Below are 53,677 nucleotides of genomic sequence, written 5' to 3' on the forward strand. Positions count from 1 at the left end.
CGCGGCACCTCCCTGCACCTGTTCGAGCATGTGCACGGCGATTCGCGCGAACGCGGACCGGCAATGATCGACCTCGGGCAGACCTACGAGAAGGCCGGCCTGATTCTGGCCGAGGGCGAACTGCCCGACTACCTGCCGGCCGTGCTGGAGTTTGTCTCCACGCAGCCGGTGCGCGAGGCGCGCGCCTTTCTCGGTGAGATGGCGCACATCTTCAATGCCATCTTCGGTGCACTGCAGCATCGCAACAGCCCGTACGCCAGCGTGCTCGGCGCGCTGCTCGAACTGGCCGGCGAGAAAGCGCAGCCGGTCAAGCCGCCGGCCGAGGAGGCGCTCGACGAGAGCTGGGCCGAACCCGTGGTGTTCGATGGCTGCTCGACGAAGGGCCAGGCCAAGCCAGGGCAGGCGCAACCCATTCACATCGTGCGCAAGAGCAACGTGACACAAGGAGCATCGTCATGAAAGGCATGTATGGCTTTCTTTTTCAAGTCTATCCGTATGTCTGCTTCATGGTGTTCGTGGCCGGCAGCCTGATCCGCTTCGACCAGAACCAGTACAGCTGGAAGAGCGACTCTTCACAGATGCTGCGGGCCGGCACCCTGCGCTGGGGCAGCAATCTGTTCCACTTCGGCGTCCTGTTCCTCTTCTTCGGGCACATGGTCGGGCTGTTCACGCCGCACAGCGTCTACGGCATTTTCATGAGTGCGGCGACCAAGCAGATGCTGGCCGTCGTGGCCGGCGGCATCGCGGGCGCACTGTGCTTCGTCGGCCTGTCGCTGCTGCTGTATCGGCGCGTGTTCGATCCGCGCATCCGCCTCACCAGCCATCCCACCGACATCGCGGTGCTGGTAGTGCTGTGGATACAGCTCGTCGTGGGGCTGATCACGCTACCGTTCTCGTGGGCGCATGCCGATGGCAGCGTGATGCTGATCCTGGCGGACTGGGCGCAACGCATTGTCACGCTGCGGCCGGTGGATGCTACCGCGCTGGCCGCCTTGCCATGGCCCTACCAGTTCCACATCGTGTTCGGCATGACGATCTTTCTGCTGTTCCCGTTCAGCCGGCTGGTGCATGTGTGGAGTGGCTTCGGGACGGTCCGCTTCCTGTTCCGGTCACCCCAGGTCGTCCGCAGCCGCCGGCTGAATGTGCCGGCTGGCCACAACGAGCCACGCGAGCCCCGGGCGGGCGTCTGAGCTCCAGGAGAAAACCTTCATGAATGTTGAAACTTTCAATTCCGGCGCGGTGGCCCAGGCTGCGTCGCCCAAGGTGGCGCGGATCAATGGCGTGGCTCTCCACAGCGAGGCCGAAGTGCTGTCGATCGAGGAACTGCGCCAGCGTGCGTGTTCCGAGTTGCTGCGTCAGGCCGCCATCCAGGGCGGACTGCTGGCACCCACGGACGTCGTGGCTGGCGACGGCTTGCTCAGCGAGGCTGCGTCGCAGGCCATCGACGCCTGGCTGGAGCGCGAGCTGCAGATGCCGGAGCCCTCCGAGGAGGCCTGCCGGCGCCACCATGCTGCACACCCGGCGCGTTACCGAACGGGCCAGCGCGTGCAGGTGCGGCATGTCCTGTTCGCCGTGACGCCGGGCATGGACGTGGTGGCACTGCGCAATCGCGCAGAGGCCTGCCTGCTGGATGTGCGCTGCCACGACGGCAAATCGAATGGCGGCGCGAGCGCTGGCTTCGAGCGGGCCGCACGCGAGCTGTCCAACTGCCCGAGCGGCGAACAGGGCGGTGAGCTGGGATGGCTGACCCCGGCCGACTGCGCCCCGGAGTTCGCTCGTGAGATCTTCGGTCATGTCGAGGTCGGCGTTCTGCCACGCCTGGTGCACAGTCGCTTCGGCCTGCACGTGGTGGAGGTGCTGGAGCGCGAGGGCGGCGAGCCCCAGTCCTTCGAGTCGGTACGCGGCGCGGTCGCCATGGCGCTGCGTCAGCAGACCTACGTGACGGCGCTGCGCCAATGCCTTCAGCTGCTGGCCGGCCAGGCCACGGTCGAGGGCGTGGACCTCGATGCGGCCGAGACGCCACTGGTCCAGTAGTCGCCGTAGGTGCGCGATGTCCGATGACCTGCTGCAGCGGCTGCGGCGCTTCCACGACGACTGCTTTCCCGGTGTGCAGGACCGGTTCCAGAGCCTGGTGCGGGACGGCCAGCATCCGAACATCCTGTTCATTGGTTGCTCCGATTCGCGCCTCGTGCCCTATCTGCTGACCGGCACCGGGCCCGGCGAGCTGTTCATCGTCCGCAACGTCGGCGCGCTGGTGCCGCCGCACGATGGCTCCGCCGGCTACCACGGAACGGCTGCCTCGATCGAGTTCGCCGTGCTCCGGCTCGGCGTCGAGCGCATCGTCGTCTGTGGCCATAGCCACTGCGGCGGCATCCGGGCGCTGTACGAGGAGAACGTGCCGCAGGCGACCAACCTCGCGGCCTGGCTCGACCTCGCGCGCGAGGCCGTGCTGCCGGTCCGGGTGACGCCCGGAGCGCTGCGTCGCACCGAGCAGCGCTGCGTCGTGCTGCAACTGGAACGACTGATGGGCTACCCGATGGTGCGCGAACGCGTCGAGTCCGGCCGGCTCGCGCTGCACGGTTGGCACTATGTGATCGAGGAGGGCGAAGTCCATGTCTTCGACCTGCGCAGCGGAAGCTTCGTGCCGGCGTCCGACGCCGACCACAGCGGCACCGGGCCTTTCGATCATGCACCGGTCGACGATGGCAGCGCCACCAGCATCTTCAACGAGATTGACGAAGCACTGGGGCCGGCGCGGCGCGGCGCGGCGCAAGGTTGACCTTCGTCAACACCACGTTCTCAGCGAAGCACTACCGTGCAGGGGTTTCAACACACACGCGGCGCGCACGCGCTTTGCCGCGGCCGCAATGACCACTGCCATCAACCTCGACCCCATCCCTGACACCGGCGACACTGCCGACACCGCCGCTCAACTGATCTCGTTGCTGCGCGAATGCGGCCTGAGACCGCTGCGCCTGGGCGAGCGAACCCTGCTGCCAATCGTCCAGGGCGGCATGGGCGTCGGCATCTCGGCGCATCGCCTCGCCGGCAGCGTCGCTGCGCTCGGCGCGATGGGCACGATCTCGTCCGTCGACCTGCGCCGCCATCATCCGGACCTGATGGAGCGCACGCGCGACCTGCAGCCGGGAGAGGCCGCCACGCGCCGTGCCAAGGAAGATATCAACGCGGCCAATCTGGAAGCGCTGGCGCGCGAGATCCGTGCCGCGCGCGAGCGCTCGGGCGGGCGCGGTCTGCTCGCCATCAACGTGATGCGCGCGGTGGGCGAGTACGCTCCCTCGGTGACGCGCGCGCTCGAATGCGGGATCGATGCCGTGGTGGTCGGCGCCGGCTTGCCGCTCGACCTGCCCGAGCTCGCGCAGGACCACCCCCGCGCGTTGCTCGTGCCCATCCTGTCGGATGCGCGCGGCGTGCAGCTGCTGGTTCGCAAGTGGGAGCGCAGGAAGCGCCTGCCCGACGCGATCGTGATCGAACACCCGCGGCTCGCTGGCGGCCACCTCGGCGCCGCGAAGATCGCCGACCTGGCCGACCCGCGCTTCGACTTCGAGAACGTCATCCCGCAATCGCTCGCATTCCTGCGCGCGGCGGGAATCGAGAAGGAGATCCCGTTGATCGCGGCCGGAGGCATTCGCCGCTTCGAAGATATCGCGCGCGTGCAGGCGCTGGGCGCCGCCGCAGTGCAGCTCGGCACGCCCTTTGCCGTCACGCAGGAGTGCGACGCGCACCCCGAATTCAAGCGCGTGCTGGCGCAGGCGCGCGAGGAGGACATGGTCGAGTTCACGAGCGTGGCCGGCCTGCCCGCGCGTGCCGTGGCAACCCAGTGGCTGAAAGGCTACCTGAAGGCTGAGGCGAAGCTGCAGAGCGTGGCGCACGTCAAGCCGCGCTGCACGCTCGCCTTCGACTGCCTGGCGCAATGCGGGTTGCGCGACGGGCTGGCCGGCTGGGGCCAGTTCTGCATCGACACTCAGTTGGCTGCCGCCCTGCGCGGCGACGTGAAGAAGGGCTTGTTCTTCCGCGGCGTGGGCGCGCTGCCGTTCGGCGACCAGATCCGCAGCGTGCGCGAGCTGCTGGCTCGGCTGTTGACGCCGCACGAGGCCGCGCCCTCGCTCGGCATCAACGCGTCCTGAACCGACGGAGCGCGACAGCGCGCTCTCATTCGAGCTTCACGGGCTGGCCTGCGCCGTCAAAGGCGATGAAGCCGGCGATACCGCCGGACTTGATCGACTCGACCATGCGCTGCAATGGCGCTTCGGCCTGGGCGCTGGTCGGCCCGCGGCCCGCGCTGCCTGACATCGCGGCGGCGAATACGAGGTCCCAGGTCTGGCCGAACTGTTGCGACTCTTCGCGCAGCGCCTCGAAAGAGTCCAGCTCGTCAGGCGTCTTGTCCACGCACATCAGCGGCGTGAGCGTGCCGCCCTGGCCGGACTGGTAACGCTCGCGCTGCTCGGGCGTCGCGTCGTCCGGCAGGCCTGCGGCTGCGAAGACGAACAGCAGGCGCTGTGGCTGCGCCTGTTCGCGCGCAGAGCGAAGCAGGTCGTCGAAGCTTGAAATCATGGCGGGCTTTCGGTGTCGGGGAAATGGGTGAGGCGCTGGCCTGGGACGGTCGGTTGCCTCGTGTGCAGGAGGATCGTGACCAGCAGCGAAACGTCTGTCAACGCGTGCACCGCGTGCGGTTCGCCTCCCTCCAGCACCATCAGGCGGCCGGCGGCGAGATGACAAGCGCGCGATCGTCCTGACTGTCGCTTCGCCTTCCAGGCACTGCACGGTGACCGCGCCGGACACACTGTGCTGCGGTACGTCCACGTCAGCGCGCAAGACCATGCGCATGAGCTGCAAGGCGGGCGTCTTGATCAGGCTGGTCGTGACGGCCATGGGCAATTGGTCGCCCAGCGGGCTGATGTCGATCACGTCGAGGGCTCGGGCATGCGCAAGGGCCATGGAATCTTCTCAAGGGCGCACGGTGTATTGTCATTGGCGCGGCGAGAACGTCGGCAGCGCGGCGCCCGCGAAGGCTTCGAGCACCGAGCCGACACCGCCCGAATTCTGTAGCGCGCCGACGATCTTCTTGAAAAGCGGCCCGTAGGCCTCGTCGGCCTCGTAGCCTGCGAGCGGGTCGCGGTTCATCAGGAACGCCGCGTCGAGTTCGGCCCATTCGTCGGCACTGAGCACGGTCTCGGCCAGCGGCAGGATCTCGGCTTCCTCGACGTGCATGTGGTCGAGATAGAAGTCGGCGTACTGCTTCATCAAGGTCTCGAACTTATCCCGGCGGGCTTCGCACTGATCGGTCCCACTCATCATCCGAAATCCGAGCAGCGCGTGTTCGAGTTCGCGGATCGCCTGCTCGCCATGCGCATGGTCGCGGTCAAGGCGGTCGAGCACGGCGTCGGTCTGCGCGTTGCGCCCGCGCAGCTTGGGGAAGAGCAGGCGGCTCTCCTTGGGGTGGTGCAGCTTCTCCGGGAACTCGTCGACGTAGAACAGCATGGCCTGCAGCGCATCGAAGTCGGGCAGGGTGCCCCGCCGCCGGTGTTGGCCGAGTAGCAGGGTGATCGAGCGCAGCATGGCCGACAGCGCCCGATGTTCGCGACAGATGATGGTCAGGCTGGTGTGCGTCATGGCGCGGTCTCCCTAGTGTTCCGACTGTGGCGATCTGCCGCGAGCTCGCAACCCACGGCCGGATGGTCGGCGCCATGCCGCGCCTGATATCCATACCAGAGGCTCCCGGCAATGCGGTGTGCGAGGTCGTCGGCCCGTTCCTGGAGATCTGCGTTGCCCAATGCCTGCGTGGTATCGCGAAACAGTGCGAGCCAGCGGTGAAACAGCTGCGTCGTGAGCCCCGGCAATGCAACATGCTTGGGCATTGGCGCGCCCCTGTAGCGGGCGGTGCCTCTCAGGGCAGACGACCAGAAGTCCACCATCTTCGCCAGGTGCTGGTCCCAGTCGACGATACGCGATTCGAAGATCGGAGCGAGCATCGCGTCGTTGCGCAGCTTCGAATAGAAGGTATGGACCAGGCGGACGACCTCCTCTTCGGTACAAAGGTCAGGATGCGGCATGATGGAACTCGCCGCGTTCGAATGGGAGATCGTGCGCGATGGAACCCTGGTTCAGCGCTTGCCGGCCGCGGGCGGTGACCTCGAAGACCTTGGTCGGGTCCTGCCTTGTGCAGTCGTCAGGGTCGATGTGCACTGGCGGAATGAAAGCCTTGACGTAGCCCGCCGCTTCCAGCAGTCGGACCTTGTCGATCTGGGACGGGCTGGCTGTCGTGAATGGAAGCTGCGCGTTCGCAATCCTCAGCCATATTTCCATGCACATCTCACACCTCCTTGAATCCTGGCGGGCTGTTCAGCACCGGCAAGCAAGCCTAGCGCGGCCAAGCCGTCGCGTCTTTGATTTGAAGCAAGCTTTCTGCCGGGCATCCGCTGTGCGGATCGAATCGGCCATGGGTGGATCGCGCCGCCGCAGATCACGCTCAGCTGCATGCCGAGGCGGGCAAGCAGCCAATATCGACGGGCGATTGACCTACCATTCGCAGATGCCTCCTTCGCAGTTCCCGGCAGATCGCTCCAGAGGGCTCGCTCGTTGAAGTGGCTCGAAGGTGCCATCGCAAGGCTGCTCTGGCGGGTGTTGGCCTTGGTACTTGTCGCTCTGGGCCTGCTCGGCGTCTTTCTACCCGTTCTGCCGACGGTGCCATTTCTGCTTGCGGCCGCCTGGGCGGGCGGACGCGGCTGGCCTGCGCTGGAGCATTGGCTACTCGACCACCCGCGCTACGGCGAGTCCATCCGGCGCTGGCGACAGGAGGGTGCGGTGTCACGCCGCGCGAAGTGGGCTGCGAGTTGGATGATGTTCTTCAGTACGGCCGTGCTGCTCGTCACCAACGCGCCGATCGTTGTGAAGGTCGCAGCGCCGCTCCTCATGGCGGTGATTGCGATCTGGCTGTGGAAACGACCCGAGCCGTGAACGCGTTGGCCGCAGCGGTGGCGCGGTCTGCCGACGGCAACGATTGATGTACGTCAATGCGGGCTTGGGGAACGGCATGTACCTGTCCATGGGCAACGTGTTGGCCAATCCGAAGGTCGGCATCTTGTTCATCGACTTCGAGAAGCCCAACCGTCTGCGGATCAGCGGTGAGGCGTCCGTGATGAGGGATGACCCTGATCTCCGAATACCCGCAAGCCCAGTTCGTGGTCCGGGTTGCCGTCAGCGAGCTCTTCCTGAACTGTCCTCGGTACATCCCCAAGCTTCAGCGAGTCTCGCGTTCGCCGTTCGTGCCCGTGCCAGGGCGGGAAACGCCGTTTCCCAACTGGAAGCAGATCGACTTCGTGCGCGATACCTTGCCCGAGCGAGACCGTCGCAAGGCATTGGAGATGCCGGCGATCGACATCACGGACTACATCAGAACGATCGAACGATCGAAGAGTCGCAAGGCTGCACTGCTCATGGCCTAGCGTTCGCTGCGGAAAGGGATGAAATTCGGCCTTGGGCCGACCTTCAAGGCCCGCAAGGGCGATTTCATCTATGCACCCGGCGGCACGCTGCATGCGTTCAAGGGTGCGCTGCCCGAGCCAGCTCGTGTCCTCGTGCTGGATGCGCCGGCCACGGCCGAGGGATTTTTCAGGGAGGTCGATCGGGAGGTCAAATCTCCGTCAGACCACAGCAAGATCCCGGAGATCGGCCGGCGTCACCAGATGCGGTTTCATGCACCTGGTTGACACCGGCTCAAGCGCACCAGGAGCTGGCGCCAGCCAAAAGCGTCAAGGGCGGGCCGCTGCAGTCGCTGATGAGCCAACGCGGTGGCTGACGTGCGCGTGCAGCGCGACGGCAGAGCCTCCGGCGCACGCTACGAGCGCACCGCTGGACACCCGAGCTGCTTCATGCAGGTGAGCGAACTCACCCGGCGGGTGCACAGCGACGCCGCATAGCAGGCGTCGCCTATGGACGGCGAGGACCCAGGTACTTGCCTCCCAATCTGTCTGCGGGGCCGGCACCAACCTCCAGGCCTTGTTGTACGTATCTTCTCGATGTCCGCGTGCACGCGCTCGGCAGTTCATCCATGTTGTCACGTCGCATCGGCAAGGAGGCGGGAACATCCGGTGTTGGGCCTGCAGCCGAAGGTCAGAAGGTTCCGAGCGGTCGCAACGCGCGGTGTCGCCCCGACGGGAATTGCAACCAGACGGCAGTGAAGGTGAAACGGTACGCCGGGGGCTGAGACAGTCGAGCCAGCCATCGGTCTCGTCACTCGAATGCAAGCGCTGGCGCGAGAGCTGTCTGTTGCCTTGTCGAGGAGCGCTTGTCGACAGTTTCTTCGACCGGCTCGGGAACCAGCATCACGGGCACGGTTGACGTTCGCAGGAAGCGCTCTGCATCGCTGCCCATCGCCCACCGCCCGCAACGCCCAGGCGTGCTCAGAACAATGAGGTCTGCCGGCCACATTCTTGCTTCGTATGCGACAGCGTCGGCGAGGGGTGTGGCGAAGTCGCTGTACAGCATCACATCCGCATGCACGCCGCGAGCCTCGGCAGCTTTTTTCGCTGCTTCAAGGATCTCCCGCCCCCAATTGTGCAGCGTACCCAGCCAGGTGTCCGTATCGGTGGATCTGCGTGCGAGCGAAAGATCGTCCACCACGTGAACCAGCCGCAGCAGGCCCCTGGTGGTCCTTGCGATATCGATGGCCTCGTCCAAGCTTCTTTTGGAAGCCGGACTCCCGTCGATGAGAACCAGAATCCGTTTGTGCATGGCGAGTTCCTCTTGAGCGAGGTGAAGGAGCCATCAGTATCGAAGGAGCGAGGATTCGTGCCTTGATATGGCGCAAGAACCGGCGCGGGAGGACCCCTGAGTCCGGGCCGCCGCGAGCGCGCCCGAATTGACTTTGACGATCGTCTCGAGCAGTTCGGTTTGCATCATGCAGCGATGGTTTTCCGAACACCGAAGCACGTCCAGCGGGCCGGCCGGCCCGCATAGCGACCAGTGGGGACCATGGGTCGCATCGACCACGAAGGTCGCGTCCTCCGATCCCGCTTGCGGGCGTTCTTCGGTGCGCATCTCGAAGCCCATCGCCCGCGCAGCCGGCAGGAAGGCGCGTGCCCGCGCCGTCGTCGGGTCGCCGAGGAACCGGATCGATGCGCCTGGCGCCGGCCGATGCTCGCAGAGCGTCATGAGATCCGCCAGCGCCCTTACCGGATGATGGTCCAGGCCCAGTCCCTCGTAGACCGGGACGCCCGCCTCCTGCTCGATCTGGCGCACGGAGGCCGGAGCCAGCGTTCCGCAGTCGATGGCGTCGTACATGCGCCCCAGCATCCGGGCCAGGCCGCGAAGATCGTCCTTTGCCGACGCCGAGCCGGCCGGATCGGTGAACCGGACTTCGGAAACCCGCGCGCCCAGTTCCTGCGCGGCGCGATTGAGGGCCGACGTCTCCTCGCCGGGCGGGGTGTCCAGCAGCAGCGCCAGGTTCTTGCCGTGCAGCGGCTTGCCGATCGTGCCAGCTCGGGCGTCCTCACGCAGGCGCCGGGCGGCCGCAAAGATCGCCAGGATGTCTTCCGCGGCCGGCGGCTCGCCGGCGCACCCGCGGTGAGAAGGAATGGAGAGAACGGATTCCACATCAGCGAAGGTATTGCCTGCTGCGATCGAGGCCTTGATCGCCGTCAACAATCCGTCATCCTGCAGCCGTCGATACCGGCCGGATACCAAGCATTCACCCACTGTTACCGAGGGGCGACCGCATTGGCGCTGCTGTTGCAGTGGCCTTCTAAGCTTCAAGCCATCGATCTGCGAGGAACAAGTGATGACCGAAGCGACATGCGCTCCCCAAGACAACCGGCGTGCCGTCCGGCGCATCTCCGACATGCTGCAACTGCTGCAGGACAGCCTGCCGATCCAGCGGCGCATCGTCCGCGCAGGCGACACGGTCTACCAGGTGGGACAGAAGTTCGGCTGCCTCTACGTCGTGAACTCGGGCTTCTTCAAGATGGTCAACCTGTCGAGCGAAGGGCGCGAGCAGGTGGTCGGTCTTCATTTCAAGGGCGACTGGCTGGGCCTCGACGGGATCGCCATGTCACGGTATGGCTGCGACGCGGTCGCGATGGACACCGGCGAGGTCTGGGCCATCCGCTACGACGCGCTGCTGCAGGCAGCCCTTCGCACGCCCGCGCTGCTGACCGCGCTGCATGAGGCCATGAGCCGCGAACTCACGCGCGATCACGATTCGATGCTGTCCTTGTGCACGCTGCCCGCCGACGCCCGCGTGGCCGGTTTCCTGCGCTACTGGGCCGACGCGCTCGCACAGCGCGGCCTGCGCACCGACCAGATCACGCTGCGCATGACGCGCGCCGAGATCGGCAACTACCTCGGCATGACGCTGGAGAGCGTGAGCCGTGCGCTGTCGCGACTGGCGCGTGGCGACGTGATCCGCTTCACCGAGAAGGGTCGGCGCGACATCCATATCCCGCAGGTGGAGGCGCTGACGGGCTTCATGCGCGCCGTCGCGCCGCCGAGCGTCGTGGCGCTTCACTGAGCAGCGCTCAGGACCCGCGCACGCTCGAGTTCGCTGCGCGTGTAGGGCTTGCGCGGCAGGTCCCAGCCCAGCGGCTCGTCGAGCAGTCCGCTCGAATAGCCGAACATCAGCAGCATCGGCAGGCTGGGCAGCCGCGTGCGCACAGAACGTGTCTACAAGCTCGAGATCGGAAAATGGCGCTCTACCGCGGTGAAGGTCCGTATTGCGAGCGCATCCATGAGGCGGCGCTTGTCAATTTCGGTTTCCCGTGGAGGCACGACCGCGCCATTCCTTCACAACCCGGATCGTCGTCCGGAGACAGCGTGACTGGCGAATGCGGCAAACGTTTTTGAACGGAAGGGACTTGCCCGTCAAGACGTTCCCTTGCGCCCCTCGAAATAAGCGGCCAAGCGCATCCGTTCCTGCTCGAACGCCGACATGCCGGCGAGGACCGCCTTCCAGTCGCCTATGCGGCTGGCGCGCTCGATGTTCTCGCATGCGGCCGCGAACGCGAGCGCCCCGACCATCTTGCTGGCGCCCGCCATGCGGTGGGCGAACTGGGTGACCTGGGCAACGTCGTCGACGGCCACCGCCTGCCTGAGTCCGGCCGAGTCGTCCTCGCAGGTTCGCCGGAAGGCCGCAAGAACCTCGCCCACCATCGACGCGTCGCCACCGCATGTCGCCGTGAGGAGCGCCTCGTCGATCGGGCTGACGCAGGGGGCGGCCTCCGGGCTTGAGCCGGCGGGAGCGGCGGGCGGCGAGGGGGCCTGGGGAAGCGGCAGCCATCGATCGAGCTTTTCGATCAGCTGCGCCAGTTCCACCGGCTTGACCAGGAAGTCGTCCATGCCGGCGGCGAAGCAGGCCTCGGCCTCCCCCTGCAGCGCGTTGGCGGTGCAGGCGACGATCGGCACGCGCTCGCGCCCTGCGTCGGATTCCAGAGCGCGGATGCTGCGCGCCAGTTCGTAGCCGTCGATGTGGGGCATGTGGCAGTCGGTGATGACCAGCCCGAAGCGACCCGACTTCCACATCTCCAGGGCCTGGACGCCGTCATCGGCGGTCTGGGCGGCATAGCCCAGCGTTCGCACCTGGCGCAGCAGCAACATGCGGTTGACGGGGTGGTCATCCACCAGCAGCACCAACGTTCCTTCCGTCTCGGCCTGCGCGGTGCCGGGAGCCATGCGGCGCATGGCCGTGGCCGCCGGAAGAGGGCGTGCGCTGTCGGCGTCGCTGCCTGGCGGGGGCTCGGCGACCGGCAGCGACAGTTCCAGGGTGATCGTCGTGCCCTTGCCCGGCGCGCTTTCCAGGCTGATCGAGCCGCCCATCATCTGCGCCAGCTGCCGGGAGATGACCAGCCCCAGGCCGGTGCCACCCGGCCGCCGCCGCGCCTCGTCACCGTCCGCCTGGCTGAACGGCTGAAACAGGCGCTGCTGGTCTTCGGGCGAGATGCCGATGCCGGTGTCCTTCACCTCGAAGCGCAGGTTGTCCTGTCCGTCTGAGCGCCCCAGCCATTGCACGTTGATGTCGATCCAGCCCTCGGAGGTGAACTTGATCGCGTTGCTGACGAAGTTGTTGAGGATCTGGCGCAGGCGCACCGGATCGACCCGCAGCGCCGCACTGATGCGCGGGTCGACCATCCGCCGGACGATCAGGCCCTTGCTGCTGGCATTGCCCAGATAGATGCTCTGCACCTCCTCGATCAAGCGCTTGATCGAGACGACTTCGGGGCGGACCTCCAGCTTGCCGGCCTCGATCTTCGAGAAATCGAGGATGTCGTCGATGATGCGCAGCAGCGACCGGCTCGATTCCCGCACCAGCCCGAGCGTCTCGCGCTGCTCGGCGTCCAGCTCGGTCAGGCTCAGGAGTTCCAGCATGCCCAGCATGCCGTTCATGGGTGTCCTGATCTCGTGACTCATGGTGGCCAGGAAGGTGCCCTTGGCGCGGTTGGCGGCTTCCACCTCCGAGCTGCGCTGCGCCAGGGCCGCATTCAGCCGCTCGATTTCACGCTCCTTCTTCTTCCTCTCCGTCACGTCTTCCGTCATGGTCAGCACGTAGCGCGGCTGGCCGGCCTCGTCGAGGATCGGGATCTTCTTCGCGTGGAGGACGTGCACGCTGCCATCGCGCGTATGCAGGGTCCCCTCGGGGATGTCCACTTCCCGGCCGAGCGCCAGCGCCTCCTTGTCCTTGGCCGTGAAGAAGTCGGCCTCCTCCTTGGAACTGACGAACTCGTAAGCCGTCTTGCCCAGCAACTCCTGCTGGCTGCGCCCCGTCATCTCCTCCATGCTGCGGTTGACGCGGACGACCTTCAAGTCGGTGGCGTCCTTGACCATGACCTGATAGGGAATGTGATGGATCACCGAGTTCAGGAACGCGTTGGCTGTTTCCAGTTCGGCGGTGCGCAGGCGCACGCGCGCCTCCAGGTCGGCGTTCAGGGCACGCAGGTCATCTTCCACCCGGCGCAGCGCCGCTCTTTGCCTTTGTTCGGCGAGCGCGCGCCGAATCGAGAAACCCAGGCGCCGCAAGCGCTGCTTGAGGACGTAGTCCGTGGCGCCGGCCTTCATGCAATCCACCGCCTCGTCCTCGGTCAACGCAGTGGCAATCACGATCAGCGGAAGCTCCGGCTGCTGCTGCACCTGGCGCAGCAGCTCCAGGCCGCCGACTTCGTAGTCGGACAGCACCAGGTCGAAAGTTTGCCGCTGCAGGGCGGAGACGAAGTCCTCCCTGGTTTGCACCCACACGGTGTCACAGCCAAGGTTCTCGTCCTGCAGCCTGCCCCGGATGCGCTCCGCATCGGCCGGGTCGTCCTCGAGATGCAGCAATCGAATGGCAGCGGTCATCTCGGCCCGTCCTGTTCGCCACGCAGCGACTCGACGACGTCCCTGAACTCCTCGCGGTTGCGCTCGCTCAGCGCGGAGAGGGCCTCGTGCGCCTGCAGGATCCGCTTCTGCACCACGGCCTGGTCGCCCCCCGTACCCAGCGCGTAGAGCTCGGGCGCGGCGGGAATGTCCTCGCGCATCGCGGCCAGCACCTGCTGCATGCTCAGTTCCTCGAACAGGGCGTGCACGGCCGGTGTCACCCCCGCGAGCACCACGCCGCCCCGGGCGACCAGCTCGTGCACCGTGCCGAGGCAGGTGCTGTCCATGTACTCGCAGCCGGAGAAGTCCAGCACCAGGGGGCGTCCCCCGTCCAGCACGGCCAGGGCCGTTTCATGGAAGGCATCGCAATGCATCCAGCTGGCCCGGCCGCGCAGCGCAAGGTAGGCGGCATCGACTGTTTCGCCGTAGAACACCGCCTCGCCCTCGGGCCGCGGGGCGCCGGAAGCGGCAGCCGCGGGGAGCTCGGCGCCATTGTCGAACGAGGAGGCGCCCGCGTGCGCGTCGATGAGCAGGATGGTCACGTCATCCCGGTCCGCTCCCGCCGGCGCGTCACCGTGAAGCTGCGCCATCGCCTCCTGCGCACTGGAGAGCGGCTTGGCGAGCACCTGCTGCAGCAGTTCCAGCTCGCGCTCCGACCCGGAGGGCAGGAGCCCGTCGGTGTAGAAGAGGATCCGGTCGCCCGCCAGGAGCTGGAGACGCTCCTGCGCGAAGTGCGCGTCCGGCGCCAGCCCGAGCGCGGGCCCCATGCGGCGGATCAGGCGCGTTTCCCGGCCCTCGCGCGCGTGCAGCACGGGCGGATGGCCCGCGGATGCCAGCGTGAGGCTCGCGTCCGACGTATCCAGCAGGCCGAAGACGGCCGTCAGGAACAGTCCCGGCGCGGCGTGCGTCTCGCAGATCGAGCGGTTCACCGCGGCCAATACCTCCGCCGGCGGCAGCGCGAGGCCCGTCGCCGGGTCCACCAGGACCAGCCGCTGCTTGAACAGCACCGAGAGCATTGCCGAGGTGACCCCGTGGCCGGTGGCGTCGGCCAGGTAGAAGGCGAGGTGCCGCTCGCCCAGCCGGACCACGTCGTAGAGGTCGCCGCCCACATGCTGCCCCGGGCGGTAGACCGCCTGGATGCAATAGCCCTCCATGGGGGGCGGGCTGCGCGGCAGCAAGGCGCGCTGGATCACCTCCGCCCGCTCGAGGTCGCGGCGCAGCACCGCGGAGGTCTCCTGAAGTTCGCAGACCTTGCGCTGTAGCTCCCGGTGCAACCGCTCGCGTTCAGCCAGCAGTTGCCGCCGCTCCAGCGCGTTGCGCACCGCAACCCCCATCTCTTCCGAGCGCGGCGACTTCGGCAGGAAGTCGAACGCCCCCAGCCGGATCGCGGCCACCGCCGAGTCGAAGGTCTCCAGCCCCGAAAGGACGATCCACATGGTGTCCGGCACTGCCTCGCGTCCCCAGCGCAGCAATTCCAGGCCGTCCATCCGGGGCATCATGATGTCCGTCAGCACCAGGGCGACGTCCGGGTGCTCCCGCAGGACCTCCTGCGCCGCGATTCCGTCGGCAGCCTCCAGGACCGGAGCGCAGCCGAAGCTTTCCAAAGCCAGCTTCACCATCAGTCGGGCCACCGGCTCGTCGTCTACCACCAGCGCGACGGGAGGGACAGGGTCGAGGTTCATCACATCCCCTAGCAGCGAGTGTGCCGTGCAAGAAAGAATTCTCCGAGCCGGCGGGCGCGATTGCAAGCCACTGACGCACAGGCAGCGGCGCCGCGATCGCGTTCGGATGTGGCAGCCGGCATCAGCGCGGGGCTGCCTCGAGAAGGACGGCAGAAGGGGACGCGCCAACGATCGTCATCAGCCGCTTGACATCAGATCGTCGGGTGCGCGCCGCCAGCGAGCCGCTACGAAGACTTTGTGCTTGAGGGCAGGAGCATCCGAATGGATGTGCATGATTGGCTGGCGAGGCGGCTGCCGAAGGGGTCTCTGCTCAATTGAGTTGGGGTCATGAGCGGTGCCGGGAAGTTCGCCTCAAAAGGGCGTCTCGATCGAGACGCCTTTTTTCTTGGACCTCAGCTTGTGAAAATCTGCTCGGCGCTCGTTCGCGGCCTCGGCAAGTCTGGGCTCCACCTACAATTTCCATCCGCATGGCAAAGCTTCGCAAACACACATCTCCCACCCCTTGTGTCAGGGTGGCGCCCAGTGGCGTCCACGGCCTGGGCGCCTTTGCAACGCGCGCGTTGCCCGCCTTCGCATTGCTGGGCCTCTACGAAGGCCGGCGCTACTCACCGCAGGAAGTCGCCGCCAGAACCTGGGATGATCAGCTCACTTACCTGTTCACCTTGTCCAATCAGGAAACCATCGATGGTGCCAAAGGCGGCAATGGCACTCGTCACCTGAACCACGCCTGCGACCCGAACTGCGAGGCGGTCGAGGAGTACGACGACGCAGGCCAGCTACTGCTGAAGTTCCAGACAATCGTCCCTGTAGAGGCAGGGGACGAGTTGTTCATCGACTATTGCCTGACAGCGGATGACGGCTCGCCGCCCTCAGACTATCCCTGCCGTTGCGGCTCTTCGAATTGCCGTGGCACGATGCTCGCCCCTGTCGAAACCAGCTGAATCCGGCGATCTGTCTGCCGACGCGCAGGTCATTGCCCGCGAGACCGCGCGACATCAAAAAGCTTCCGAACCCCGTTCCAGCGCATGCTGAGCGGCAAGCAAGTGCACTGCCACGCAGCCTCGCATCCGCTCTTCGTCCTCGTCGAAGTGCGTGAACGAAGGCCGGTCCTCAAGGTGTCATGGGCATGCCGCCGACCATGGGCGCAGCCATTCGAGTCATCACGCCCGAGCCGGTTGCGCTACCGCACATGATGGGGGGTCAAGCTTCCTCCCCTTGGCGCGTCCCGGGGGGGGTCACGGCGAGCAGCAAAACCGCCTTGGCTGAATGACGGCAGCGAGCTCGCCCCGTGGCGGGAACTTCGCAAAGTCTGAGGACCCTAGCCCGTCTTTCTCAACTGGCAGGTGCGAAGCCGGCTAAGTGCTTGATTTGATTCAGCACGAGCTCGAAGGTCTCCACTACAGCGGGATGGGTTGGGCAGTGATGCGGGCGTGTTTGGCAGTGATCTTCGGCGGGGGTTGATCGGGCAGCTTCAGCCGCAGCAGGTCCAGCAGCATGCGGTGATCGGCCTCGGGCTGGGTATATCGCGACAGCACGAGCTCTCTGCCGTCGGTGGTGGGCAGGTGCACGTCCACCATCTGCATGGTCTTGAACTTGGCGATGACCTCCGCAGGCGTGATGCCGTGCGCCAGGCGCTTGAGTTGGGCCTTCAAGGTGACCTGCAGGCAGTAGGCGAGGAAGGCCACGAAGATGTGGGCCTCGATGCGCTTCTCGCTGGAGTGGTAGATCGGGCGTACGGCCAGGTCGTGCTTGAGCTCCTTGAACGCCTGCTCGACCTCGGTGAGCTGGATGTAGAACGTCCACAGCTGCGCGGGATCGTGCGCTGCGAGGTTGGTGCGCAGCAGATAGCGCCCTTCACGGCGGCGCACCTGGCGCAGCCGGGCGCGATCGAGTTCGAACTCGAAGGATGCTGTCTTGGAACTGCTGCTGGCCTCGGGCAGCTGAACCGTGACCAGATGGGCGGCGCGCCCGGCGTCGTGCTTGGCTGCGCCGAGCTTCATGAGCAGTTGATCGCGCGTGAGCGCCTGGCCCTGCAAGGCCTGCAGGCGCTGCACGTAGCGGCGCAGGCGGCGTTGCCGCATCGCACGCTCCTTGTCGATGCGTGCTGCACTTTGCGCCAGCACGTAGGTGTCTTCGTCACCGGCCAGGCGCTTGACATCGACGCCTTCGCGCACGCGCTGCCACGGCTGTGCGAGGAAGCCTTGCTCGAGCTTGCTCAGCCGCCCCTTGGGGGTGCCCACGAGATACGACGCTCCCATGCGGCGCATCTGTGCCAGGCTGTCTTCGGTGGGCACGCCGCGGTCCATCACCCAGATCCGGTTGGCTCGGCCGTAGCGCTGCTCGATGCGATCGAGGAAGTCGCCAAGCGTCGTTGAGTCGGCCGTGTTGCCCGAGAGCACCTCGTAGCTCAGCGGGAAGCCTTCAGGGGTGACGATCAGCGCGATCACCACCTGGCGGCAGTCGCCTCGCTTGTCGCGGCTGTAGCCGTACTGGCGCTTGTCGTGCTCGCTGCGCTGCGCATCGCTCTCGAAGTAGGTGCTGGTCAGGTCGTACAGCAGCACGTCGAACTTCGCGCCGAACAGCTCGCCCCAGCGCCGGCACAGGAACTTGAACAGTTCGTCCTTGTGCGCTGTGAGCTTGTCCAGGCAACGGTACAGCGTGTTCTTCTCGGCCAACGCGAAGTCGGCGTGCAGCAGATCGGCCATCGCGCTGGCGTCGAACCAGTGACGGTGCAAGCGCCATTCACTGCCAGGATCGATCAGCCGGTAGGCCACCAGCGTTTGCAGCACCTGCAGCCACGGGGTGCCTTCGCGCGAGGGCGGCAGCCGAGCGCTCCAGAAGGCGTCGAGTTCGAGTTGCTGCCACAACACGCATGACAGCCAGCACGCGCCCCACTGGCGCGGGCGTTCGAGGCGCAGTTCGTCCAGACGGATACCCACCGCATTCGCGTCATCGGCGGGCATCGAGCCGGCCGGGAACAGCGCCACTTGGCGCCTGGTTCCCTCGTCGTGCACTTCGATGGTCTTGCGCCAGGCTTCGCGCTGGCTCGCGTTGATCTCGCCCAGGTAGAGCACCTGCCTTTGCACCACACGACCATCGGCCAGTCGGCGGTTCTCCACCACGCTCCAGTAATCGTGCGTCTTGCCGTCCTTCAGGCGTCGGTTGCAGCGCAGAAACATGCGCCGCAGTTTAGGAACCGCTCGCCCGCACGCCAAGGACCAAGGTCTCCACCACAAGCGTTTTGCCGCGTCACCCCTATACGCATCAAGCACTTGCGTCGCTCAACACCCCCAAAATCGTCGAAATCGGGGTTGAGTTGAGAAAGATGGGCTAGATTTCCTTCAAGACCTCTGCGCCCGGCGCCGTCATGCTGGGTTTGAACTCGGTCACATCCTTCCGAGCACCTGCGTTCTGCACGAAACGGTCAGCCTCGAGCTCCTTGCGGTCGCCTGAACGCGCGAGGATCACGCCGCCCTTGCGGGGCACTCGGGCGCAGCGTGAGGAAGGCGCCCGGCCGCCAGGCGCAGCGTCCGCGCATCCTGAACCTGGAGGCGGTCGACACAGCAATAGGCATGAGTCCTTTCAGGGCGCGTCGGTGATGCCTCATGGAAGTCTTCAGCCGGCGCGCCAGTGCTTACTGAATGCGCCATACCCATGCGACGCGCGCCTTGGCGCGCGGGGTCGAACTGACAATCGTGCGCGACAATCTGCGCCGCGACTCGCTGGTAACTTTGACCCATGGACCTCACGCTACAGTTCGTATCTCTGGACGGCTTCACCCGGGCTGATTGCCCAACCGAGGATGACGCGTCGCTTGTGTTTCCCCACGTGGCGATCACTGAGCGAAAGATCGCCGGCGTTCACACCGCGATGCTGCAGGCCTCCGATCACCAGAGTTGGGGAGGGCAGTTCGTCCGGTACATCCGCACTGTCTACCAAGCGCAGGGAAGCTCGCCTGCCGCAGCTGGACGCTGCACCGTGTACGGATTTCCTACCGAGGGCGATCGCGACGCATTCTGCGATCTGACCAGAGCAACCCCTGGCAAGTTCTTGCGAGCCATTGCCCAGAGGCATTCGGCCTGAGTATCCGCTGCTCCAGTCAGGTCACAAGTGCGTGAATTCATTGCAGCCCTACTTTGCGTTTGCCCCAGATTCACGGACTCCCGGCTTAACAGGACGCTCAGACCCGCCTACATGGGGTTATCGGCTGATGACCGACGATGCCGGCCTCGGGGTCGTGATCGGGTCAGCGTGCCGATGAACGAGCTTCCACGCACCCTGCTCCAACCGAAATAAGCTGGTAACGCGTACTGCGACCGCGACGAGTTCCTCGGCACCTCCAACCTTGGTTCGGCCGCGCTCTACCTCGACAACGCACGCGAGTCCGTCCGAAACATATTTCGCTACGAGTTCGACGCCGGTGCCCTCTCCGTCGCGGTAGTGCGACGCGGCGCCCTCCAGGGTTGCCTCAACCTGCTTCCGACCGCGCGCGTACGGGCCGAATGGATTGCCCAGAGTCACGTCTTCCGTATGGGAATACAGCGCCTTGTAAAGGCTAGGGTCGCCTTTTAGGATCGCGCTCAGAGCAGCGTGGCTCTGTTCAATTGCACTGTCGAGGTCATCCGACTTCATTTCACGACCCCTGTGTGAAGGCTTGCCTCGGTTGTTCGGCTACCCCCCGAAGCATTTTACCAAACGGATCGCGATTCGACGACCGCTCTTGTGCAAATCGCGCGTCCAGGTCGATAGACCGAATGACTGGGGATGGCCGAACTCGGTCTAGTTCCCCGGAGCTCCATGGGAGCCGACCTCGCGAAGAAAAGCACCAACGCGAGGCCGACGGCCCCGGGACTCAGCCCCTCCTGACACCGCAGGATCGGAGCAGCAAATGCTGGACCTCAGATGCCGATGCTCGAGGGACTGATGACATTCGGTACGCACCTGCCCCGCGTCGCAAAGTTCTTTTCTCTTGGTGCACACCCCGATGTCAGTTTTTCGATTGCGGGACTCCAACGCTGGGTCAGGATTGCATGGAAATCATCAGCGCTTCCCAAGGCACTACCTGGTGATGTCGCGTCAAGGTTTTCCTTTGGGCCTTCCCACTCTCTGGCTGATTTCCTGGCCGGCCGATTGAAGGATCATGTTGCGCGGATACTGTGCTGCGTACTGGTTGGAGGCCGAGACCAATCCCGCGGCCGGCGAGCCGAGGCGCGCGGAGGACAGAATCGAGGATGCCTCGGGCATCAACAGATAGGCCGTGATCTTGCGAGGATCGGTTCCGGGCAGGCTCAGTCTCGCAACGATCACGGCATCCACGTCGGTCCCCTGGGCGAGGCTTTCGATTTGGGCGCTGGCGCGCAGCCAGTGGGCGTATCTCACGGCGTCGGTGAGGCCGAAGTCTCCAGTGGCGCTGGCAAATCGGGGCTCGCTCTTGACGAGCAATTGCCCGATCTCATTCACCGAGCGGGTGGAGTAGCCCTTCAGGATCTTCGGATCGTCATGGATCGAGCCGGCCAGAATGTCGGCGGCATAGGAATTCGCCGAACTGCGGATCGCCGATAAAAGTTCATCCTGCACGCCCACAGGAGCCAGCCGTGCCATGTGGGCCAGTTCGCCGTAGTAGTCGTCCGCACTCAGGACGTGGGTTTCGAACGCGCTCTTGAGCAGCGCATCCGATCCCGGCAGATAGCCGATGCGCGAGAAGCTCAATGCGGCCGATCGCGCGACCTCCTTGTTCTTGTCGCCGATCAGGCTGCGCAGATCCAGCAGGATGTCGGCGTTGTAGCCGGTCGCATTGTCCGACGAGTACAGGCGGCCCAGGATGCGGGCCAGCGCAATCTTCTCTTCGTCGCTGATCCCCGCCTTCAGCAGCGCGCGCGCAGCCAGAGCCGATCGAGAGGTGAGCGGCACGCCCTGCGCGAAGATTCGGTCGAGCTCATTGCGTCCCTCGATGCCGGGCTTCGGGACATACGAGGCCAGGGAATTTTGCGAATCCTCTTTGCCCCTGGCGGCCCCGATCGCCGCCGCGTACCTTGCGGCGGCTGTGGACGGGCCGCCTCGATCGTCCCGGTGGAGTGCGGGCGCGGATGTACTTGGATACGACGCCGTCGACGCAACAGGTGGCGTCTTGAACCACCCCCAGATGATCCCGGCCAAGGCGATACCCGCGACTGCAAGGAGACCGGCCTTTTTCATGCCTGCCGCGCCTCAAAACCAGCCCTTCATGGTGTTGAAGAGCCTCGACGGCAGCATGACGCCGCTCTTGAGATCGCGATTGCGGTCCAGCCAGATTTGCGGAACCGGGTAGATCGACGGAATGCCTTCGTCATCGGCCGTCTTTTCATACAGATTCACGATGAATGTGTCGCAGCGGTACAGGCCCCGTTCGGCCGGACGGCCCCACATCAGCGGCTTGGCGCTCGTGTAGTGTTGACCGTAGGTGTAGTCGGCGCCGATGAGGTACGCCTGAAAGGCACGCTTGACCAACGCCATCCTGGCCCGCACATCCTCGAAGTCACCCGCTTGCAGGCACGCCGTCCTGAAGCATTTGTTCAGCAGATGGTTGGGATTGTTGGGAGAGGCCGTGCCCCAATATGCCGAACGCGCCTTGAAGCTGGCCAGGGATTCGTACTGGATGGCATTGCTGCCCTCATTCAGCACCTCGACGACGACACTGCCGTCGAACATGCCGGTGTGTCCCAGCGAACCCAGGCCGGAGATCGACAGGTCGCGCCCAACAACGTCGCCGGCCCATTGGGGATCGCCGGCGACGAGGTCAGCGCCGATGTGCCAGAGCGCTCTGCCGTTGCCATAGATGACCAGGTTGCCGTCATCCTGTGCTGCCAGGTACGCACCCGGGTTGCCGCTCGTTTGCGAGTTCCAGAGCGCCGCTCCGCTGCTGGTATACACCACGAGATTGCCATCGCCCTGCATTGGGGCGAACGCGCCGGGACTCTGCGTCTGGCTGTTCCAGCGCGGGGTCCAGTCAGATGTCCGGTAGTAGACAAGGTTTCCATCGCCCTGCATCACAAGGACGTAGCGGCCGTTGTCGGAACTGATGGATTGTCCAGGTGAAAGCGCTGTGTTGGGCGCCAGAATGCCGGCGCTGGTGAGACATGCGATGAGGGCCAGCGCGAGGGCACCCAGTGCCCGAAATAACGTCGCCATCACAACCTCCCCCGGGCATGGCTGCCCGCGCCGCGTTGCAATGCACCAGCGCGGATCGTCAAGGCGCTGGCCCCGGTCCCGCTTGTGAAGTGCGCCCAAGTGGGGCAGGCATTGTTCCGCGAAAAGCTGGCGTCCGCAAGCGCGACCGAGGGCAGATCAAATGGGCGGGCTGATCAAGGAGGCGGGAATCACTCCATGACCGTTCGCGCGAACATATTTTTTAGAGTGGACCCCGAAGGCATCCTCCGACACATCTGTTGGAACGTCTGCTACCCACTGACCCGGCCAAGCCCGAACAGGCTGCCCACGCTCAACTTTGACCGTCAAACCGCTGCTTGATCGGCCGCTGAAGCGCTATCTGCTATCGAAGGGCCGCACCGTCGCGACAATCGCGTCGCGCCCAGCCACGAAATCCGGCTGCGTCGCCGGCCACATCGATGTCGCCTGGGTCAACGCGAACGTCGGATGCCGTGCGCGGAAATCAGCCCACACGCGGCGCGCCTCCTCCGACTGCCCGTCACGCTCCAGCGACGCGGCCAGCAGCAGCCAGTAAAACGGCAGGTGAGGCAGGCCACCGACGGTGAGGCGCGCCCGCTCGGCCGCCTCGGCGTAGCGCCCCTGCATGAAGCGGTTCATGCCGATCAAGCCGTGCCAGATCGGCACGCGCGAGTCGCGCGGGCTGATCCGCAAGGCGCGCTCGCAGGACGGCACCGATTCCTCGAAGCGTCCCAGGCGCAGCAGTGCCGAACAGCGGTGGTGGTGCGAGGTATGGTCGCTCGGAAAATGGGCGATCATCACCTCCGACAACTTGAGCAGGCCCGGCCAATCGCCGCGCCAGTTGGTCAGCGTGGCGCGGCCGTCGAGCGCGGCAAAGCTGGTCGGGTCGAGGGTCTCCAAGCGCGTCTGAGCTTGCTCGGCGCGCCGCACGGCCGCTTCGGGATCGTCGGTCCAGCGGAAGATCGCCCTCATGGCCTGGACGTTGACCACACCCCCCAGCCCGCGCACCGAATCCGGGTCCTTGGCCAGCGCCTGCTCGAACAGGCGCAGCGCCTCGGTGAAGTTGTCGGGCCCGACGGCGCGAAGCATCACGGACGTGCCCTGCATCGCCAGGTCGTCGGCCTCCACCGCCTCCGGCTTCATGCGGGCAGCACGCTGGCCAACCGACCTGCCGATCTCGACCAGCAGGGTGCGCGAGATGCCGCCGCGGATGTCGTCGACCGACTGCGCCAGCTGGGCGCGCTCGATCTGGTATTGCTCGGCCCATTGCGCAACGCCGGTGTCGCCGTCGATCAGGTTCATCTCGAGCCGGACCTGCTCGCCGTCGCGCCGCACGCGGCCGTGCACCACGTAGCGCACACCCAGTTCGCGCGCCACGGCACGCGGATCGTCAGACCGGCCCTTGTAGCGCGCCGCAGTGCCACGGCCGATCACGCTGACTGTGCGCCACACTGTCAGCGCTCGCGTCAGGTCGCCGGTCAACGCATCGGCGAACCAGGCCTGCTCGGCGGCGTCGGCTTCGCTGTCGAGCGGCAGGACCACCAACGAGCGCAGCGGCACTGCAGGCGGTGCCGTGCCGCGCCATGGGCCCAGCGCAACAAAGCCGGCGATGGCCGCCGCCAGCACCAGCAGGGCGGCCGCGAAGACGATGCGCTGGCGCGCGGGTGGCGAGGCGGAAGCCGAGGCTGAAGCTGGAGATGGCGCTGCGGCGCTGTCCACTGGGTCTGGCGCTGGGCCTAGCGCTGCCTCGTCGGGTATCAACAGGTAGCCACGCCGCGCCACGGTGCGCACGCGCCGGTGTTCGCTGTCCCCCAGCACGCGGCGGATCTCGGCGATGGCCTGCGCCAGCGAATCGTCGCCCACAACCACACCGGGCCAGACGCGGCGCATCAGTTCGTCCTTGCCGACCACGCGGCCGGCCTGCGACCCCAGCACCAGCAGCACCGCCAGCGCCTGGCGACGCAAGCCGGCAAGCTGGCCGTCGGCGCGGCGCAACTCGCCATCAGCCAGGTCCAGCACGAAGCCGCCCAGATGAAGGCGGGTTTGCGCGGTGTCGTCGAGCGTCGCGGCCTGTTCCATTGAGCGGAAGCCCCCCGGCATGAAGTTTCATCGTACTTCTTTCGTCCTGATTTCAGGCGTCTTTCAAGACCTGCGGCAAGGCGCCCGGCAGACTGGCCCACCATTTGTCGCTGGAGCAAGGCCATGAACAAGTTCCTGATCACCCTCGCATTGGCGGCCGTCACCTGGAGCGGCCAGACGCCGGCCGCGTCAGCTGGCACTGAGGCCGCCCAGGCGCGCGCCGCGGCCGGCGCCGCGGCGTTTCGCCAAGGCCATCACGAGAGCGCACTGGCGCACTTTCGGCAGGCGGCAGGAGCCGGGCATGCCGTAGCGCAGTTCAATCTGGCGGTGATGCTGATGGAGGGGCAGGGCACTGCGCCGCGGCCTGCGGAAGCGATCGGCTGGCTGCGCAAGGCGGCCGAGAACGGCTTCGTCCAGGCCCAGAATGCGCTGGCCGCCCTGTTGGAGCGCGGCGAGCACGTCCCGCGGTCGCTGCCCGAAGCGACCCACTGGTGGCGCCGCGCGGCCGAGCAGGGCTCGCGCGACGCGCGCGTCAACCTTGCCACCCAGTACTTGCTGGGACGAGGCGTGGCGCAAGACGACGCGCAGGCAGCGCTCTGGTATCAGCGCGCCGCCGGGCAGGGTGACGCAGGCGCCTGCTACATCATCGCCAGCATGTATGACAAGGGCTACGGCGTGCAGCAGGACCCCGAACGCGCCGCCTTCTGGTACGGCCAGGCGGCGCTGCGCGGCGAGCCCGGCGCTGCTGACATGGCACGCGCGGCGCGCCGCAAGGCTGAGAGCCTGTAAAACGGGGACCTTTTTTTGTGGTGCTACCGATTCGATACCCGACGGGCAAGTCGTGTCCAAGCTTCAGCCACGACCCAGTTGCGGGGATGTCGGCCAGGCCCGGTGCTCGCACTGCGACACGGTGTTCATGTTTCCAGGCGGATGACTTCACGACGGCATTCCGTTCCAGACACGACCAAAGAGGCTGGCAGCCTTCTTGCCGACGCGTCCATTCGATCTTGCTGGCCGCGCCGGAGCAAATGACTCAATGTGGCAAGACCTTCGCTTGCCCGTCCTGTTCGTCCGCGGTTTGCGGCTTTGGACAGTTCGAATCGAGGTCGCCGACTGCGGTGCGGCTTTCGTTTGGGCGTTCCGGCGGCCGAGCTCGGAATCCTGGGGAGCACTGGTTCGGTACTGGCAGCCGTCTGGTGGGCGTCATCGGTCTACTCCAACGCGGCGTTCCGGTACTCAGCCAACGTCGTGCGGCGGAATTCGATCACTGGTACCAGCATGTCACCCGAATCCGGAAAGCGGGCGCGAATGTTGGCTTCTTCGCGGACCCAACATCCGCGGGAAATCGTGCCATCCCACGACGTCAGGTAGCAAAGCCGATCGGGCGTGATGCATTCTTCCTCGGCATCGGTCAACTGCAGCATGTGGAACACGCTTCCGTGCGCCACGAATAAGACGGTGGGCTGCGTGTCGCAGCCGAGAACGAATGTGCAAGTGGCGACACATGCCACGACTGAAGATGCCTTCATATCTGGCTCCAGTCGATGTCGGGGAAAGATCGATTGAGCGCTTTGGTATTAGGGTAGTCAACCCTCGATATGAGGAGCCACGCTGCCGTCGATAGTCGGGAGCTTTCGGTAACCTGGCCGCGACACCGAATAAGGCAAGGTTGCCGCATCTCGCAACGGCAACCGATCGATCTGTCGCTTGCGTCCGATGCCGAGGTTCAGAGCCGAGTTGGGCGCGGTATCCGACTCCGGCGGTCCGATCGCCGCGGAAAACGCGGATGATTGCTGGATGACCTCGATCGATTCAGCAGCGGCGCTCCTGCACGCCGCCTCGCGCATCTCGGTACTCTCGGGAGCCGGTCTTTCGAAGGCGTCAGGGATCCCGACGTACCGCGATGCCGACGGCCTCTGGAGGGACGAGAACGCGGTCAAGTTTTCCCACGTCGACGATCTGAAACGCGATCCCGAAGGCTTCCACAACTTCTGGGCGGCGCGGATGGCGGTGTTGTCGGAGGCCAGGCCCAATCCGGGCCACCGCGCGCTCGTCGAGCTGCAGATGCGCAGACCGGGCACGGCGCTCATCACGCAGAACGTCGACGGGTTGCTTGCCGAGGCCGGGGCTCAGGAGGTCTTCGAGCTGCACGGCAACCTGCGGCGCTGGCGATGCGACAGCTGCGGAAACCGGGAAGGGCCCTGGTTGTCGCAACTCTGCCCGCGCTGCGGCTCGCAAGCAAGACCCGACGTCGTGATGTTCGGGGAAATGCTCAACGAGGAACTCCTCACCCGGACGCAAGAGGTCGCGGCGCACAGCGACCTGTTCCTGGTCGTGGGGACCTCTGCAGCGGTTTACCCGGCGGCGGACCTGCCGACGATCGCGGCGACGAACGGTGCCAAGATCATCACGCTCAACATGGAGACGATTGATGTTGATGACGTGGCGGCCGTGGTGCTGCGGGGCCCCGCAGAGGAGCTCCTGCCCGACCTCATTCAGGCCGCCCGGCTCAGAGTGAGAGTTGGCGCTGCGAGCCAATGCCGCGATCGGCGGATTTGAGCTGGCGAGAGGACTGAAGGAAGGCCGCGGCGCCGCTAGGGCGCCAGCATAAACACCTTGAATTGGCTGGGCACGATGCGCATGCCCATGGCGTTGCTGCGGTTCTGAACCGAAAGACTCGTCATTCGAGTGGCCGGACTGCCTTTGAGCAGCACGGTGAACGAGCCTGTCAGATGCCGCGACGGCCCCCCAGGGTGAAGTAGTGTGCATGCGTGATCACCCGGCCCCGCTGGCTGCGATCAGGATGATCGAACACCTGCACCTACTCAACGCAACCTACGGCTTGAGCCACCCGATGGCCCGCTTCGGCTGGAGCCGGTTGATCTGAAGACTTTGGACTTCATGCCGGCATGCAGCGCTCCCAGCATGCGCGCTGACCATGGCCGGCTTCGCCAGAAACGCACGTTTTCGCTGTAGGACCGAACCCCAAAATACAGACGCGCCGCCCATCACAGCCGTACGATAAGACCCAAGTTCGAACGAGAACGCGGAGGGATTGAAGCATGAGCAAACGCAGGGAAGAACTGGAGACGGTGCCCCACGACTTGGATGCCTACTCCTTGGGGCCTAGAGTCCAAACGGACGCGAGGACGTTCGCGAACACCGTGGCCAACTTCTTCCGCAGGAACGGCGGCGCGGACACTCCCGAGTCGATGGGCGCCACGGCCCTGCCTGCACCGGAGGCCATTCCTTGACGGGTAGGAACTCATGGCCACATCCTCGAGCTCGCTCAATTTGTTGGAAAAGGCGGTAAATGCTATCGAGCAGGCGGCCCGCGATATGCTGGACAGCGAGCCCGATGTACCGTTCACTGCATCGACCGATCTGCTTGCTCTTAGCCCGAATGAACAAGAGCGCATCCGCAGCAAGGAGGAGGCAAGCTATCGGACACGGCCCACGCTGTCGGCCATCCATTTCTGCCTGACATCATCCATGGCAATGCTTGCCATTTGCCAGTCACTGATTGAGCAACCACCGACCCAGTCGCCGCGCGAACGCGAACGGCGGTGGAAGAAGCTGGCCTCCGATGCCAAGATGGCAGGCCGCACCGCCTACCGCGCGGCGCTCGTTCTTTCAGATCCTAGTGCGAATGAGGGCCCCGGAGGTCAAGGTGCTGCGCCCCCTAGCCGCACATAGTCTATGCCGACCTGAAGACGGGAAAGCCCACGAAAACAAGTGCCCGCGGAAGATCGTTCTGTCGCTGTCGGACGTGGGAAGTCCCTTCGTATTCGCCTGTGCCAGCTACAACTTCTGTACGCGGCCATGAAAGATGGAAGAATCAGCTTTAATGAGGGTTGCCCCGAAATCCGAAGCTCCGCGCCGCTCTTCGTCGCCGCGGCAGGAGTCCGATGCCCGGTGAAGTCCGAAAGCATCAACGACGTTGCCGTTGACGGCGTCGGCCCGGCGTTCACGATCGCATTCCAGCCGATCGTGGATGTTGAGCGGCGGGAAGTATTCGCGCATGAGGCGCTCGTGCGAGGTGTTCACGGCGAAGGAGCGCTCCAGGTGCTCGGCAGAGTAGAAGCGCGTCATCGGTTTGCCTTCCACGAGGCATGTCGCGTGAAATCGATCGAAATGGCGTCGATGCTCGGCATGCAATCCAGGCTGAGCCTCAACGTTTCTCCCAACGACGTTGCGGGGCCCACGGAGTGTTTTCATACCGCCATTCGCACGGCCGAGCGGGTCCGCTTTCCCATCGATCGCCTGATACTCGAACTCACTGAAGGCGAACCCGTTGCCGATCTGCCCGCGCTGGCCGCGACTTTCCGAGCTTTCCAAAGCTTCGGATTCGCCTCAGCCATCGATGACTTCGGTGCTGCTTATGCAAGCTTTGAACTGCTGGCCGCTTTTCAACCGGACATCGTCAAGCTTGATAGGAGCTTCGTTCGAGACATCCATCTCAGCGCCGTGCGGTTCACCCTCGTGAAGGGGCTCGTTGCGATATGCGACGAGCTTCGGATCAAGGTGCTCGCAGAAGGCGTGGAAACTCCGGAGGAGGTCCAGGTGCTTCGTGGGCTCGGCGTGAGGCTGTTTCAAGGCTTCCTATTTGCCCGCCCCGGCATTGGCATGCTGCCGACTGTTGCCTGGAATGCGGCCTGACCCTCGCACGTTGGTGCAGCAACTGCGCATGCGCATCGCTGATGCGCGCCGCGAAAACGATGCGGCGCCGCCCGTAGCCGAAGCCGAGAAGGCGTTTGCATGACCGCCGCCGAAACGTGGCGCACATCATCAAGCCCGTCGTTACGTGATCGGCACACGCGCACGTGCATCCCGATGGCCTGAAGACTGCAACCTGCAGGTCCGCCAAAACGGTATGGCGGCAGGTATGGGCATGTACCTACGACTGCTCCACGGGGCGTCCTACCTTCGCAGGATTCGGCCGATTTCTACATTGACGATGACGCCGAAGTTCAAGCAGGAACACCGGACTCCTTACACCCTGTCGGCGTCGAGGAGACCATCATGAAAAAGCTATTGTTGATGTTCACCATTGCGTCATCGTGCCTGGTTGCCGTCCAGACCAGCGCGCAGGTCAGCGCACCTCCAACTCCGGCAACGCTCGGTCCGGCCGACGCCGAATACAAGGCCGCCCGCGACAGGATCGCGGCCGACTCCAAGGCTGCCAAGGCTCAGTGCGACGCCATGAAAGACAATGCCAAGGACGTCTGCATCGAGGAAGCCAAGGGCAAGGACAAGATGGCCAAGGCCGAGCTCGACCAGCAGCGCAAGCCGAGCGACAGCAATGCGCGCAAGGTCGCCGAGGCCAGGGTGGAGGCTGTCTACAACGTCGCCAAGGAGAAATGCGATGCTCACAAGGGCGATGCCAAGGCCGCTTGTGTGAAGCAGGCCAAGGCCGAAGAGGCGAAGGAAAAGGCCGAGATCAAGGCCGTAAAGAAGTGAGCGGCAGGCCGCTGCGGACCCCTCTCGCGCCACACCACACGTTTGTCACGGTATTGGCGCGTGGCAAGGACAGGCCGAGTTCCTCGGTCGAGACAGCCGCCGGCATCGAGGAACTGCCCGGACTGGGCGGTTGCCGAAGCCACCTCTACCAGCGCCGGACGACTGTCTGCCTGAAGTATGGTTCGCCAGTCTCAGAAGTCCACAAGCGCAGGCGCGCGCTCCTCGGTTGTCTTCACTTCCTTCGGGTAGAGGCGCCCGCAACGATCAGCGTTTGTCCGTCCAGGCGGTGCCGACATGCCGTAGCCGCGGTGGATCCATTTGGCGCTGGAGGGGCCGCGCCCCCCTGTTTGGCGAGCAAGGTGTCGACGAGATGCCTGGCCTTACGCACTGGCCGGCGATGCGACTGCTCGAAGCTCGCACGTAGAGCGTTGATCTCGTCATTGGCGGCCGGCATGACAGAAGTTTGCCGGACTTGCCGGCTGTCCAAAACACAGTCTGCGTAGCGATACAAGTTGAGCGCTCATGGCCATTGCGCTCATGGCGGAATCATGCCGTTCTGTCGGGCGGCGTGGAGGGCTTGAGTGCGGCTCTTGACCCCCAGAAGACGGAACAGACGTGCCAGATGCGTCTTGACCGTGTGCTCGCTGATTCCCAGCTCTTCACCGATTGGTGTTGACTCACGGCATGTACTGGAAGGGACCTGACTGCGCGATGCTGGTCAATCCGGCCGAGGTCAAGCCCCTTCCGGTGGTGGCTGCGCCGCTGCCGGCGCAGAAGGTGATGCTGGGTGCGGATGGGCTGTTCCGTTTCGATGGCGGGTCGCTGGACGACCTGTCGCCCGAGGGCCGTACGAAGATCGAAGCGCTGGCAGCGGACATCAAGCGCAACTTCAAGCAGCTGCGCTACGTCGCGTCGGCTCGGCTCCGATGCATACAACGCAGCGTTATCACTGACGCGCGCCGACACCGTGCACAAGCTCCTGGCGCAGCAGGGCATCGACAGCAAGGCGATTCGCGCCGCCGGCATGGGCGAGCGCCAACCGGTGGTGCAGTGCCCCGGCACGGTTAAGACTGCAGCGTTGGTGAGCTGCCTGCAACCCAACCGGCGGGTGGAAATCGAAGTGGCGGGGGAGCAGTGAGCATGGCGCCATCACATTGCTTGGAGACGTAGGGCTTGCGTTTCCGAGACAGGCATGGGGCCAACCTCTTCCTCGGCTAAGCCTTGCTTTGCGAGCAGCAGCCATCGCTCGATTTGTTGCCAAGCGGGACGCCAGAAAGCCGCCCTTCGCAAACGACGGAAAGTGGCCGATCTGAGACGTAGCCCGTTTCGGGCGAAGGACCGACCGTGGCGACACGGCGAACGATCCAATCTTTACAGCCCACTAGTTCAACGTGACCACGACGTGGGTTTGCGGTCCGCCGCGCATGACGTAATTGACCGGATGCAGCGCCTCGCCGGGATCGCATGCGACTGCTGAATTCAGCATGGGCGCGAGCGCTCCAGGCAGCTTTTTCTTGAACGGCCCGACAGGCATGCACGCGGTGACGTTAACGACTCCGGAGTTCTTCTCGTTTCTGTCCTTGTAGAACCTGTCGTTGACTGGGAAGGTTTCTGGCCTGTACTGGCCGGCCGCCGTATCCTTGACGAAGATCGACAGATAGGATTCCCATTGATTTCCCACGTCGACGTCCATGCAGACTCCCGGCCTCATGGTGTACCAGCCTTGGAGCGTCACGTAGCACCGCGATCCCTGAAGCTCGCATCTCGAACCCGAATCGTCCGAATTCTCATGGATTACAGCAAAGACGATGTCCGTCTGTCGTCCGTTGCATAGCTTGTTCGTCCCCGTTGCGCCGGCGTGGAACGCCACAGCAGAAAGCAGCAGAACGCCGAACGCGAGATGCACGATCGATTTCATCTTTTCCCCCTACAGAATCTGCGCGGATGACCTTCGAGAAGTCGAACTTCGCTAGCCCCCGGCGAGTGTCCCATCTTGACCTTCAACCCTATGAGGCCACCAGCCGACAGGCTATCAAACAAGCCGGGCCTTGAAAATGCGATCCGCGCCACTGGCCGGCTTCGCCTTCGCCCTGTTCTTCGGCGCGATTCTTCGCTTATGCGGGTGGCGCGGTCAAGCCTCGGGCGACGCATGGCGCTCGAATCTTGGCAACCTGGCTTCGGAAATTTTTACGCAAGGTCATTGGCGAAGGTCTGGTGTTGGCCGACACTGTGAGTTCGCATTTGAGCCAGGGAGCTGAACACGAAGGTGCGACGGTGCGTTTTGTGGCAAGCTCCCGCTCGTGGACAAGTGCCAGTGGACCGGCGTGCGGAGGCTCAACCTTCTATGGTTCCCGAAACTCGATATGCGAGGAGCGGTGGCGTCAACATCGCCTACCAGGCGATCGGCAACGGTCCGCGTGATCTGGTGCTGGTTCCCGGCTGGGTGTCGAATATCGACGTCTTCTGGGAGGAGCCGACGCTGGCGCGGCTGCTGACGCGGCTGGCCTCGTTCTCCCGCCTGATCCTGTTCGACAAGCGGGGCACCGGCCTGTCCGATCGTGTCAACGACATGCCAAGCCTCGAGGTTCGCATGGACGACGTGCGCGCGGTGATGGATGCGGTCGGCTCGCAGCGTGCGGCCTTGTTCGGCTATTCCGAGGGGGGCGCGATGTGCGCTCTGTTCGCCGCCACGTATCCGGAACGGTCTTCGGCGCTCATCATGGGCGGCGCTTTCGCGCGACGCACACGGGCGCCCGACTACCCCTTGGGGCCGACGGTCGAGCAGCACCTGGCATTTGCCGACCAGATCGAACGAGACTGGGGCGGACCGGTAGGCATCGATGCCCGGTGCCCTAGTCTGGCCCAAGACGAGCGCTACCGACGGTGGTGGGCCCGCTGGTTGCGCGCCAGCGCCAGCCCGGCGGCCGCGGCAACGCTGGTGCGCATGAACATGGAGATCGATATCCGGCATGTCCTGCCGGCCGTGCGCGTGCCCACGCTGCTGCTGCACAGCAGCAACGACCGCACGATCGAATTCGGCGCAAGCCGCTACATGGCCGATCACATCCCCGGAGCCAAGCTGGTCGAACTGCACGGCATCGATCACGTTCCCTGGGGCTGCGACTGCGACGCTATCGTCGACGAGATCGAAGAATTCCTCACCGGCGCTCGGCACGACGCGGAACCTGACCGGCTCCTGGCCACCGTCCTATTCACCGACATCGTCGGCGCCACCGAGCGCGCCGCCAGCCTCGGCGACCGCCGCTGGCACGATTTGCTCGACAGCCACCACGCATTGATTCGCCACGAGCTGGAGCACTTTCGCGGCCGCGAGATCGACACCGCCGGCGACGGCTTCCTCGCCGCCTTCGATGGGCCGGCGCGCGCCGTGCGTTGCGCCTGTGCGATCTCCGAGGAGGTGCGTGCGCTCGGGCTCGAGATCCGCGCCGGGCTACACACCGGCGAGTGCGAATGGATGGGAGGCAAGGTCGGCGGCATCGCTGTGCACACCGGCGCACGCGTTGCTGCACAGGCGCGCGCCGGCGAAGTGCTGGTCTCCGGCACGGTCAAGGATCTTGTCGCAGGTTCCGGGCTCGTGTTTCAGGATCGAGGAGTGCAAAGCCTCAAGGGTATCCCTGGCGAGTGGCGGCTGTTCGCGGTAGAGCACTGAGGCGCCTGGCAAAACCAATGAGGCTCCCGGACCGCCACCACTGACCGCGCCTGAGCTCGTTGCTCGATGAGCTGCTCGACCTGGACGCGCGCGGACCGGCACATCGGATGGTGCTGCCGCGTACACCGCTTATGTCATGAGTTAACCACCAACGACATCTTTGGAGCGGCGAATTCGGGTGTGCGAAAGGCTGGAACGGGTTGAGAGCGGCGCCGAGCGGCTGCTTTCTGGCATCCACATTGATTGGCTGGTCATGGCCGGCTTGCGCCTTACGAACTAGGCATACTGCCGACCCAAGATCGAACGTCAGGCGCCGCGATGCGGCTGTTCGGCGCACACAGCTAAGCTGCGGGTCTGCTGCAGGCGGACACTCCGGATCACCCCAGACAGCGCGGAACGTTCCAGGCTGCGCGTGCGCGAGATCTTCGAGGAAGTCGACGAACGCGAGGGGCGACGGTACTTGGTCGGCGATCGGTTCAGGGCTGCGGATCTCACGTTTGCTGCGCTCGCGTCACCGATGCTGCTTCCTGCAGGATGCGGTGCCGCTTACCGTGTGCTCGACGAAGTGCCGCCTGCCATGCGCGAGGAGGTTCGGGGCCTGCGCGACACCGAAGCAGGGCGATTCGTACTCCGCCTGTACTCGGAAGAGCGCGTCCGCGCTCCGCGCGGTGCCTGAGAGCCTTCTCAGGTCTTCGCCGACTTCTTCGGCGCTCTACTCGCGGCCTGCAGGGCCGCCGCCTGCGCAGCGTGCTTCTCGGCACGCGAGGGCCTGTGGGCCTTGCCAGCCTTGGCCTTCTTGGCCTCCTTGGGCTCCTTTTTTTCCTTGGGCTTCTCCTTGGCCTGCGGGTGGTGCGTCCTCACCAGCTTGTCGACGGCCTTCGCCCTCGGCTGCTGCGCTTGCGCTTGGCGCTTCGCACGCTCCTCCTTGAGCAGGCGGCGCTCCTCGGCCAGCGCCTGTTCGGCTTCGGACGGCTCATGGTCCGCCCCCAGCGAGTGGACGCGGTCCATCGTCGCCTGGTGAAGCATCGCGCCGTTCTTCGCGATGCGGTGGGTCAGCGATGCGATGCGAATGGGCATGTTGCGATCCTCATGGTGGGTAGAAGACCAATGTAGGCCAGCCCGCCGCGTCCTGCCAATCGATTTGTGTGGCTTCGCCCTTGCGGCAGTGAATTTCTGCTGCCGGAGAACGGACTGTTGCCAATACCTGCTTCTGGCCGATCCCTGCCAGAGGGCCATACCTCCGAATCTGAGCCGGAGATCCTACTCAACATCCCAAACGCCACAAGCTGGCGCGTACTTGCCATCGATGACAGCTGGAAGCCAGCCCATGTCGGCATAGAAAAGGCTGAGATCCATGATCTGGAAGACCTCGGTGGCCGGCTCCCGCAACGTGACTTCCGCATTGCGGTAGTGGGTGAACTCGGCGCCCCCGCCGGCCGGTGCGGGGTCCGCCCAAACCGATTCGCACTCGTCGCACATGAGTACAAGGGTTGAGCCGTCAGAGCATCTACGAATGCCGATGAGGCCGTTGCGGCAGATGGGGCATTCCGCCAGAACGATAAGCATGGAATCTTTCGTGTTTCAACTGACTGGCACAGACGAACTTCCAGTATTGGCCCGCATTCTGCCCTTGGTCCTCATAGCTTCTTCATCATGAACGCTAGGTAGAGCCAATTGGTGCGGTTGTCGATGCGGCCGAACTCCTGGTAGCCGCGCTTCGCATAGAAATCGGGGGCCCGCCACTCGAAGGTATCGAGCTTCGCGCTATGCGCGCCCAGGCTCTTCGCCTTCGTCTCGGCCTGCTCGAGTAGTTCGCTGCCAAGCCCCGCAGTCCTAGCCGCCTCGTCGACCCAAAGCACGTCGATGTGGAGCCAGTACAGGAAGACGTATCCACGAAGCCCTCGATGGTTCAGGCGTCCAGCGCCTCGAGCACTTTGTCGACCACCATCGTTCGCGGCCGGCCGGCCATCGCTGTTTTCGTCGGCTATCGTCGAGGGCATGGCTTGCCTGCTGTTCATCGTTGCTGGTGCAGGAATGATCGGCTCGACCGCCTTGGCAATCATGTGACGGCGCGACTGCGCCGCGGTCCGCGCGACGTCGTGCACGCTCTCCAGCGTGGCGGGTTTTTCTTTGCCGATTGCCTTGCCGTCATTGCTCCCGTAGAGAACCGCCAGGCGCTCGATCGCCGCTATCAGCCGCCGCTGGATGTCGAAGGAATTTGTGATGCTTGGCGGTGCTCGAACGCGCCCGCATGTGCGCCCCGCCATCGAAAGCAGGCCTCCCGAACTTCGTTGACCAGCTCCGACAAGGGCTCCGGCGCCGTGCTCCGTTCGGCGCGCTGGATCACGAAGCGGGCGGGCGGCAGATGCGGCAGAAAGCTTCCTGGCGGAATGGAGCGCAGGCTGGGCGGCATGCCGGAAGGCGTCAGCACGGTGATGGCCAATCCGGTGGAGGCCGCCGCCACCAGTGCGCCGGCGCTCTGCGCGGTCAGCACGATCTGCCAGTTCGTCGATCCGTGGCCGGCCAGTGAAGCGAGCGCGGCTTCGCGAAACGGGCAGGGCTCCGAGAGAAAGGCGAGCGGGGCGGGCGAGTCCGGGTTCAGCAGCGCTCTTGCGGAAAACGCCCAGACGAGGGGCTCCATCCAGAGCGTCTCGCTGCCTTCGCCGGCATCGCAGACGGTGCCCACCATGAGGTCCAGCGATCGATGGCGGACCTGCTTCGCCAGAAGGGTGCTGATGCCGCAGGTGACCTCGACATGCACGTCCGGCCTGCGCTGGCGGAAGTTCGCCAGCGCAGCAAACAGCCATTCGCTGGCAAACCCCTCCGAGCACCCCAGGCGCAGCGTCGTCGCCGCATGCCGGGGCGCCGCGAGCCTGGAAACCACCTGCTGCTGGAGGCTCAGGATGCTCCTGGCATAGCTCAGGAGAACGCTGCCCTGGTGCGTAAGCTGCAGCGAACGTGTCGTGCGGTCGAAGACGCGGCAGCCCAGCTGCTCTTCCAGCCTCCGGATCTGCGCGCTGACGGCCGACTGCGTCAGGTGAAGGATGTCGGCCGCGCGAGTCACGCTGCCCTGGTCGGCGACAGCCACGAAGGCGCGCAGCAGTTGGGAGTCGAACATCCGGCTGTTTCAGTGAGAATTCTTCTGAATGACTGCAGATTATGTTGCTTGTGTGCACGCTTCGCCGGGCCTAGCCTTCAAGTCCGAACCAACCATTTGCTGCTGCTGCGCACGATCATGAAAGAACTTCTCTACATCGAGACCTCGCCCAGGAAGACGCGTTCCGCCAGCACGGAGGTCGCCCAGGCGTTCATCGGCGAGGTGCTGCGCAACCACCCCGGTTGCCGCGTGACGACGCTGAACCCGTGGACCATGGATCTTCCGGAGCTGTCGCAGGACATGCTCGACGCGAAATACGCCGGCATCAACGGCGTGCCCTTGACCGCGCCGCAGCAATTCGCCTGGGATCAGGTCAAGCAGACCGCCGCACCTTTCCACGTCGCGGACCACATCGTGCTGGCCGCGCCCTTGTGGAACTTCGGCGTGCCCTACAAGCTGAAGCACCTGATCGACGTGGTGTCGCACAAGGACGTGCTGTTCCGGTTCGATGCCGCGGGCCTGATCGGCATGCTCCAGACGCAGGCGGCAACGGTGATCTGCGCAAGAGGGCTGGACTATCCGCTGGGAGAAGACGGCTCCGCGCACGATCTCGATTTCCAGCGCCCCTACATCGAGACATGGCTGCGGTTCATCGGCGTGCGCGACGTGCGCTCGATCGTCGTGGAAAAGACGCTGCTGGGCCCGGAGATCGACGCCGGCGCAAGGGACGAAGCCAGGCGCAGCGCCGTCGAGCACGCCAGGAGCCTCTGAACACACGAGTGTCACTGATGGCCAGCACGAGGGGCCATGCCAGGGGCCTAGCGTCTTCGTCGCCGTTCCGCCACTTGTCTAGCTCTAGACTGGACGATCCGGGGCGAAGCCCCTTGCGCAAGGGCTCGGTTTGCTGACAGTTGGGGTCACCGGCGGAGCAGCGCCGCCGGCCAGCCGTTGCCCCAGCGACGCAAACCAGGCACCCACAGGCCCTGTGCACCGAGCGCCGCCGGCAAGGCCAGCGCCGCCGCATTGCCGCCGCCGATTGCTGGCTGGATCGCGGTGGCGGAATCGGCCAGGCGCCAGCCAAGTTGAGAGTTCTGCTGCATTGGCGCACCCAGCCACGTGGTCACGATCCGGGGCAACAGCTGCCGGCTCGAATCGAAGGTCGCGCTGGCCTGATCAGCCCGACCAGTCCGAGTCGGTAAAGACAGATTGATCGACAACCCGGAGGTCAGTTTCCTGATGCCGCCATGGGGGGTCAACTCCAGATGTCGTGACAAAGAGCGAAGCCGCTGGGCTGGATGCTCACCGGTTCCTGACCCAGATGACCTGTTTCTAGGTCGATGGCTCAACCACGCGGCTTTCAAGACGAAATCGCCCGTTCACTGCACTGTTATCCAAGGGCCTATCCACAGCCTTATCCAATGACGTCAGGGCTGAGGCCACGTGCATACAAATGGTTTCTGGCAACGTCCACTGAGGGAGGCAACCGGGTGTGCTGCTCCACCAAATGGCGGAAGCGAAGACGCATGATCCTCGGCATGAATGGCCGATGGAAACGGAAGACTTAACCGACGAACAACTGGCGGCCTCTGCGCACGTCTGGCGCCGAAAAGCATTTCACGGTGAGAAGCACGCGAGTTCCGTGGCACTGCATTTGCGCCGCGGTGGGCGATATACCTGCGACGGTCAGGTGGTGTATGGCTTCGTCGAAGCCAAGCTTCCGACGATTGTCGTTAGCGCCGTAGCAGCCTTGACTTAAAGGCCGTGACAGCATGCGAAGGAATGGCTCGCCGCAGTTTGCGATTGGGCCTCGCTGTGCGTGCCTTGTCTCGATATCTTCTTGCTCCGCCTCAACTAAAGACGGCCGCCGGAGGCTCGAAGGCGCGGATCGGCGCCAGCGCGCCGTCGTAGCGTTCGATTTGCACTGTGCTGAGCTGTCCCGCGCAGCCTTGCGCCAGCGACGAGGTGCCGATGTCGCGCGTCAGCACGTTGGGGTTGCCATGCACGCACATCGGGCGGCCCTGGTCGTCCATCGCAGGGTCGTACCAGGCGCCGGTGGGCAGTTGCACGACGTCTTCGCGCATGTCGGCACACAGGTGGGCGCTGGCCAGGCAGGCGCCGATCTCGTTGAAGAGCCGCACGATGTCGCCCTCCCTGACGCCGCGCGCCGCAGCGGCCGTCGGGTGCAGCGTGCAGACCTCGCGTCCGCGGCGCTTGCTGGCCTGGCTGTGCGCACCGAAGTCGAGCTGGCTGTGCAGCCTGGTGTGCGGTTGGTTGGCGACCAGCCACAGCGGATGCTCGGCGGTCGGCGCGAACTTCGGCGCAAGCCACGCCGGATGGCCCGGACAGTCGGCGTAGCCGAAGGCGGCAACGGCCGGCGAGCTGACCTGCACCTTGCCGCTCGGTGTGGGCAGCGGCGCGCTGACGGGGTCGTTCCGGAAGGCGCGCAGCATGCCGCCATCGTCGTCCCGCTGCGGCAGCATGAGTTCGCCGCGCTGCCAGAAGGTCTCGAAATCCGGCGCTTCCAGGCCCAGATCCTCGAGCCCGGTGCGGGTGCGTTCGTACAGGTGGGCCAGCCATTCGCGCGTCGTGCGGCCCTCGCTGAAGGCCTCGAGCGCGCCGAGGCGCCCGGCCAGCTCACAGAAGATGTCGTAGTCGTCGCGCGCCAGGCCGCATGGCTCGGCGATGCGGTGCATCGCCACCACCATCGGATCGGTGGGCGTAGCGCCGATGTCCTCGCGCTCCAGCGTCATGGTGCTGGGCAGCACGATGTCGGCATGGCGCGCGGTCGCGGTCCAGGCGATCTCGTGCACGACGAAGGTGTCGAGGGTGCGGAAAGCCTCGGCCAGGCGCGCTAGGTTCTGGTGGTGGTGAAACGGGTTGCCGCCCGCCCAATAGGCGAGGCGGATATACGGGTAGGTTCGGCGCTGGCCGTTGTAGTCGAAAGGCTGGCCGGGATTGAGCAGCATGTCGCTGATGCGCGCGACCGGAATGAACGCTTTCACGCCGTTGGTGCCCTGGGGCAGCGCGGCCGCCGGCACGGCGTTGTTGCGCTTGCCGTAGTGCGCCAGCGTGCCCAGCGCGTAGTTGTAGCCGCCACCGGGCAGGCCCAGCTGGCCCAGCGCCGCGGCCAGCACCGCGCCCATCCAGACCGGCTGCTCGCCGTGCTCGGCGCGCTGCAGGGAGTGCGACACGACCACCAGCGTGCGCTTGCCGACGAGCGAGCGGGCCAGCTCGACGAGCTGCTGCGCAGGCAGGTCGCAGATCGGTGCGGCCCAGGCGCAGCTCTTGGCCACGCCGTCGCTGCGGCCCATCAGGTAGTCCTCGAACGTGGCCCAGCCGGCGCAGCAGCGGGCAATAAAGTCGCGATCATGCGCGCCGTCGCTGACGATCTGGTGCACCAGGGCCAGCATCAGCGCCGTATCGGTGTTGGGCCTCGCGGGCAGCCATTCGAACTGCGCCTCCTCGGGCAGGTCGCTCCTGAGCGGGCTGATGGAGACGAAGCGGCAGACACGCGCCGCCGCTTCGCGCATGGAACCGCGCTCGATGTGGCGGCTGATGCCGCCCGAGGCCACGCGCGAATTCTTCAGCGCCATGCCGCCGAAGGCCAGTACCACCTCGGTGTGCTCGACGATCTGCTCCCACGTCACGTTGCGGCGCGCCACCTCTTCCATCGAGCCGAGGATGTGCGGCAGCATCGGGCCCGAGGCGCCGGCACTGTAGCTGTTGACCGAGCGCACGTAGCCGCCGAGCGTCGTGTTGAGGAAGCGGTGGACCTGGCTCTGCGCATGATGGAAGCGCCCCGCGCTCGACCAGCCGTAGGAGCCGCCGAAGACCGCGCCGGCGCCGTGCTGTTCCTTCACGCGCCGCAGTTCCCCGGCCAGCAGGTCCAGCACCTCGCTCCATGGCATGGCCACATACGCGTCCTGGCCGCGCATCGGATCGGGTCCCGGGCCGCGCTCCAGCCAGCCCTTGCGCACCATCGGGGTGGTTACGCGCGCCCTGTGGCGCAGCGCATCGGGAAAATTGTCGATCAACGGGTTCGGGTCCGGATCGTCCGGATGCGGCTTCACCGCGAGCGTATGGCCGTCCCAGGCGGCGGAAAAAACGCCCCAGTGGGCGCTGTGCGGATGGAAAACGGGCGTGTCGGTCGGCATGGTGCGGATGCTTGCTACTCGGCCTTCAATCCACCGCGCTCGACGGCGCGCTTGTAGTTCGCAACGTCCTTGACGATGAAATCGCGGAACAGGTCGCCGGTCAGCGTGGCTTCCCGCGCACCATCGGCGCGGTAGACCTTGAGCACTTCGGGATCCTTCATGGCTTCCTTGACGGCGCGGCCGATGGTGTCGACTACCTCCCTGGGCGTGCCGGCCGGAGCGGCCAGGCCATACCACTGCGTCATCACGACGTCGATGCCCGACTCCTTGAGCGTGGGCACGTCCGGCAGCGAGGGCACGCGGCGCGGGCTGCTCACGGCCAGCAGCCTGAGCTTGCCGCCGGTGATCTGCCCCATCAGCGGCGTGTAGGGCGCGAAGAAGCTTGCCACCTGGCCGCCGAACAGGTCGTTGAGCGCGGGACCCGAGCCCTTGTAGGGGATGTGCAGGATGTCCAGGCTGGCCTGCTGCTTGACCATCTCCATCACGATCTGCGCCGCGCCGCCGGTGCCGGTCGAAGCGTAGGTGAGCTTGCCCGACTTGGCCTCGGCCACGTAGTCCTTCATGGTCTCGATCTTCGAGTTGCCGCTCACCATCAGGCCGAAGGGCGTCTCGACCAGCTGGGCAATGGGCACGAAGTCTTGAGGCACCTTGTAGGGCAGGTTGCCGCGAATCGCGGGCGCGCTGCCCAGATTGCCGCTCATGGCGAGGATCAGCGTATAGCCGTCGGGCCGGGCGCGCGCCACGGTCTCGGCCGCGATGTTCCCGCCGGCGCCCGCCCTGTTGTCCACGATCACCGCCTGGCCGATGTGTTTGCCGAGCGCATTGGCGATGACGCGGCCGTAGAGGTCGCCGCCGCCGCCGGGCGGAAACCCCACGACCAGCTTGATCGGCTGCTCGGGGTAGGCAGCGTGGGCGATGCCCGTCAGGGCCGTGAAGCCCGCCACGGCGAGCAGGGCCGCCGAGCGGCGCAGGAAATGGCGTCTTGGTGTTGGCACGAGGGTGTCTCCGAATGGGCGATCAGGGGATGCAGCCGGCCTCGTCAGGCTGCCGGTCCTGTTGCGATCGGCGCGCCGGGCTGTGCGCTCCATTCGCTCCACGATCCGGGGTACAGCGCCGCGCCCTTCAGGCCCGCCACTTCCATGGCCAGCAGGTTGTGGCAGGCGGTGACACCCGAGCCGCACTGGTTTACCAGGTCCGTGGCGGGCCTGCCGCCGGTGATGGCGTCGAACTCGGCGCGCAGCTGGTGGGCGGGCTTGAAGCGGCCGTCGGCGTCCAGGTTGTCCTTGAACAGGCGGTTCTTCGCGCCGGGAATGTGGCCGCCGACCGGATCGATCGTTTCGTTCTCGCCTCGGAAGCGGTCGGGTGCGCGGGCGTCGAGCACAAGCTTGCGCCGACTGTCGATGTTGGCTTTCACCTGGTCGTAGGAAAGGGTCGTGACCAGCGGTTCGCGCAACGCGAAGTTGCCGGGCGCCCGCGCGGATGTCGCCTCGGTTGACACCGCAAGGCCCGCGGCCTTCCAGGCCGCGATGCCTCCGTCGAGCACGACCACGGCGCGGTGCCCGGCCCAGCGCAGCATCCACCAGAGGCGCGCTGCATACATGCCGCCCGCGTTGTCGTACGCCACGACCTGGGTGTCGCCGGCCACGCCGATCGCGGCCATGGTGCGGGCGAAGGCTTCGCGGGTGGGCAGCGGATGGCGGCCGTTGCGGCCGGTCTTCTCGGCCGAGAGGGCATGTTCCAGATGGAGGTAGACCGCTCCGGGGATGTGCCCCGCGTCGTAGGCCTGCTGGCCGGCGTCGAGCTTGGTCAGTTCGAAGCTGCAGTCCAGCACCAGCGGGGGATGCGCACTGCGTTGCGCGTCGGCCAGTTGCTCGGCGGAGATGAGGGCGTCGTAGGTCATGTGGTTCATTTCCTGGAATCGGCGAGGGCGTCCATGGCGCGCAGCGAACAGGGGTGCGGCTGGCGATGGTTCATTGGGAGACTTCCTTCATCAGCGCAGGCGTGATCGCCGCCTTGTAGCGCGCGATGTCCTCCACGATGAAGTTTCGAAAGCCATCCATCGGCAGGTCGCGCTCGATGGCGGCGTCCTTGCGAATGGCATCGCGTACCTCCGGCGTCGCCAGTGCGCGGCCGAGGTGATCGGACAGCAGCTTCACCACCGCCTGCGGCGTGCCGGCGGGCGCCACCAGGCCGTACCACTGCGTCACCGCCACGTTCACCCCAAGCTCCCTGAAGGTCGGCACCTCGGGGATCGCCGGGTTGCGCTTTTCTCCGGTGATCGCCAGCAGCCGCAGCTGGCCCTGGCGCACCTGGCCGACCAGCGGGGATGCGGTGGCGAAGAAGCTGTCGACCTGGCCGCCCATCATGTCGGTGATGGCCGGGCCCGACCCCTTGTAGGGCACGTGCAGCATCTCCACGCCGGCCTTCTGCTTGACCATTTCCATGCCGATGTGTGCGGCGCCGCCAGTGCCGGTGGAGGCGAAGCTCAGCTTCTGCGTCTTCGCGGCATCGAGCAGGTCGCGCGCCGTCTTGAAGCGCGAACCTTGGCTGACGAACAGGCCGTGCGGCGCCTCCAGGATCAACCCGATCGCCGTGAAGTCGTCGGGCACCTTGTAGGGAAGGCTCTGCGCCTTCATGGCGGGCGAGACCGCCAGGTTGCCGCTCATGGCCAGCAGGATGGTGTAGCCATCGGGCCTGGCCTTGGCAACGATGTCGGCGGCGATGTTGCCGCCGGCGCCGGCGCGGTTGTCGACGACCACGGCCTGCCCGAGCGTCTTGCCCATGGCGTTGGCGATCAACCGGCCGTACAGGTCGCCGCCGCCGCCGGGCGGAAAACCCACCACGAGCTTGAGGGGCTGTTCGGGGTAGGCCGCCTGGGCGGCGGGCGCGGCCAGGGCCAGCATGCCGGCGCCGGCCAACGCGAGGACGCACAGACGGCGGCGACTCGGGACGAGGGTGTGCATGTCATGTCTCCTTTATTGGTTCGTGAGCGAGGGAGGCGCCGTGCGCACTTCCCGGGGTGCAATTCACCGGAGCCAGGCCGCCTGCGCGGCCACGACACGGTCCACCGAGGCGCCGCACTGGCCCAGATAGGCCGCGGGATCCGTCATGTCGCGGATCTCGTCGTCGGTCAGCAGCTTGCCGAGGCCCGCGTGCTCGCGCATCGCGTCGGCGAACGTCAGCTTCTGCGTGATGCCGTGCATCGAGGCCTCGTAGATCCATTCGTGCGCGGTCTGCTTGCCGACGCGCTCCGACAGTTCCAGCATCACGCGTTCCGACAGCAGGTAGCCGCGCATCCTGTCGAGGTTGATGGCCATCACGTCGGCATTCACCTTCAGGCCCGCCAGCAGGTTCCTGGCCTGGAACAGCATGGCGCCGGCGATCATGCAGCACTCGGGCAAGGCCTTCCATTCCATCTTCCAGGCGATGCCGTCGCGCTCGCCCTCCTGCACCATGCCCTCGACCATCATTGCGGCGTTGTAGCGCAGCGGCCTGGACAGGCCCGCCAGGTTCTCGGCGGAGGTCGGGTTGCGCTTGTGCGGCATGGTGGACGAGCCGAGCTTCCCTTCAGAGAAACCTTCCTCGACTTCGCCGAACTCGTTGCGCTGCATGTTGAAGAGCTCGTTGCCGATCTTCGACAGCGTGCTGCCCACCATGGCGAGCAGGCTCGTGTATTCGGTGAAGCGGTCGCGCGCCGGTGCCCAGCTGATCGTGGGCACGCCCAGGCCGAGCTTCTGCAGCATCAGGGCCTCGAGCTCGATCGCCTTCGGGCCCAGCGAAGCCTGGCTGCCCACCGCACCGGCGAGCATGCCGACCAGGACGCGCGGTGCGGCCTGCACCAGGCGCTCGTGGTGGCGGCCGAGCTCGTCGAGCCACAGCGCACATTTGTGGCCAAAGGTGATCGGCAGCGCCTGCACGCCGTGCGTGCGGCCCGCCATGGGCGTGTCGCGGTGGGCCACGGCCAGGCGGCTGAGTTCCTTGCCCACGGCCTGCAGGTCGCGCATCGCCACGGCGTGGAATTCCTTGAGCTGCAGTGCCACGCCGGTATCGACCACGTCCTGTGTGGTGGCGCCGTAGTGCACCCATTCGCCGTTCTCCCTGGAGCAGGCGGCCTGCAATTGCTTGAGTGCTGGTACCAGTGAATGCTTGATGCGGCGGATCTCGGCCGACATCGCGACGATGTCGATGTTCTCGACCTTGGCCTTGCTCGCGATCTCCTTCGCGGCGGCTGCCGGGATGATGCCCAGCTCGGCCTGTGCGGACGCCAGCGCGGCTTCGAAGTCGAGCCACTTCTGGATGCGGTTCTCCTCGCCGAAGATGGCGCGCAGTTCATCGGTGCCCCAAAGGTGCTGAAGCGATTGCATGTCGAAGACGGAAACGGGCATGGAGGTCCTGTGGGTATTAGCGAGAGGTGAGGGAGTCCAGCAACGCGCGCGGCAGCATACGGCCTGGGTTGAAGGTGTTGGCCGGGTCCAGCGCACGTTTGATTTGCGCCATCGCGGCCAGCGCGACCGGGCTCTTGTAGTGCATGAAGGCCGCTTGCTTTTGCCGCCCGATGCCGTGCTCCGCGGAGATGGAGCCGCCCAGCCGCGCAGCGGTGGCATGCACGACACCGTGCACCGCCTCCTCGTGCGAACGGAAATCGGCATCGGCCATGCCGGCAGGCTTGCTCTGGTTGTAGTGCAGGTTGCCGTCGCCCACGTGGCCGAAGCAGACGATGCGAATGCCGGGCATCAGCTGCTGCAGCGCCGCGCCGGCCTCGGCGATGAAATCGGGAATGCGCGAGATGGCCACCGAGATGTCGTGCTTGATCGACGGGCCTTCCAGCCGCTGGGCCTCGGGGACGTGCTCGCGCAGCGCCCAGAAGGCATGGGCCTGGCTGTCGGAGGCGGCGAGCGCGGCATCCAGCACCAGCCCATCATGCATTGCGGCACCCAGCACGTCCTCCACCGCTGGCTGCAGGTCCAGGCTCGCGGAGACTTCGGACACGTCGAGCAGGACCGACCACGGCGTCACGCCGCCAAGCGGTGCGCGCATGCCTGCCGTGGCGTGCCGGAGCACCAGGCCCAGCGGGCCTTCGCCGATCAGCTCGAACGCGGTCACGCGCTCGCCCACCGCATCGGTCAGTCGCGACAGCAGCACCACCGCGGCCTGCGGGTCGCGCACCGCGACCCAGGCCGTGACCACCTGGCGCGGCCGCGAAAAGAGCTTGAAGGTGACGGCGGTCACGATGCCCAGCGTGCCTTCGCCGCCGATGAAGAGCTGCTTCAGGTCGTAGCCCGTGTTGTCCTTGCGCAGCGCACCCAGCAGATCGAGCACGCGGCCATCGCCCAGCACCACTTCCAGGCCCAGCACCAACTCGCGCGTGTTGCCGTAGCGCAAGACCTGCTCGCCGCCCGCGTTGGTGGAGACCACGCCGCCCACCGTGGCACTGCCTTCGGATGCCAGAGAGAGCGGGAACAGGCGGCCCGCCGCCTCGGCCGCCGCCTGCGCCTCGAGCACGGTGCAGCCGGCCTCGACCGTGAGCGTGTTGTCCAGCGGATCCGCGCGGCGAACGGCGCGCATGCGCTCGAGGCTCAGCACCACCTCGGTCCTCGAATCGTCGGGCGTAGAGCCACCGACGAGGCCGGTGTTGCCGCCCTGCGGCACGATGGACACGCCCGCGACCGCGCAGGCCGCGACCACGCGCGACACCTCGTCGGTGCTGGCCGGCCGCACCACGGCGCGCGCGGCGCCGGGGTAGGTGCGGCGCCACTCGGCCTCGTAGCGGGCCATGTCGGTGGCGGCCGTCAACACGTGGGCGGCGCCCACGATGCCGGACAGCGTCTCGGCCAGCGTGTCGGTGACAGGGGCGGCGGGAATGGCGATGGTCGCGGTCATGCAGAAGGCGGGTGCCTCTACGCGCCGATCGTCCCAGCGCGAGAAAAAACCCCGATGTCTCCGTCTCTAAAAACGCTTCTCGGCAACCCTGCACGATGGAGCAGGGCGGCCCTGCTCCATCGTGCAGGGATGGCTCATCTATGATTTGAAGTATTTCATTGATTGAAATACAGTTCAGTAAACAAAATTCTAATGAGCGTGCCAGGCACTGTCAACCGTGCTCGCCCCGGTGCGACGATCGAACACAATCTGCACCCATGAGATCCACCCCACCTTCGAAAAAGACATCGGACCTGAGCCCGGCTCGCAAGACGGCACGGCGCGCATCGAACGTTGCCTCGCTCGCGAAAGCGCCGGCATCGGAAGTGGAGGCCAGTGCGCCGCAGCCGCCCTCCGGCGTGCTCGAGCGCGGCCTGTCGATCCTCGAATGCTTCACCGAGGACCGGTTGCGCCTGAAACTGCGCGAGCTGGCCGAATGCACGGGCCTGGACAAGGCCACGCTGCTGCGGCTGCTCGGTGTGCTGGTGCGAGCCCGCATGGTCCACCGCTTCGACGACGGCGCCTACGCGCCCGGCCCGGCGCTGCTGCACATGGGCATGCTTTACCGGCGCACCTTCGATATCGGGACACGGCTGCAGCCGGTCCTGCAGGAGGTGATGCGGCAGACAGGCGAGACGGTGGCCTTCTACGTGCGCGATGGCGATGAACGCGTCTGCCTCTACCGCGAGAACAGCAGCAACGAGGTGCGCCACCATGTGGAAGTGGGCGCGCGGCTCAAGCTTTCGGCTGGCGGCTCGTCGTCGCATGTGCTGCGCTATTTCACGGGTGGCAGCACGCCCCAGGCGGCGGCCATAGCGCGCGATGGCTTTGCCATCACTCGCGAGGAACGCGTGCCGCAGATCGCGTCGGTGGCCGTGCCGGTGTTCGACAGCGATGGAGTCTTCCAGGGCGCGCTGGTCGTGATCGGTATCGCGCAACGGCAGAGCGCGGCGGCCCAGCGCAAGGCCGTGCAGGTCGCGCAACAAGCCTTGGTGCAGCAGGGCTTCAGCAGCCGTCCGCCCCGGGACTGGCACCGGTAGCCGCAGCGGGCGCGGCGCGCATGCCCCGACGGGTCAGCCGTTGTGCCGGTTTCGCCTTCCAGGCATGAAGCGGCAGACGCTAGGTTGCGCCGAACAGCGCGCTGGCCGGCGCGAAGGGCGCTGCGTCCTGCGTTGCATCCGTGAACCTCTCGCACCAAGCCCCCAGCGCGGCGGCCTGCGCATCGTTCATCGCGGGCACGAAGGTGCGCATGCGTTGCTGCAGGCCGGCCCACGTGTAGGGGTCTTCGGGATCGCCGCGGCGCAGTTCACGGTAGGCCGCGAGCTGCCTTCCATCGTGCAGCGTGATGGTCACCCGGCTTGGGCGGCGCTGTGGGAAGGCCTCTTGGAACTCGTTCTTCGGCAGCACCCACATGCGCGCGGCTAGCGCACGCAGCGTCGGGTTGTCAATGTCGGGCGCCTCGGTGTCGGCGATGCCGAGCGCGCCTTTTTGCAGCAGCACCGCCAGCACGTAGCGCAGGCAGAAGCTAGCCTCGGCCGGCTTGACGGGCCACTGCACACCAGCGATCTTGAGCGCGTGCGGGAAGATCTCGATCTTCATCGACTGCACGTCGGCGGCGCTGATGGCGTGCTCCTCGATGAGCGCGCGCGTGGCGTCGAGCGGCGTGAAAAGCATCGCGCATGCCGGCCAGGCCTTGATGCTGGCTGTATGCAGCCGCTCGGGCGCGTCCAGCCCCCCATCCACTGAGGTCAATGGACCTTCGCCCGCGAGCGCGGCGTACATGCCGCGCCGCCCGGTAAAGAAGGCTCGCGCGCCCGGCAGGCCGACCTGAGCGGCGTATGCTGCCGTCATGCCGTTACGCACGGCGAACGCGGGGTGCAGCGACTTGGACTCGTGCGCATCGTCGTCCACCAGTTGCCAGAGGCCGGCCGCCTGCGTGGCGGCGATGCCCAGCGCATGGTGCAGCCGTGGTGCATCCAGTCCCATCGCCATGCCGGCCGCAGCGGCTGCGCCGACGGTGCCGGCCGTGGCGGTCGCGTGAAACTGGCCTGCGTGGCGCGCGCCCAAGGCCTCGCCCAAACGCAGTGCGACTTCGTAACCGGCCACGATGGCCCGTGCGGCGCGTTCGCGCGTCAGCCTGAGGGAAGACGCCAGCGCCAGCACAGGCGTGATGGCGACCACGCCCGGATGCAGCATCGCCGCACGGTGGGCGTCGTCGATTTCGCGAAGGTGCGTGATGCCGGCGTTGACGAAGCCAGCAGCCAGCGGTGTCGCGCACGCGGCGTTGGTTCCGAACAGCGCCGCCTGGCCCGCGCCGGGCATCAGCGTCTGTCCCAGGCCGCGCAGGGTCGCGGCGGCCGGCAAGTCCCGAGCCGACCAGCCGGCGGTGAACCAGTCCAGCAGTGCCTGCGCCAGTCGCGCGCGCGTAACTGCCCGCAACGGCTGCGCCGCCTGATCGAACAGGTGCGCCACCAGAGTGGATTCGGGCAGGGCCGCGTTGGCGGAAGCTGTGGTCACGGCGATCACCATGTTTTATTGAATGAAATATATATCATTATATAAAATACTGCCTCTTGCTGAGACTTCCATGAGCCTCTCCATTCAATCCTTCTTCGATACGTCCACCGCCACGTTTTCCCATGTGGTCGACGACGGCGCTGGCGTCTGTGCCGTCGTCGACCCGGTGCTGGGCTTCGACCAGAATTCCGGCCGCACCCATTCGCGTCCGGTCGAGACCGTTGCCGCGCACATCGATGCGCACGGCCTGCGGGTGCAGTGGCTCCTTGAGACACATGCCCATGCGGATCACCTGTCCGGCGCGCCCTGGCTGCAGCGGCGCTTCGGCGGCGCGCTGGCGATCGGCGCGGGCATCACCGAGGTGCAGCGTGAATTCCGTGGTGTCTTCAACGCCGACGACATGGCTGTGGACGGCTCGCAGTTCAACCGGCTGTTCGCCGATGGCGAGGTCTTCTCCATCGGCCGACTGCAGGCTCAGGCGATGCATGTGCCTGGTCATACGCCAGCTGACGTGGCGTATCGCATCGCGGATCCGGGGGGCGGCCCGGATGCCGTCTTTGTGGGCGACACCTTGTTCATGCCCGACGTGGGCACGGCCCGCTGCGATTTTCCAGGCGGCGACGCGCCCACCTTGTTCCGTTCGATCCGCCGCCTATTGACGCTGCCGCTGAAGACAGTGCTCTACCTTTGCCACGACTACCCGCCCGCGCACCGCGAGGCAACCTGCATCACCTCTGTCGCACAACAGCGCGCTGACAACATCCATGTGCGCGACGGCGTACTCGAGGCGGTATTCGTTGCGCGCCGCCAGGCTCGCGACGCCACGCTGGCTTTGCCGACGCTGATGCTGCCGTCGGTGCAGGTCAACATGCGCGGCGGCCGCATGCCGCCTTCGGATGCCAACGGCACCGCCTATCTGAAGATTCCCGTGGACCGGTTGTGAACACGCGTTGGCGGCAGAAGGACTTGGGGGGCGGTATTCGATTGCGTCTTCGCCCCGATCTCGCGTACGCCCTTGGCCGAAACGAATGCTATTGACGTAGCTATGCTGCAACGGCTCGGCCCCCCCCGCATTGAGTCTGAAAACGCGCACTGCGCGCACCAGGCTGACGACACGCAGCGACTGCGCCGCGGCCGAGTGGGCTTCACGCTGCCAGATATACTCGTGGTGGCGTCGCTGCGGCCCAATTGCCGCGGCTCCGCGGCTCCTGTCTAAAGGCAACGCTGAAAAAGCCGCCGATTTGATTGGTTCATCGACGAGGGGTTTGCGCATTGCGGGATTGAGGGCCGGAGAGGAGCGATTTCGAGGCGATTGGGCGCCATGGGTGCCCGCGCAGGGGCGCTGGGCGCCCATTGTGGACGCACTCATATTCCAACCACTTGGGTTGATAGCTGTCATGCACCAGCTTGCGATGGCTGAACCCGCCGCCCGGCACTTCGCGCGGACCGTCAAACACCGTCCCACCGCCGGCGGTGAGCCAGGCGGCCCACCGCGAGATCGACGACTTCATGACCGTCCCGCGCTCGCGCTCAGGGTGACGAGAAGCTCGTCCAATTGCTCGAACTGCTCGGGCATCCCGCCTTCCATCCCGACGATGGCACCGTCGAGAGCTTCCTTCGAGGGATAGAGTTCGTGCAAGACCAGCAGCGTCTTGCCACCTTTTTCCTCGAAGGTCACCGTGGTGACGGCACCGTCGTCAGTTTCGTCATTGGTCCAGACGAGGCGCGAGTGCGGTGCCACTTCGATATACCTACCGAAGAACGCCATAGGCTTTGAGGCTTCGTGGCCGAACTCGAAACGGTACCTGCCCCCGACACGAACATCCGCCTCGCAGGAAAGCAGGGACACGCCTGTCGACTTCGGTGCCCACCACCGCTTGAGCAGCTCGGGCTTGGTCCACGCCTCGAACACGATGCGCGCCGAGCCGTTGAAGGTTCGCGTAACGACTAGCTCACGCTCGGATTTCCGTTCCACTGTCGTGCGGTTCTTCATGAGGGTAGGCTCACTCTCTCTTCTTGCGTCCATCGACCTTCTCCTTCCGTTTCAGTTCCTCGACAACCTTGTCCAGCTCGTCGAAGCGGGCGTCCCAGAGCTGGTGGTACCTCTCGATCCATGCCGCCTCTTCCTCAAGTCGGCGCAGGCCGAGCTTGCAGGTCCGCACGCGCCCGACCTTCTCCGTGGTGACGAGCCCCGCCTGCTCCAAGACGCCGACATGCTTCTTCATGCCCGTGAGGGTCATGTGGAACTTCTCGGCAAGGTCCGTGATTGAAGCGTCTGCACCTCCGAGCTGCTCCAGAACGCCGCGTCGGGTGGCGTCCGAGAACGCGGCGAACGAGGCATCGAAGCGGGCCCGGCTATACTGAACCATGCAGTTCAGTATACACACGGATTGGCGGCATGCAAGGGGAGGCCGAGCGCGCGCTGCGCTGCCGGCCGCCTTCCCCCAAATCGACCCCATCTTGATGCAGATTCAATCGACTCGGCGATCCCCAGGCCCGTAGCTTCGGAATTAAAAAAAGTCCACCACCCTTGCGTCGTTGCGTTGTAGTTGGATGAGCAACAAACCCTTGCCGCAGCAGCCGATCAAGGCGCCGGATTCGAACAGTACCGCCGAGCAACCAAGCGCGATGTGTTCCTTGCGACGATGAACGAGATCGTTCCCTGGCACGCACTGTGCGAGGTGATCGAACCGCACTACCCGAAGTCCGGCAACGGCCGCCCGCCAGTGGGCCTGGAGCGCATGCTGCGGATGTACTTCGTGCAGCACTGGTTCAACCTGGCCGATGAGGCTTGTGAAGAGGCGCTGCTGGACAGCACGGCACTGCGCGGCTTCGTGGGCATTGATCTGGGCCGAGAGCGCGTGCCCGACGGCACGACGTTGCTGAAGCTTCGTCGTCTGCTGGAGAAGCATCAACTGGGCGAGCGGCTGTTTGCCACGGTCGGCCAGGTGCTGCAGGCCCGGGGCCTGAAGGTGGGCACGGGCACCATCGTGGACGCCACCATCATCGGTGCGCCCAGCTCGACGAAGAACGCCGACGAGGCGCGCGACCCCGAGATGCACCAGACGCGCAAGGGCCAGCAATGGTTCTTCGGGCTGAAATGTGGTCGACCACATCTCATCCCTAATGTGGCGTTGGTCCATACGTGGCGCCCAGCGAGTCCGCCGTCTGGAGATTGGTCGATGAGCGCCACATAAGTTTCACGGCGACGTAGTCTCGGATTCCCTCAGTTCACAAGGGAGATCCGATCATGTTCGAGACTCTGTATCGGTATCCGCCCGTCGTGGCCCGGCATCTCGTTGGACCGGCGGCCAAGGAGCGAGGCCGCTTTGTCGCGCACTTCGCTGCGTCGGGTGCCACCAGCGATTCGGTTCCACCCGTCAAGCAAGCCGTGGCATACCCGGCCGCACATCATGTAGTTCCGGCGACCGTTGTGATTGGAAATTTATGTGGCGCTCAGCAAACGGCCTCCCGAGGGCGACGCCGCTTGGCGCCACATATGGACCAACGCCACATTAGGCATGAAGATGCACATCGGCGTGGACGGCCGCACGGGGTTGGCGCACAGCGCCGTGGTCACGGCGGCCAACGTGCATGACAAGCACCCGCTACCGGATCTGCTGCATGGCAACGAGCAGCGTGTCTATGGTGACAGCGCCTACGCCAGCCAGAAGTCGCTGGTCGAGTCCAAGGCGCCGCGGGCGCGTGACTTCACCAACCAGCGCGTGCGCAAGGGCGGCGAGATCGACGAGGCCGAGCGCTCGAAGAACCGCAACAAGTCCAGGGTGCGGGCTCGGGTGGAGCACGTCTTCGCGGTGGTCAAGCGGCTGTGGGGTTTCACCAAGGTGCGCTACCGCGGCCTGGCCAAGAACGCCACGCGCTCGTTCGTGGCCCTGAGCTTGGCCAACATCTACTTGGCGCGTCAGCGCCTCATGGCATGAGTGCGTCCACAATGGGCGCCCAGCGCCCCTGCGCGAGCACCCATGGCGCCCAATCGCCTCGAAATCGCTCCTCTCCGGCCCTCAATCCCGCAATGCGCAAACCCCTCGCCGATGAACCAATCAAATCGGCGGCTTTTTCAGCGTTGCCCTAAGCCGTCCGCTGCAGCGGCACAACGTTGTTGGCCGTCAAGATGGCGTCAATGCGCTGACCGAGTCGCTGCCATGCCTCACGCTTTTCTTCGGCGTAGTCATGATGCAGATAGTGCCTGCGCACTTTGCTGCCTGGCAACACGTGGTTCTGGCAGCGATCAATCACGTCCGGGCTGACGCGCAGCGCCTGCTTCATCGTGGAGGCGGTTCGACGCAGGTCATGCGGCGTCCATTCGCCGTTCTTGCCATCGGCTAGCACCAGCGAGTCATTGTTCCTGCGGTGTTGGAGAAGAATTCGCAACCTTCTCAAAGTGCCGCACTGCCGATCAACCCCAAGTTCGCCTTGAGCATGTCAAACACCTTGCGGGTACGCGGACTGATGACGTTCCTGCGGATGAATAAGTGGTAGGCCAAGTCGGGAAGGCGGGGTAGACCGTCATTTTCGCCCAGCACGCGTAGGTCCGCACCCACCAGCTCGACACCGCGCG

Annotated in this window: 60 protein-coding genes and 3 pseudogenes (2 of these 63 cut by a window edge); 27 read left to right on the forward strand and 36 right to left on the reverse strand. The window is 65.6% G+C overall.

Annotated elements, in window-relative coordinates; translation table 11 throughout:
* The 5 genes from narJ to ACSQ89_RS32665 form a co-directional block, all read left to right on the forward strand.
* A protein-coding gene (gene narJ, locus ACSQ89_RS32645; RefSeq protein ID WP_436294663.1) for a nitrate reductase molybdenum cofactor assembly chaperone crosses the window boundary here: on the forward strand, window positions 1-459 show its 3' portion. It extends 237 nt beyond the left edge of the window; 459 of the gene's 696 nt are visible here — the last part of the coding sequence; the start codon falls outside the window, past its left edge; the stop codon is at window positions 457-459.
* Window positions 456-1,190, forward strand: coding sequence for a respiratory nitrate reductase subunit gamma (narI, locus tag ACSQ89_RS32650; RefSeq protein ID WP_436294664.1), 735 nt, complete (start codon window positions 456-458; stop codon window positions 1,188-1,190). Before narJ ends, narI begins: the two co-directional genes overlap by 4 nt.
* 19 nt (window positions 1,191-1,209) lie before the next feature.
* Window positions 1,210-2,034, forward strand: a complete 825-nt coding sequence (locus tag ACSQ89_RS32655) for a peptidylprolyl isomerase (protein WP_436294665.1) — start codon at window positions 1,210-1,212, stop codon at window positions 2,032-2,034.
* A gap of 16 nt (window positions 2,035-2,050) precedes the next feature.
* The gene (locus ACSQ89_RS32660; protein ID WP_436296850.1) at window positions 2,051-2,779 is read left to right on the forward strand and encodes a carbonic anhydrase; all 729 of its coding nucleotides are present in this window, start codon (window positions 2,051-2,053) and stop codon (window positions 2,777-2,779) included.
* Between the two features lie 88 nt (window positions 2,780-2,867).
* Window positions 2,868-4,145 carry an NAD(P)H-dependent flavin oxidoreductase gene (locus ACSQ89_RS32665; RefSeq protein ID WP_436294685.1) on the forward strand — a complete coding sequence of 426 codons (1,278 nt, stop codon included), beginning with the start codon at window positions 2,868-2,870 and terminating at the stop codon, window positions 4,143-4,145.
* A 25-nt stretch (window positions 4,146-4,170) separates the two neighbouring features.
* Here ACSQ89_RS32665 and ACSQ89_RS32670 read toward each other — a convergent pair whose 3' ends face one another.
* From ACSQ89_RS32670 to ACSQ89_RS32685, 4 genes are all read right to left on the reverse strand, one after another.
* Window positions 4,171-4,572 (reverse strand): ribonucleotide reductase subunit alpha, encoded by a 402-nt coding sequence (locus ACSQ89_RS32670; protein ID WP_436294667.1) that lies wholly within the window; start codon window positions 4,570-4,572, stop codon window positions 4,171-4,173.
* Window positions 4,573-4,986: 414 nt separating this feature from the next.
* A complete protein-coding gene (locus ACSQ89_RS32675; RefSeq protein ID WP_436294668.1) occupies window positions 4,987-5,631 on the reverse strand; it encodes a hemerythrin domain-containing protein in 645 nt (214 codons plus the stop codon).
* Entirely contained in the window at window positions 5,628-6,071 is a 444-nt protein-coding gene (locus tag ACSQ89_RS32680) for a group III truncated hemoglobin (protein WP_436294669.1), read from the reverse strand. The genes ACSQ89_RS32675 and ACSQ89_RS32680 overlap by 4 nt, the downstream gene beginning before the upstream one ends.
* Window positions 6,058-6,330, reverse strand: a complete 273-nt coding sequence (locus tag ACSQ89_RS32685; RefSeq protein ID WP_436294670.1) for a hypothetical protein — start codon at window positions 6,328-6,330, stop codon at window positions 6,058-6,060. Before ACSQ89_RS32685 ends, ACSQ89_RS32680 begins: the two co-directional genes overlap by 14 nt.
* A 267-nt stretch (window positions 6,331-6,597) precedes the next feature.
* Here ACSQ89_RS32685 and ACSQ89_RS32690 point away from each other — a divergent pair, with 267 nt between their 5' ends.
* The 3 genes from ACSQ89_RS32690 (at window position 6,598) to ACSQ89_RS32700 (ending at window position 7,727) form a co-directional block, all read left to right on the forward strand.
* Entirely contained in the window at window positions 6,598-6,975 is a 378-nt protein-coding gene (locus ACSQ89_RS32690; RefSeq protein WP_436294671.1) for a YbaN family protein, read from the forward strand.
* A 188-nt stretch (window positions 6,976-7,163) separates the two neighbouring features.
* The gene (locus ACSQ89_RS32695; RefSeq protein WP_436296851.1) at window positions 7,164-7,463 is read left to right on the forward strand and encodes a hypothetical protein; all 300 of its coding nucleotides are present in this window, start codon (window positions 7,164-7,166) and stop codon (window positions 7,461-7,463) included.
* A gap of 18 nt (window positions 7,464-7,481) precedes the next feature.
* On the forward strand, window positions 7,482-7,727 hold the full coding sequence (locus ACSQ89_RS32700; RefSeq protein ID WP_436294673.1) for a hypothetical protein: 246 nt from the start codon (window positions 7,482-7,484) through the stop codon (window positions 7,725-7,727).
* A 523-nt stretch (window positions 7,728-8,250) separates the two neighbouring features.
* On the opposite strand, the gene ACSQ89_RS32705 is transcribed toward ACSQ89_RS32700, so the two are convergent.
* Complete coding sequence (locus tag ACSQ89_RS32705) at window positions 8,251-8,751, reverse strand: universal stress protein (protein ID WP_093110335.1); 501 nt, start codon at window positions 8,749-8,751, stop codon at window positions 8,251-8,253.
* Window positions 8,752-8,784: 33 nt separating this feature from the next.
* On the reverse strand, window positions 8,785-9,660 hold the full coding sequence (locus ACSQ89_RS32710; RefSeq protein ID WP_436294675.1) for a hypothetical protein: 876 nt from the start codon (window positions 9,658-9,660) through the stop codon (window positions 8,785-8,787).
* A 136-nt stretch (window positions 9,661-9,796) separates the two neighbouring features.
* Between ACSQ89_RS32710 and ACSQ89_RS32715 the strand changes: the two genes are divergently transcribed.
* Window positions 9,797-10,525: a Crp/Fnr family transcriptional regulator gene (locus ACSQ89_RS32715; protein WP_436294676.1), complete on the forward strand. Its 729-nt coding sequence runs from the start codon at window positions 9,797-9,799 to the stop codon at window positions 10,523-10,525.
* Here the strand turns inward: ACSQ89_RS32715 and ACSQ89_RS32720 are convergent.
* On the reverse strand, window positions 10,519-10,668 hold the full coding sequence (locus ACSQ89_RS32720) for a hypothetical protein (RefSeq protein WP_170855734.1): 150 nt from the start codon (window positions 10,666-10,668) through the stop codon (window positions 10,519-10,521). The two genes, ACSQ89_RS32715 and ACSQ89_RS32720, sit on opposite strands and share 7 nt — an antisense overlap.
* Before the next feature lie 30 nt (window positions 10,669-10,698).
* Between ACSQ89_RS32720 and ACSQ89_RS32725 the strand changes: the two genes are divergently transcribed.
* Window positions 10,699-10,857 carry a hypothetical protein gene (locus ACSQ89_RS32725; protein ID WP_436296852.1) on the forward strand — a complete coding sequence of 53 codons (159 nt, stop codon included), beginning with the start codon at window positions 10,699-10,701 and terminating at the stop codon, window positions 10,855-10,857.
* Between the two features lie 18 nt (window positions 10,858-10,875).
* On the opposite strand, the gene ACSQ89_RS32730 is transcribed toward ACSQ89_RS32725, so the two are convergent.
* Window positions 10,876-13,338: a response regulator gene (locus ACSQ89_RS32730; RefSeq protein WP_436294677.1), complete on the reverse strand. Its 2,463-nt coding sequence runs from the start codon at window positions 13,336-13,338 to the stop codon at window positions 10,876-10,878.
* Entirely contained in the window at window positions 13,335-15,038 is a 1,704-nt protein-coding gene (locus tag ACSQ89_RS32735; RefSeq protein ID WP_436294678.1) for a SpoIIE family protein phosphatase, read from the reverse strand. Before ACSQ89_RS32735 ends, ACSQ89_RS32730 begins: the two co-directional genes overlap by 4 nt.
* Before the next feature lie 467 nt (window positions 15,039-15,505).
* Between ACSQ89_RS32735 and ACSQ89_RS32740 the strand changes: the two genes are divergently transcribed.
* The gene (locus tag ACSQ89_RS32740) at window positions 15,506-15,979 is read left to right on the forward strand and encodes an SET domain-containing protein (protein ID WP_436294679.1); all 474 of its coding nucleotides are present in this window, start codon (window positions 15,506-15,508) and stop codon (window positions 15,977-15,979) included.
* A gap of 456 nt (window positions 15,980-16,435) precedes the next feature.
* On the opposite strand, the gene ACSQ89_RS32745 is transcribed toward ACSQ89_RS32740, so the two are convergent.
* On the reverse strand, window positions 16,436-18,217 hold the full coding sequence (locus ACSQ89_RS32745; protein ID WP_436296001.1) for an IS1634 family transposase: 1,782 nt from the start codon (window positions 18,215-18,217) through the stop codon (window positions 16,436-16,438).
* Between the two features lie 151 nt (window positions 18,218-18,368).
* Window positions 18,369-18,524, reverse strand: coding sequence for a hypothetical protein (locus tag ACSQ89_RS32750; protein ID WP_436296853.1), 156 nt, complete (start codon window positions 18,522-18,524; stop codon window positions 18,369-18,371).
* Between the two features lie 252 nt (window positions 18,525-18,776).
* Here ACSQ89_RS32750 and ACSQ89_RS32755 point away from each other — a divergent pair, with 252 nt between their 5' ends.
* Window positions 18,777-19,121: a hypothetical protein gene (locus ACSQ89_RS32755; protein WP_093110330.1), complete on the forward strand. Its 345-nt coding sequence runs from the start codon at window positions 18,777-18,779 to the stop codon at window positions 19,119-19,121.
* Between the two features lie 117 nt (window positions 19,122-19,238).
* On the opposite strand, the gene ACSQ89_RS32760 is transcribed toward ACSQ89_RS32755, so the two are convergent.
* From ACSQ89_RS32760 to ACSQ89_RS32775, 4 genes are all read right to left on the reverse strand, one after another.
* The gene (locus ACSQ89_RS32760) at window positions 19,239-19,670 is read right to left on the reverse strand and encodes a YybH family protein (protein WP_093110329.1); all 432 of its coding nucleotides are present in this window, start codon (window positions 19,668-19,670) and stop codon (window positions 19,239-19,241) included.
* A 444-nt stretch (window positions 19,671-20,114) separates the two neighbouring features.
* Window positions 20,115-21,233 (reverse strand): hypothetical protein, encoded by a 1,119-nt coding sequence (locus ACSQ89_RS32765; protein ID WP_436296854.1) that lies wholly within the window; start codon window positions 21,231-21,233, stop codon window positions 20,115-20,117.
* Between the two features lie 12 nt (window positions 21,234-21,245).
* Entirely contained in the window at window positions 21,246-22,205 is a 960-nt protein-coding gene (locus ACSQ89_RS32770) for a hypothetical protein (RefSeq protein ID WP_093110327.1), read from the reverse strand.
* A gap of 354 nt (window positions 22,206-22,559) precedes the next feature.
* Entirely contained in the window at window positions 22,560-24,302 is a 1,743-nt protein-coding gene (locus tag ACSQ89_RS32775; RefSeq protein ID WP_436295507.1) for a winged helix-turn-helix domain-containing tetratricopeptide repeat protein, read from the reverse strand.
* Between the two features lie 102 nt (window positions 24,303-24,404).
* Here ACSQ89_RS32775 and ACSQ89_RS32780 point away from each other — a divergent pair, with 102 nt between their 5' ends.
* Window positions 24,405-25,070, forward strand: a complete 666-nt coding sequence (locus tag ACSQ89_RS32780) for a tetratricopeptide repeat protein (protein ID WP_436296855.1) — start codon at window positions 24,405-24,407, stop codon at window positions 25,068-25,070.
* A 422-nt stretch (window positions 25,071-25,492) separates the two neighbouring features.
* Here ACSQ89_RS32780 and ACSQ89_RS32785 read toward each other — a convergent pair whose 3' ends face one another.
* The gene (locus ACSQ89_RS32785; RefSeq protein ID WP_139191753.1) at window positions 25,493-25,705 is read right to left on the reverse strand and encodes a hypothetical protein; all 213 of its coding nucleotides are present in this window, start codon (window positions 25,703-25,705) and stop codon (window positions 25,493-25,495) included.
* Window positions 25,706-26,078: 373 nt separating this feature from the next.
* Between ACSQ89_RS32785 and ACSQ89_RS32790 the strand changes: the two genes are divergently transcribed.
* A complete protein-coding gene (locus tag ACSQ89_RS32790; RefSeq protein WP_436295509.1) occupies window positions 26,079-26,840 on the forward strand; it encodes an SIR2 family NAD-dependent protein deacylase in 762 nt (253 codons plus the stop codon).
* Window positions 26,841-26,875: 35 nt separating this feature from the next.
* Here ACSQ89_RS32790 and ACSQ89_RS32795 read toward each other — a convergent pair.
* Window positions 26,876-27,028, reverse strand: a pseudogene (locus tag ACSQ89_RS32795) (type VI secretion protein); the annotation flags it as partial.
* Between the two features lie 315 nt (window positions 27,029-27,343).
* Between ACSQ89_RS32795 and ACSQ89_RS32800 the strand changes: the two are divergent.
* Together ACSQ89_RS32800 and ACSQ89_RS32805 are read left to right on the forward strand one after the other, a co-directional pair.
* Window positions 27,344-27,535, forward strand: coding sequence for a hypothetical protein (locus tag ACSQ89_RS32800; protein WP_093110323.1), 192 nt, complete (start codon window positions 27,344-27,346; stop codon window positions 27,533-27,535).
* Between the two features lie 13 nt (window positions 27,536-27,548).
* Window positions 27,549-27,977, forward strand: a complete 429-nt coding sequence (locus ACSQ89_RS32805; RefSeq protein WP_436296856.1) for a hypothetical protein — start codon at window positions 27,549-27,551, stop codon at window positions 27,975-27,977.
* 105 nt (window positions 27,978-28,082) lie between these two features.
* Here ACSQ89_RS32805 and ACSQ89_RS32810 read toward each other — a convergent pair whose 3' ends face one another.
* The gene (locus tag ACSQ89_RS32810; RefSeq protein WP_436295538.1) at window positions 28,083-28,373 is read right to left on the reverse strand and encodes a hypothetical protein; all 291 of its coding nucleotides are present in this window, start codon (window positions 28,371-28,373) and stop codon (window positions 28,083-28,085) included.
* Between ACSQ89_RS32810 and ACSQ89_RS32815 the strand changes: the two genes are divergently transcribed.
* Together ACSQ89_RS32815 and ACSQ89_RS32820 are read left to right on the forward strand one after the other, a co-directional pair.
* Entirely contained in the window at window positions 28,272-28,940 is a 669-nt protein-coding gene (locus tag ACSQ89_RS32815) for an EAL domain-containing protein (protein ID WP_436295536.1), read from the forward strand. The two genes, ACSQ89_RS32810 and ACSQ89_RS32815, sit on opposite strands and share 102 nt — an antisense overlap.
* A gap of 363 nt (window positions 28,941-29,303) precedes the next feature.
* Complete coding sequence (locus ACSQ89_RS32820) at window positions 29,304-29,741, forward strand: hypothetical protein (protein WP_436295511.1); 438 nt, start codon at window positions 29,304-29,306, stop codon at window positions 29,739-29,741.
* A 535-nt stretch (window positions 29,742-30,276) separates the two neighbouring features.
* Here the strand turns inward: ACSQ89_RS32820 and ACSQ89_RS32825 are convergent.
* The gene (locus tag ACSQ89_RS32825) at window positions 30,277-30,408 is read right to left on the reverse strand and encodes a LuxR C-terminal-related transcriptional regulator (protein ID WP_093110384.1); all 132 of its coding nucleotides are present in this window, start codon (window positions 30,406-30,408) and stop codon (window positions 30,277-30,279) included.
* A 300-nt stretch (window positions 30,409-30,708) separates the two neighbouring features.
* Between ACSQ89_RS32825 and ACSQ89_RS32830 the strand changes: the two genes are divergently transcribed.
* Window positions 30,709-30,879 carry a hypothetical protein gene (locus ACSQ89_RS32830; RefSeq protein WP_436295512.1) on the forward strand — a complete coding sequence of 57 codons (171 nt, stop codon included), beginning with the start codon at window positions 30,709-30,711 and terminating at the stop codon, window positions 30,877-30,879.
* Between the two features lie 243 nt (window positions 30,880-31,122).
* On the opposite strand, the gene ACSQ89_RS32835 is transcribed toward ACSQ89_RS32830, so the two are convergent.
* On the reverse strand, window positions 31,123-31,659 hold the full coding sequence (locus ACSQ89_RS32835) for a hypothetical protein (protein ID WP_436295513.1): 537 nt from the start codon (window positions 31,657-31,659) through the stop codon (window positions 31,123-31,125).
* A 426-nt stretch (window positions 31,660-32,085) separates the two neighbouring features.
* On the opposite strand from ACSQ89_RS32835, the gene ACSQ89_RS32840 reads away from it, so the two are divergent.
* A complete protein-coding gene (locus tag ACSQ89_RS32840; protein WP_436296857.1) occupies window positions 32,086-33,411 on the forward strand; it encodes an adenylate/guanylate cyclase domain-containing protein in 1,326 nt (441 codons plus the stop codon).
* Between the two features lie 412 nt (window positions 33,412-33,823).
* The gene (locus tag ACSQ89_RS32845) at window positions 33,824-34,087 is read left to right on the forward strand and encodes a hypothetical protein (RefSeq protein WP_436295515.1); all 264 of its coding nucleotides are present in this window, start codon (window positions 33,824-33,826) and stop codon (window positions 34,085-34,087) included.
* Window positions 34,088-34,095: 8 nt separating this feature from the next.
* Here the strand turns inward: ACSQ89_RS32845 and ACSQ89_RS32850 are convergent, their stop codons facing one another.
* The 4 genes from ACSQ89_RS32850 to ACSQ89_RS32865 form a co-directional block, all read right to left on the reverse strand.
* Window positions 34,096-34,488, reverse strand: coding sequence for a hypothetical protein (locus ACSQ89_RS32850; RefSeq protein ID WP_093110317.1), 393 nt, complete (start codon window positions 34,486-34,488; stop codon window positions 34,096-34,098).
* A 183-nt stretch (window positions 34,489-34,671) separates the two neighbouring features.
* Complete coding sequence (locus ACSQ89_RS32855; protein ID WP_436295516.1) at window positions 34,672-34,977, reverse strand: hypothetical protein; 306 nt, start codon at window positions 34,975-34,977, stop codon at window positions 34,672-34,674.
* 71 nt (window positions 34,978-35,048) lie between these two features.
* Window positions 35,049-35,678: a GNAT family N-acetyltransferase gene (locus tag ACSQ89_RS32860; protein WP_436296858.1), complete on the reverse strand. Its 630-nt coding sequence runs from the start codon at window positions 35,676-35,678 to the stop codon at window positions 35,049-35,051.
* Window positions 35,603-36,529 carry a LysR family transcriptional regulator gene (locus ACSQ89_RS32865; protein WP_093110313.1) on the reverse strand — a complete coding sequence of 309 codons (927 nt, stop codon included), beginning with the start codon at window positions 36,527-36,529 and terminating at the stop codon, window positions 35,603-35,605. The genes ACSQ89_RS32860 and ACSQ89_RS32865 overlap by 76 nt, the downstream gene beginning before the upstream one ends.
* Window positions 36,530-36,646: 117 nt before the next feature.
* On the opposite strand from ACSQ89_RS32865, the gene ACSQ89_RS32870 reads away from it, so the two are divergent.
* The gene (locus tag ACSQ89_RS32870) at window positions 36,647-37,279 is read left to right on the forward strand and encodes an FMN-dependent NADH-azoreductase (protein ID WP_093110383.1); all 633 of its coding nucleotides are present in this window, start codon (window positions 36,647-36,649) and stop codon (window positions 37,277-37,279) included.
* 146 nt (window positions 37,280-37,425) lie between these two features.
* Here the strand turns inward: ACSQ89_RS32870 and ACSQ89_RS32875 are convergent, their stop codons facing one another.
* Window positions 37,426-37,764: a hypothetical protein gene (locus tag ACSQ89_RS32875; protein ID WP_436295518.1), complete on the reverse strand. Its 339-nt coding sequence runs from the start codon at window positions 37,762-37,764 to the stop codon at window positions 37,426-37,428.
* Between the two features lie 290 nt (window positions 37,765-38,054).
* Here ACSQ89_RS32875 and ACSQ89_RS32880 point away from each other — a divergent pair, with 290 nt between their 5' ends.
* A complete protein-coding gene (locus ACSQ89_RS32880; RefSeq protein WP_093110311.1) occupies window positions 38,055-38,264 on the forward strand; it encodes a hypothetical protein in 210 nt (69 codons plus the stop codon).
* 91 nt (window positions 38,265-38,355) lie between these two features.
* Here the strand turns inward: ACSQ89_RS32880 and ACSQ89_RS32885 are convergent, their stop codons facing one another.
* From ACSQ89_RS32885 to ACSQ89_RS32910, 6 genes are all read right to left on the reverse strand, one after another.
* Window positions 38,356-40,662: a molybdopterin-dependent oxidoreductase gene (locus ACSQ89_RS32885; RefSeq protein ID WP_436296859.1), complete on the reverse strand. Its 2,307-nt coding sequence runs from the start codon at window positions 40,660-40,662 to the stop codon at window positions 38,356-38,358.
* Between the two features lie 14 nt (window positions 40,663-40,676).
* Window positions 40,677-41,657, reverse strand: a complete 981-nt coding sequence (locus ACSQ89_RS32890) for a Bug family tripartite tricarboxylate transporter substrate binding protein (protein ID WP_436296860.1) — start codon at window positions 41,655-41,657, stop codon at window positions 40,677-40,679.
* Between the two features lie 44 nt (window positions 41,658-41,701).
* A complete protein-coding gene (locus tag ACSQ89_RS32895; RefSeq protein WP_436296861.1) occupies window positions 41,702-42,571 on the reverse strand; it encodes a sulfurtransferase in 870 nt (289 codons plus the stop codon).
* A 61-nt stretch (window positions 42,572-42,632) separates the two neighbouring features.
* Window positions 42,633-43,625, reverse strand: a complete 993-nt coding sequence (locus ACSQ89_RS32900) for a tripartite tricarboxylate transporter substrate binding protein (RefSeq protein ID WP_093110308.1) — start codon at window positions 43,623-43,625, stop codon at window positions 42,633-42,635.
* A 63-nt stretch (window positions 43,626-43,688) separates the two neighbouring features.
* Window positions 43,689-45,047, reverse strand: coding sequence for an adenylosuccinate lyase (purB, locus tag ACSQ89_RS32905; RefSeq protein ID WP_436296862.1), 1,359 nt, complete (start codon window positions 45,045-45,047; stop codon window positions 43,689-43,691).
* Between the two features lie 16 nt (window positions 45,048-45,063).
* The gene (locus ACSQ89_RS32910; RefSeq protein ID WP_436296863.1) at window positions 45,064-46,542 is read right to left on the reverse strand and encodes an FAD-binding oxidoreductase; all 1,479 of its coding nucleotides are present in this window, start codon (window positions 46,540-46,542) and stop codon (window positions 45,064-45,066) included.
* A 257-nt stretch (window positions 46,543-46,799) separates the two neighbouring features.
* Here ACSQ89_RS32910 and ACSQ89_RS32915 point away from each other — a divergent pair, with 257 nt between their 5' ends.
* A complete protein-coding gene (locus ACSQ89_RS32915) occupies window positions 46,800-47,621 on the forward strand; it encodes an IclR family transcriptional regulator (protein WP_436295524.1) in 822 nt (273 codons plus the stop codon).
* A gap of 79 nt (window positions 47,622-47,700) precedes the next feature.
* On the opposite strand, the gene ACSQ89_RS32920 is transcribed toward ACSQ89_RS32915, so the two are convergent.
* Window positions 47,701-49,098 carry an MmgE/PrpD family protein gene (locus tag ACSQ89_RS32920; RefSeq protein WP_436296864.1) on the reverse strand — a complete coding sequence of 466 codons (1,398 nt, stop codon included), beginning with the start codon at window positions 49,096-49,098 and terminating at the stop codon, window positions 47,701-47,703.
* Between the two features lie 70 nt (window positions 49,099-49,168).
* Here ACSQ89_RS32920 and ACSQ89_RS32925 point away from each other — a divergent pair, with 70 nt between their 5' ends.
* Window positions 49,169-50,041 (forward strand): MBL fold metallo-hydrolase, encoded by an 873-nt coding sequence (locus ACSQ89_RS32925; protein ID WP_093110304.1) that lies wholly within the window; start codon window positions 49,169-49,171, stop codon window positions 50,039-50,041.
* A gap of 564 nt (window positions 50,042-50,605) precedes the next feature.
* Here ACSQ89_RS32925 and ACSQ89_RS32930 read toward each other — a convergent pair.
* Together ACSQ89_RS32930 and ACSQ89_RS32935 are read right to left on the reverse strand one after the other, a co-directional pair.
* Complete coding sequence (locus ACSQ89_RS32930) at window positions 50,606-51,091, reverse strand: SRPBCC family protein (RefSeq protein ID WP_093110380.1); 486 nt, start codon at window positions 51,089-51,091, stop codon at window positions 50,606-50,608.
* 10 nt (window positions 51,092-51,101) lie between these two features.
* A complete protein-coding gene (locus ACSQ89_RS32935; RefSeq protein WP_093110303.1) occupies window positions 51,102-51,467 on the reverse strand; it encodes an ArsR/SmtB family transcription factor in 366 nt (121 codons plus the stop codon).
* 180 nt (window positions 51,468-51,647) lie between these two features.
* On the opposite strand from ACSQ89_RS32935, the pseudogene ACSQ89_RS32940 reads away from it, so the two are divergent.
* Both ACSQ89_RS32940 and ACSQ89_RS32945 read left to right on the forward strand, forming a co-directional pair.
* Window positions 51,648-52,199, forward strand: a pseudogene (locus ACSQ89_RS32940) (IS5 family transposase); the annotation flags it as partial.
* Between the two features lie 417 nt (window positions 52,200-52,616).
* Window positions 52,617-53,039, forward strand: a pseudogene (locus tag ACSQ89_RS32945) (transposase); the annotation flags it as partial.
* 148 nt (window positions 53,040-53,187) lie between these two features.
* Here ACSQ89_RS32945 and ACSQ89_RS32950 read toward each other — a convergent pair.
* Window positions 53,188-53,385 (reverse strand): hypothetical protein, encoded by a 198-nt coding sequence (locus ACSQ89_RS32950; protein ID WP_436295527.1) that lies wholly within the window; start codon window positions 53,383-53,385, stop codon window positions 53,188-53,190.
* 110 nt (window positions 53,386-53,495) lie between these two features.
* Window positions 53,496-53,677, reverse strand: partial view of a LysR substrate-binding domain-containing protein gene (locus ACSQ89_RS32955; RefSeq protein ID WP_093110302.1) — the 3' end only. It continues 688 nt past the right edge of the window; only the last 182 of its 870 coding nucleotides appear in the window; the start codon falls outside the window, past its right edge; the stop codon is at window positions 53,496-53,498.

Source organism: Variovorax sp. LjRoot175 (genome assembly GCF_964253805.1).
Classification (GTDB): Bacteria; Pseudomonadota; Gammaproteobacteria; order Burkholderiales; family Burkholderiaceae_C; genus Variovorax.

Coding starts and splice junctions, on each gene's coding strand:
- narI (WP_436294664.1), top strand. CDS start 456: ATGAAAGGCATGTATGGCTTTCTTTTTCAAGTCTATCCGTATGTCTGC.
- ACSQ89_RS32655 (WP_436294665.1), top strand. CDS start 1,210: ATGAATGTTGAAACTTTCAATTCCGGCGCGGTGGCCCAGGCTGCGTCG.
- ACSQ89_RS32660 (WP_436296850.1), top strand. CDS start 2,051: ATGTCCGATGACCTGCTGCAGCGGCTGCGGCGCTTCCACGACGACTGC.
- ACSQ89_RS32665 (WP_436294685.1), top strand. CDS start 2,868: ATGACCACTGCCATCAACCTCGACCCCATCCCTGACACCGGCGACACT.
- ACSQ89_RS32670 (WP_436294667.1), bottom strand. CDS start 4,572: ATGATTTCAAGCTTCGACGACCTGCTTCGCTCTGCGCGCGAACAGGCG.
- ACSQ89_RS32675 (WP_436294668.1), bottom strand. CDS start 5,631: ATGACGCACACCAGCCTGACCATCATCTGTCGCGAACATCGGGCGCTG.
- ACSQ89_RS32680 (WP_436294669.1), bottom strand. CDS start 6,071: ATGCCGCATCCTGACCTTTGTACCGAAGAGGAGGTCGTCCGCCTGGTC.
- ACSQ89_RS32685 (WP_436294670.1), bottom strand. CDS start 6,330: ATGTGCATGGAAATATGGCTGAGGATTGCGAACGCGCAGCTTCCATTC.
- ACSQ89_RS32695 (WP_436296851.1), top strand. CDS start 7,164: ATGACCCTGATCTCCGAATACCCGCAAGCCCAGTTCGTGGTCCGGGTT.
- ACSQ89_RS32700 (WP_436294673.1), top strand. CDS start 7,482: ATGAAATTCGGCCTTGGGCCGACCTTCAAGGCCCGCAAGGGCGATTTC.
- ACSQ89_RS32705 (WP_093110335.1), bottom strand. CDS start 8,751: ATGCACAAACGGATTCTGGTTCTCATCGACGGGAGTCCGGCTTCCAAA.
- ACSQ89_RS32715 (WP_436294676.1), top strand. CDS start 9,797: ATGACCGAAGCGACATGCGCTCCCCAAGACAACCGGCGTGCCGTCCGG.
- ACSQ89_RS32725 (WP_436296852.1), top strand. CDS start 10,699: ATGGCGCTCTACCGCGGTGAAGGTCCGTATTGCGAGCGCATCCATGAG.
- ACSQ89_RS32730 (WP_436294677.1), bottom strand. CDS start 13,338: ATGACCGCTGCCATTCGATTGCTGCATCTCGAGGACGACCCGGCCGAT.
- ACSQ89_RS32735 (WP_436294678.1), bottom strand. CDS start 15,038: ATGAACCTCGACCCTGTCCCTCCCGTCGCGCTGGTGGTAGACGACGAG.
- ACSQ89_RS32740 (WP_436294679.1), top strand. CDS start 15,506: ATGGCAAAGCTTCGCAAACACACATCTCCCACCCCTTGTGTCAGGGTG.
- ACSQ89_RS32745 (WP_436296001.1), bottom strand. CDS start 18,217: ATGTTTCTGCGCTGCAACCGACGCCTGAAGGACGGCAAGACGCACGAT.
- ACSQ89_RS32755 (WP_093110330.1), top strand. CDS start 18,777: ATGGACCTCACGCTACAGTTCGTATCTCTGGACGGCTTCACCCGGGCT.
- ACSQ89_RS32760 (WP_093110329.1), bottom strand. CDS start 19,670: ATGAAGTCGGATGACCTCGACAGTGCAATTGAACAGAGCCACGCTGCT.
- ACSQ89_RS32765 (WP_436296854.1), bottom strand. CDS start 21,233: ATGAAAAAGGCCGGTCTCCTTGCAGTCGCGGGTATCGCCTTGGCCGGG.
- ACSQ89_RS32770 (WP_093110327.1), bottom strand. CDS start 22,205: ATGGCGACGTTATTTCGGGCACTGGGTGCCCTCGCGCTGGCCCTCATC.
- ACSQ89_RS32775 (WP_436295507.1), bottom strand. CDS start 24,302: ATGCCGGGGGGCTTCCGCTCAATGGAACAGGCCGCGACGCTCGACGAC.
- ACSQ89_RS32780 (WP_436296855.1), top strand. CDS start 24,405: ATGAACAAGTTCCTGATCACCCTCGCATTGGCGGCCGTCACCTGGAGC.
- ACSQ89_RS32785 (WP_139191753.1), bottom strand. CDS start 25,705: ATGCTGCAGTTGACCGATGCCGAGGAAGAATGCATCACGCCCGATCGG.
- ACSQ89_RS32790 (WP_436295509.1), top strand. CDS start 26,079: ATGACCTCGATCGATTCAGCAGCGGCGCTCCTGCACGCCGCCTCGCGC.
- ACSQ89_RS32800 (WP_093110323.1), top strand. CDS start 27,344: ATGAGCAAACGCAGGGAAGAACTGGAGACGGTGCCCCACGACTTGGAT.
- ACSQ89_RS32805 (WP_436296856.1), top strand. CDS start 27,549: ATGGCCACATCCTCGAGCTCGCTCAATTTGTTGGAAAAGGCGGTAAAT.
- ACSQ89_RS32810 (WP_436295538.1), bottom strand. CDS start 28,373: ATGACGCGCTTCTACTCTGCCGAGCACCTGGAGCGCTCCTTCGCCGTG.
- ACSQ89_RS32820 (WP_436295511.1), top strand. CDS start 29,304: ATGAAAAAGCTATTGTTGATGTTCACCATTGCGTCATCGTGCCTGGTT.
- ACSQ89_RS32835 (WP_436295513.1), bottom strand. CDS start 31,659: ATGAAATCGATCGTGCATCTCGCGTTCGGCGTTCTGCTGCTTTCTGCT.
- ACSQ89_RS32840 (WP_436296857.1), top strand. CDS start 32,086: ATGGTTCCCGAAACTCGATATGCGAGGAGCGGTGGCGTCAACATCGCC.
- ACSQ89_RS32850 (WP_093110317.1), bottom strand. CDS start 34,488: ATGCCCATTCGCATCGCATCGCTGACCCACCGCATCGCGAAGAACGGC.
- ACSQ89_RS32855 (WP_436295516.1), bottom strand. CDS start 34,977: ATGCTTATCGTTCTGGCGGAATGCCCCATCTGCCGCAACGGCCTCATC.
- ACSQ89_RS32860 (WP_436296858.1), bottom strand. CDS start 35,678: ATGGCGGGGCGCACATGCGGGCGCGTTCGAGCACCGCCAAGCATCACA.
- ACSQ89_RS32865 (WP_093110313.1), bottom strand. CDS start 36,529: ATGTTCGACTCCCAACTGCTGCGCGCCTTCGTGGCTGTCGCCGACCAG.
- ACSQ89_RS32870 (WP_093110383.1), top strand. CDS start 36,647: ATGAAAGAACTTCTCTACATCGAGACCTCGCCCAGGAAGACGCGTTCC.
- ACSQ89_RS32880 (WP_093110311.1), top strand. CDS start 38,055: ATGGAAACGGAAGACTTAACCGACGAACAACTGGCGGCCTCTGCGCAC.
- ACSQ89_RS32885 (WP_436296859.1), bottom strand. CDS start 40,662: ATGCCGACCGACACGCCCGTTTTCCATCCGCACAGCGCCCACTGGGGC.
- ACSQ89_RS32895 (WP_436296861.1), bottom strand. CDS start 42,571: ATGAACCACATGACCTACGACGCCCTCATCTCCGCCGAGCAACTGGCC.
- ACSQ89_RS32900 (WP_093110308.1), bottom strand. CDS start 43,625: ATGCACACCCTCGTCCCGAGTCGCCGCCGTCTGTGCGTCCTCGCGTTG.
- purB (WP_436296862.1), bottom strand. CDS start 45,047: ATGCCCGTTTCCGTCTTCGACATGCAATCGCTTCAGCACCTTTGGGGC.
- ACSQ89_RS32910 (WP_436296863.1), bottom strand. CDS start 46,542: ATGACCGCGACCATCGCCATTCCCGCCGCCCCTGTCACCGACACGCTG.
- ACSQ89_RS32915 (WP_436295524.1), top strand. CDS start 46,800: ATGAGATCCACCCCACCTTCGAAAAAGACATCGGACCTGAGCCCGGCT.
- ACSQ89_RS32925 (WP_093110304.1), top strand. CDS start 49,169: ATGAGCCTCTCCATTCAATCCTTCTTCGATACGTCCACCGCCACGTTT.
- ACSQ89_RS32930 (WP_093110380.1), bottom strand. CDS start 51,091: ATGAAGAACCGCACGACAGTGGAACGGAAATCCGAGCGTGAGCTAGTC.
- ACSQ89_RS32935 (WP_093110303.1), bottom strand. CDS start 51,467: ATGGTTCAGTATAGCCGGGCCCGCTTCGATGCCTCGTTCGCCGCGTTC.
- ACSQ89_RS32950 (WP_436295527.1), bottom strand. CDS start 53,385: ATGAAGCAGGCGCTGCGCGTCAGCCCGGACGTGATTGATCGCTGCCAG.